Annotated in this window: 52 protein-coding genes (2 of these 52 cut by a window edge); 24 read left to right on the forward strand and 28 right to left on the reverse strand. The window is 37.2% G+C overall.

The window, feature by feature from the left end:
• Nucleotides 1-1,972: the 5' portion of a TonB-dependent receptor gene (locus BUC16_RS03150; protein WP_073367870.1), read on the reverse strand. Its footprint begins 305 nt before the window's first position; 1,972 of the gene's 2,277 nt are visible here — the first part of the coding sequence; it begins with the start codon at nt 1,970-1,972; the stop codon falls past the left edge of the window.
• A 92-nt stretch (nt 1,973-2,064) separates the two neighbouring features.
• Here BUC16_RS03150 and BUC16_RS03155 point away from each other — a divergent pair, with 92 nt between their 5' ends.
• From BUC16_RS03155 to BUC16_RS03165, 3 genes are read left to right on the forward strand one after another with little or no spacing between them, the layout of a single operon-like run.
• Nucleotides 2,065-3,936 carry an Nramp family divalent metal transporter gene (locus tag BUC16_RS03155; RefSeq protein ID WP_073367872.1) on the forward strand — a complete coding sequence of 624 codons (1,872 nt, stop codon included), beginning with the start codon at nt 2,065-2,067 and terminating at the stop codon, nt 3,934-3,936.
• A gap of 14 nt (nt 3,937-3,950) precedes the next feature.
• On the forward strand, nt 3,951-4,610 hold the full coding sequence (locus BUC16_RS03160) for a GDSL-type esterase/lipase family protein (protein WP_073367874.1): 660 nt from the start codon (nt 3,951-3,953) through the stop codon (nt 4,608-4,610).
• A gap of 24 nt (nt 4,611-4,634) precedes the next feature.
• Nucleotides 4,635-5,288: a metal-dependent transcriptional regulator gene (locus BUC16_RS03165; protein WP_073367875.1), complete on the forward strand. Its 654-nt coding sequence runs from the start codon at nt 4,635-4,637 to the stop codon at nt 5,286-5,288.
• Here BUC16_RS03165 and BUC16_RS17865 read toward each other — a convergent pair.
• The 4 genes from BUC16_RS17865 to BUC16_RS03180 form a co-directional block, all read right to left on the reverse strand.
• Nucleotides 5,285-5,410, reverse strand: coding sequence for a FeoB-associated Cys-rich membrane protein (locus BUC16_RS17865; RefSeq protein ID WP_141226062.1), 126 nt, complete (start codon nt 5,408-5,410; stop codon nt 5,285-5,287). The two genes, BUC16_RS03165 and BUC16_RS17865, sit on opposite strands and share 4 nt — an antisense overlap.
• A 6-nt stretch (nt 5,411-5,416) precedes the next feature.
• Nucleotides 5,417-7,516, reverse strand: a complete 2,100-nt coding sequence (gene feoB, locus BUC16_RS03170; protein ID WP_073367877.1) for a ferrous iron transport protein B — start codon at nt 7,514-7,516, stop codon at nt 5,417-5,419.
• Entirely contained in the window at nt 7,516-7,755 is a 240-nt protein-coding gene (locus tag BUC16_RS03175) for a FeoA family protein (RefSeq protein ID WP_073367879.1), read from the reverse strand. Before BUC16_RS03175 ends, feoB begins: the two co-directional genes overlap by 1 nt.
• Before the next feature lie 194 nt (nt 7,756-7,949).
• Entirely contained in the window at nt 7,950-8,621 is a 672-nt protein-coding gene (locus BUC16_RS03180) for an SCO family protein (RefSeq protein ID WP_073367880.1), read from the reverse strand.
• Nucleotides 8,622-8,749: 128 nt separating this feature from the next.
• Here BUC16_RS03180 and BUC16_RS03185 point away from each other — a divergent pair, with 128 nt between their 5' ends.
• Entirely contained in the window at nt 8,750-10,813 is a 2,064-nt protein-coding gene (locus BUC16_RS03185; RefSeq protein WP_073367882.1) for a M13 family metallopeptidase, read from the forward strand.
• 58 nt (nt 10,814-10,871) lie between these two features.
• Here the strand turns inward: BUC16_RS03185 and BUC16_RS03190 are convergent, their stop codons facing one another.
• The 10 genes from BUC16_RS03190 to BUC16_RS03235 form a co-directional block, all read right to left on the reverse strand.
• Nucleotides 10,872-12,773, reverse strand: a complete 1,902-nt coding sequence (locus tag BUC16_RS03190) for a S9 family peptidase (RefSeq protein WP_141226063.1) — start codon at nt 12,771-12,773, stop codon at nt 10,872-10,874.
• A 74-nt stretch (nt 12,774-12,847) separates the two neighbouring features.
• The gene (locus BUC16_RS03195; RefSeq protein WP_244534327.1) at nt 12,848-13,771 is read right to left on the reverse strand and encodes a DMT family transporter; all 924 of its coding nucleotides are present in this window, start codon (nt 13,769-13,771) and stop codon (nt 12,848-12,850) included.
• 1 nt (nt 13,772) lies between these two features.
• Complete coding sequence (locus tag BUC16_RS03200; RefSeq protein WP_073367883.1) at nt 13,773-14,597, reverse strand: SDR family oxidoreductase; 825 nt, start codon at nt 14,595-14,597, stop codon at nt 13,773-13,775.
• Between the two features lie 62 nt (nt 14,598-14,659).
• Nucleotides 14,660-15,508 carry a L,D-transpeptidase gene (locus tag BUC16_RS03205; RefSeq protein ID WP_073367884.1) on the reverse strand — a complete coding sequence of 283 codons (849 nt, stop codon included), beginning with the start codon at nt 15,506-15,508 and terminating at the stop codon, nt 14,660-14,662.
• Between the two features lie 121 nt (nt 15,509-15,629).
• The gene (locus tag BUC16_RS03210) at nt 15,630-16,250 is read right to left on the reverse strand and encodes a hypothetical protein (protein ID WP_073367885.1); all 621 of its coding nucleotides are present in this window, start codon (nt 16,248-16,250) and stop codon (nt 15,630-15,632) included.
• 225 nt (nt 16,251-16,475) lie between these two features.
• Nucleotides 16,476-17,024, reverse strand: a complete 549-nt coding sequence (locus BUC16_RS03215; protein ID WP_141226064.1) for a hypothetical protein — start codon at nt 17,022-17,024, stop codon at nt 16,476-16,478.
• Between the two features lie 92 nt (nt 17,025-17,116).
• Nucleotides 17,117-19,501 carry a M28 family peptidase gene (locus BUC16_RS03220; RefSeq protein ID WP_244534328.1) on the reverse strand — a complete coding sequence of 795 codons (2,385 nt, stop codon included), beginning with the start codon at nt 19,499-19,501 and terminating at the stop codon, nt 17,117-17,119.
• 17 nt (nt 19,502-19,518) lie between these two features.
• Nucleotides 19,519-19,869 carry a hypothetical protein gene (locus tag BUC16_RS03225; RefSeq protein WP_073367887.1) on the reverse strand — a complete coding sequence of 117 codons (351 nt, stop codon included), beginning with the start codon at nt 19,867-19,869 and terminating at the stop codon, nt 19,519-19,521.
• Nucleotides 19,870-20,015: 146 nt separating this feature from the next.
• Complete coding sequence (locus BUC16_RS03230; RefSeq protein ID WP_073367888.1) at nt 20,016-20,564, reverse strand: YfiT family bacillithiol transferase; 549 nt, start codon at nt 20,562-20,564, stop codon at nt 20,016-20,018.
• Nucleotides 20,564-22,096, reverse strand: coding sequence for a bifunctional GNAT family N-acetyltransferase/carbon-nitrogen hydrolase family protein (locus BUC16_RS03235; RefSeq protein WP_073367890.1), 1,533 nt, complete (start codon nt 22,094-22,096; stop codon nt 20,564-20,566). Before BUC16_RS03235 ends, BUC16_RS03230 begins: the two co-directional genes overlap by 1 nt.
• 187 nt (nt 22,097-22,283) lie before the next feature.
• On the opposite strand from BUC16_RS03235, the gene BUC16_RS03240 reads away from it, so the two are divergent.
• Nucleotides 22,284-22,616, forward strand: a complete 333-nt coding sequence (locus BUC16_RS03240) for a single-stranded DNA-binding protein (protein WP_073367891.1) — start codon at nt 22,284-22,286, stop codon at nt 22,614-22,616.
• 61 nt (nt 22,617-22,677) lie between these two features.
• Here BUC16_RS03240 and BUC16_RS03245 read toward each other — a convergent pair whose 3' ends face one another.
• The 6 genes from BUC16_RS03245 to metG all read right to left on the reverse strand — a co-directional run bounded on the left by BUC16_RS03245 (nt 22,678) and on the right by metG (nt 29,746).
• On the reverse strand, nt 22,678-22,860 hold the full coding sequence (locus BUC16_RS03245; RefSeq protein ID WP_073367893.1) for a hypothetical protein: 183 nt from the start codon (nt 22,858-22,860) through the stop codon (nt 22,678-22,680).
• Nucleotides 22,861-23,001: 141 nt separating this feature from the next.
• Complete coding sequence (locus BUC16_RS03250) at nt 23,002-23,517, reverse strand: ferritin (protein WP_073367894.1); 516 nt, start codon at nt 23,515-23,517, stop codon at nt 23,002-23,004.
• Between the two features lie 159 nt (nt 23,518-23,676).
• Complete coding sequence (locus BUC16_RS03255; RefSeq protein WP_073367896.1) at nt 23,677-24,876, reverse strand: OmpA family protein; 1,200 nt, start codon at nt 24,874-24,876, stop codon at nt 23,677-23,679.
• A gap of 464 nt (nt 24,877-25,340) precedes the next feature.
• Nucleotides 25,341-26,774 (reverse strand): hypothetical protein, encoded by a 1,434-nt coding sequence (locus BUC16_RS03260; RefSeq protein ID WP_073367897.1) that lies wholly within the window; start codon nt 26,772-26,774, stop codon nt 25,341-25,343.
• Between the two features lie 157 nt (nt 26,775-26,931).
• Nucleotides 26,932-27,618, reverse strand: coding sequence for an HAD family hydrolase (locus BUC16_RS03265; RefSeq protein ID WP_073367899.1), 687 nt, complete (start codon nt 27,616-27,618; stop codon nt 26,932-26,934).
• 67 nt (nt 27,619-27,685) lie between these two features.
• The gene (gene metG / locus BUC16_RS03270) at nt 27,686-29,746 is read right to left on the reverse strand and encodes a methionine--tRNA ligase (RefSeq protein WP_073367901.1); all 2,061 of its coding nucleotides are present in this window, start codon (nt 29,744-29,746) and stop codon (nt 27,686-27,688) included.
• Between the two features lie 313 nt (nt 29,747-30,059).
• Here metG and BUC16_RS03275 point away from each other — a divergent pair, with 313 nt between their 5' ends.
• The 14 genes from BUC16_RS03275 to BUC16_RS03335 all read left to right on the forward strand — a co-directional run bounded on the left by BUC16_RS03275 (nt 30,060) and on the right by BUC16_RS03335 (nt 41,532).
• Nucleotides 30,060-30,479: a lipocalin family protein gene (locus BUC16_RS03275; protein ID WP_073367902.1), complete on the forward strand. Its 420-nt coding sequence runs from the start codon at nt 30,060-30,062 to the stop codon at nt 30,477-30,479.
• Between the two features lie 260 nt (nt 30,480-30,739).
• Complete coding sequence (locus tag BUC16_RS17705; RefSeq protein WP_170860845.1) at nt 30,740-30,910, forward strand: hypothetical protein; 171 nt, start codon at nt 30,740-30,742, stop codon at nt 30,908-30,910.
• Between the two features lie 23 nt (nt 30,911-30,933).
• On the forward strand, nt 30,934-31,473 hold the full coding sequence (locus BUC16_RS03280; protein ID WP_073367903.1) for a DMP19 family protein: 540 nt from the start codon (nt 30,934-30,936) through the stop codon (nt 31,471-31,473).
• Nucleotides 31,474-31,637: 164 nt separating this feature from the next.
• Nucleotides 31,638-32,909, forward strand: coding sequence for a serine--tRNA ligase (gene serS, locus BUC16_RS03285; RefSeq protein ID WP_073367905.1), 1,272 nt, complete (start codon nt 31,638-31,640; stop codon nt 32,907-32,909).
• A 28-nt stretch (nt 32,910-32,937) separates the two neighbouring features.
• Nucleotides 32,938-33,312 (forward strand): YbbC/YhhH family protein, encoded by a 375-nt coding sequence (locus BUC16_RS03290; protein WP_073367906.1) that lies wholly within the window; start codon nt 32,938-32,940, stop codon nt 33,310-33,312.
• 87 nt (nt 33,313-33,399) lie between these two features.
• The gene (locus tag BUC16_RS03295; RefSeq protein ID WP_073367908.1) at nt 33,400-35,178 is read left to right on the forward strand and encodes a tetratricopeptide repeat protein; all 1,779 of its coding nucleotides are present in this window, start codon (nt 33,400-33,402) and stop codon (nt 35,176-35,178) included.
• A gap of 71 nt (nt 35,179-35,249) precedes the next feature.
• Nucleotides 35,250-35,561 (forward strand): DUF4286 family protein, encoded by a 312-nt coding sequence (locus tag BUC16_RS03300; RefSeq protein WP_073367909.1) that lies wholly within the window; start codon nt 35,250-35,252, stop codon nt 35,559-35,561.
• Nucleotides 35,562-35,716: 155 nt separating this feature from the next.
• Nucleotides 35,717-36,496 (forward strand): 16S rRNA (adenine(1518)-N(6)/adenine(1519)-N(6))-dimethyltransferase RsmA, encoded by a 780-nt coding sequence (gene rsmA, locus BUC16_RS03305; protein WP_073367911.1) that lies wholly within the window; start codon nt 35,717-35,719, stop codon nt 36,494-36,496.
• Complete coding sequence (gene mgtE / locus BUC16_RS03310) at nt 36,486-37,838, forward strand: magnesium transporter (RefSeq protein WP_073367912.1); 1,353 nt, start codon at nt 36,486-36,488, stop codon at nt 37,836-37,838. The genes rsmA and mgtE overlap by 11 nt, the downstream gene beginning before the upstream one ends.
• A 71-nt stretch (nt 37,839-37,909) precedes the next feature.
• A complete protein-coding gene (gene proC, locus BUC16_RS03315; protein WP_073367913.1) occupies nt 37,910-38,686 on the forward strand; it encodes a pyrroline-5-carboxylate reductase in 777 nt (258 codons plus the stop codon).
• A 312-nt stretch (nt 38,687-38,998) separates the two neighbouring features.
• Nucleotides 38,999-39,949, forward strand: a complete 951-nt coding sequence (locus BUC16_RS03320) for a 2-hydroxyacid dehydrogenase (RefSeq protein ID WP_073367915.1) — start codon at nt 38,999-39,001, stop codon at nt 39,947-39,949.
• 195 nt (nt 39,950-40,144) lie between these two features.
• A complete protein-coding gene (locus BUC16_RS03325; protein ID WP_073367916.1) occupies nt 40,145-40,636 on the forward strand; it encodes a DUF805 domain-containing protein in 492 nt (163 codons plus the stop codon).
• A 73-nt stretch (nt 40,637-40,709) separates the two neighbouring features.
• Nucleotides 40,710-41,093, forward strand: coding sequence for a DUF4234 domain-containing protein (locus BUC16_RS03330; RefSeq protein WP_073367918.1), 384 nt, complete (start codon nt 40,710-40,712; stop codon nt 41,091-41,093).
• Nucleotides 41,068-41,532 carry a DUF2752 domain-containing protein gene (locus tag BUC16_RS03335; RefSeq protein ID WP_073367920.1) on the forward strand — a complete coding sequence of 155 codons (465 nt, stop codon included), beginning with the start codon at nt 41,068-41,070 and terminating at the stop codon, nt 41,530-41,532. Before BUC16_RS03330 ends, BUC16_RS03335 begins: the two co-directional genes overlap by 26 nt.
• Before the next feature lie 95 nt (nt 41,533-41,627).
• Here the strand turns inward: BUC16_RS03335 and BUC16_RS03340 are convergent, their stop codons facing one another.
• The gene (locus BUC16_RS03340) at nt 41,628-43,430 is read right to left on the reverse strand and encodes a GNAT family N-acyltransferase (protein ID WP_073367922.1); all 1,803 of its coding nucleotides are present in this window, start codon (nt 43,428-43,430) and stop codon (nt 41,628-41,630) included.
• 115 nt (nt 43,431-43,545) lie between these two features.
• Here BUC16_RS03340 and BUC16_RS03345 point away from each other — a divergent pair, with 115 nt between their 5' ends.
• From BUC16_RS03345 to BUC16_RS03355, 3 genes are all read left to right on the forward strand, one after another.
• On the forward strand, nt 43,546-44,310 hold the full coding sequence (locus tag BUC16_RS03345) for an exodeoxyribonuclease III (protein WP_073367923.1): 765 nt from the start codon (nt 43,546-43,548) through the stop codon (nt 44,308-44,310).
• A 72-nt stretch (nt 44,311-44,382) separates the two neighbouring features.
• Nucleotides 44,383-45,324, forward strand: a complete 942-nt coding sequence (locus BUC16_RS03350) for an OmpA/MotB family protein (RefSeq protein WP_073367925.1) — start codon at nt 44,383-44,385, stop codon at nt 45,322-45,324.
• Nucleotides 45,325-45,405: 81 nt separating this feature from the next.
• The gene (locus BUC16_RS03355) at nt 45,406-46,443 is read left to right on the forward strand and encodes an aldo/keto reductase (RefSeq protein ID WP_073367927.1); all 1,038 of its coding nucleotides are present in this window, start codon (nt 45,406-45,408) and stop codon (nt 46,441-46,443) included.
• A gap of 83 nt (nt 46,444-46,526) precedes the next feature.
• Here BUC16_RS03355 and BUC16_RS03360 read toward each other — a convergent pair whose 3' ends face one another.
• Both BUC16_RS03360 and BUC16_RS03365 read right to left on the reverse strand, forming a co-directional pair.
• Entirely contained in the window at nt 46,527-48,149 is a 1,623-nt protein-coding gene (locus tag BUC16_RS03360) for a DUF4139 domain-containing protein (protein ID WP_073367929.1), read from the reverse strand.
• A 160-nt stretch (nt 48,150-48,309) separates the two neighbouring features.
• Complete coding sequence (locus BUC16_RS03365; protein ID WP_073367930.1) at nt 48,310-49,470, reverse strand: vWA domain-containing protein; 1,161 nt, start codon at nt 49,468-49,470, stop codon at nt 48,310-48,312.
• 287 nt (nt 49,471-49,757) lie between these two features.
• On the opposite strand from BUC16_RS03365, the gene BUC16_RS03370 reads away from it, so the two are divergent.
• Both BUC16_RS03370 and BUC16_RS03375 read left to right on the forward strand, forming a co-directional pair.
• Nucleotides 49,758-51,476 carry a tetratricopeptide repeat-containing sensor histidine kinase gene (locus tag BUC16_RS03370; protein ID WP_244534329.1) on the forward strand — a complete coding sequence of 573 codons (1,719 nt, stop codon included), beginning with the start codon at nt 49,758-49,760 and terminating at the stop codon, nt 51,474-51,476.
• On the forward strand, nt 51,473-52,219 hold the full coding sequence (locus tag BUC16_RS03375) for a LytR/AlgR family response regulator transcription factor (protein WP_073367934.1): 747 nt from the start codon (nt 51,473-51,475) through the stop codon (nt 52,217-52,219). The genes BUC16_RS03370 and BUC16_RS03375 overlap by 4 nt, the downstream gene beginning before the upstream one ends.
• Before the next feature lie 70 nt (nt 52,220-52,289).
• Here the strand turns inward: BUC16_RS03375 and BUC16_RS03380 are convergent, their stop codons facing one another.
• The 4 genes from BUC16_RS03380 to BUC16_RS03395 all read right to left on the reverse strand — a co-directional run.
• Nucleotides 52,290-53,657, reverse strand: a complete 1,368-nt coding sequence (locus tag BUC16_RS03380) for a PQQ-dependent sugar dehydrogenase (RefSeq protein WP_073367935.1) — start codon at nt 53,655-53,657, stop codon at nt 52,290-52,292.
• A 90-nt stretch (nt 53,658-53,747) separates the two neighbouring features.
• Nucleotides 53,748-55,706, reverse strand: a complete 1,959-nt coding sequence (locus BUC16_RS03385; protein WP_073368689.1) for a transglycosylase domain-containing protein — start codon at nt 55,704-55,706, stop codon at nt 53,748-53,750.
• Nucleotides 55,707-55,719: 13 nt separating this feature from the next.
• Entirely contained in the window at nt 55,720-57,081 is a 1,362-nt protein-coding gene (gene radA, locus BUC16_RS03390) for a DNA repair protein RadA (protein ID WP_073367937.1), read from the reverse strand.
• Nucleotides 57,081-57,671: the 3' portion of an alpha/beta hydrolase gene (locus BUC16_RS03395; RefSeq protein ID WP_073367938.1), read on the reverse strand. The gene runs 561 nt beyond the window's last position; the window shows 591 of its 1,152 coding nt (coding positions 562-1,152); the start codon falls outside the window, past its right edge; the stop codon is at nt 57,081-57,083. Before BUC16_RS03395 ends, radA begins: the two co-directional genes overlap by 1 nt.

A 57,671-nucleotide genomic window follows, 5' to 3' on the forward strand; every position in this document is an offset into this window, starting at 1 on the left:
CGGTGTCGCTCAACAAAGGCAGTTTCATCGGGCTGTATATGTTTCCTGTATAATCCACAGTTAAATCAATTGGATTTATTTTATAGGAAACGCTCCAAGTTGCCGTGAATTTTTCGGTCAAAAAAGGTCTTTCTTTAACCCCGTTTTGCACATTGGAAACATCCATGAATGTCGCTCCGGTAATTAGTTTTAATCCGTTATTGAAGTTCAGGTCAATATTGGTGCTGATTCCCTGGCTTAGGGCATAACCATCAATGTTGTCGTAAATAATTTTGTTGGGGTCGGCTTCGTAATCGGATACAATCTTGTTGCTGAATCGGGTGTAAAACGCAGTGGTTTCGATCCCTAAAAAGGTACCGCTCGAAAAGTATATTTTCTTGATATAATTCAAATTGGCATTTATTGATTTTTCGGGGTCTAAATTGTTTGCAATAACCACTTCACGCGAACCGGTTAAAGCAGCGTGGTCTTCGGTAAACAAATTGACAACCCTGAATCCGGTTCCAGCATTGAAACGAAGAATATTGTTTTCGTTGAATTTTAATTTATAGGCAAATCTTGGCGTGAAAATATTTCCGTGAATGGAATTGTAATCGTAACGAAGTCCTAAAAGCAGTTTGTGTTTTTCGTTAAAAGCAATTTCATCTTGAAGAAAAATCCCGGGAAGCCAAGTTTTTTCGGGATTGTTTTCGTTCGAAAGTGCCGTGGACGGCGTGTTGTCGTCATAATAAGTATAACGGGAAGCAAGTCCGGCCAACAAATCATTTTTTCCTATTTTCTTGTCCCAACTCAGTTGCAAAAACCCTATTTTTTGATTGGCAATATAAGAAGTTGTCCCGTAACGACTGTCTTGATAATGCATCGTTCCCGAAAAAGAAAGCATTAGTTTTTCGGTTGTCGGCAATTGATAACTTCCCAAAAGTTCGCCTCGTTTGGTATAAATACTTTCGCCGTAAATTTCATCGCCACCACGGTATTTTTTCTCCCAACGCACATCGCCACCCCAACGATCTTCGTACATTCCTCGAACGGCAAACGTGAACAATCGGTTTTGTTGTCTGGCAAAATTCCATTTGTTAAAAACCGAAATTCTATTTTGTGCCGTCACATCGGTAAATCCATCATGGTCATTGTCTATTGTTTGTCCGTAATTGTAATAATTTAATCCCAATAAGGAAGTTGCTTTTGAGCCAGCATTGAATTTTACGCCTAAATCAGCATTGGTCTCCAGCCAAGAAGTGGTAAACACGTCGACAGAAAACAGGGGAGCTTTAATCGGGTTTTTGGTGATAATGTTGATTAATCCTCCCACGGCTTCGCTTCCATACAAAGAAGAGGCGGGACCTTTCACGATTTCGATACGTTCCACCAATGAATTTGGAATTCCGGACAATCCATACACGGTTGATAAACTGCTGACAATGGGCATTCCGTCGATCATTACCGAAGTATAAGGTCCTTCCAGCCCATTGATGTGAATGTCTCCCGTGTTGCATACACCGCAGTTGAGTTGGGGACGTACTCCATTTACATTTTGCAAAGCTTCGTAAATACTGGCCGTTGGGTTTTTCTTGAAAAAAATAGGTGAATATACTTCAACCGGAACGGCGCTTTCCAGTCGTTTCACGGCCTTTAGAGTTCCCGAAACCACTACTTCGTTGAGCTCGTTTTCTTCGTTTTTTAATTCAAAGTCAAGAACAAGATGCTCCTTTTCTTTGAGGACAATATTTTTGGTCACCGTTTTCAGTCCAAAGGATGCAATTTTAATTTTATAATTGCCTGCGGGAATATTTTCAAGTCTATAATTGCCTAAACTATCCGTTTGGGTTTTGTGATTGGTTTTTAGTAATTCAATAGTAGCTTGTTGCATTTCTTTGTTTTCAACAGCTATTTCCCCAGATATAGAAGTGCTATTCTGTGAAAATGAATGGTGAAAAACAAAAAACGACAGTATTAAAAATAAATGTTTCATTTGTTTAAATTAAATTTTAGGCAAATCTAAAAAAATTATTACTCAAACAAAAGTTTTTTACATATATTTGCCTTGGTAATTCAAATTCAGTTATGGGCAAATCTTTAGAAGAAGTAAACCAATCGGTTTCCACACAAAATAAAAAAACAGTTTTCAGAAAAATACTGGCTTTTTTTGGCCCCGCTTATTTGGTCAGTGTGGGTTATATGGATCCGGGAAATTGGGCGACTGATATTGCGGGAGGAAGCCAGTTCGGTTATACCTTGTTGTGGGTATTGTTGATGAGTAATATGATGGCCTTGCTTTTGCAAAGTTTGAGTGCAAGATTGGGAATCGTTACCCAACGTGATTTGGCACAAGCTTCCCGAGAAACCTATTCTCCATTTATCAATTACATTCTTTATTTTCTTGCCGAAATTGCCATTGCAGCCTGTGATTTGGCCGAAGTTTTGGGAATGGCTATCGGTATTAATCTATTGTTCGACATTCCTTTGGTAGAAGCCGTAATGATTACTGTTTTGGATACTTTTTTATTGCTTTTCCTCATCAACAAGGGTATTCGCAAAATGGAAGCTTTTATTATTGCCTTGGTAATGATTATTGGTATGTCCTTTATCTTCGAAATGATATTTGCCCAACCCGAAATGGGAAAAGTGATGTATGGTTTAATTCCTTCGATACCTAGTGAAACGGCACTTTATATCGCAATCGGAATAATTGGTGCCACGGTAATGCCGCACAATTTGTACCTGCATTCTTCCTTGGTGCAAACCCGAAAATACAGTCGCAATGAGGCAGGAATCAAACAAGCCTTGAAATACAATTTCATCGATTCGGCTATCGCCCTGAATCTTGCATTTTTTGTAAATGCCGCTATTCTGATATTGGCAGCAGCCACGTTTTACAAACACGGAATGCACGAAGTGGCCGAAATACAGGATGCGTACCGATTTCTACAACCTTTGTTGGGAACCAAATGGGCACCTATTTTATTTGCCGTGGCCTTGATTGCCGCAGGGCAAAGTTCTACCGTAACGGGAACATTGGCCGGGCAAATTGTTATGGAGGGCTATTTGAATTTAAGAATCCAGCCTTGGGTGCGAAGAATCATCACGCGATTGATTGCGATTGTTCCAGCCGTCATTGTCATTTTAATTTATGGCGAAAGTGTAACCGGAAAATTATTGATTTTAAGCCAAGTGATTTTGAGTTTGCAATTGGGATTTGCCATCATTCCGCTGATTCATTTTGTGAGCGATAAATCTAAAATGAAGGGTTTTCACATTGGCAAAGCGACCCAAGTTGCGGCTTGGTTAATTGCCGTTATTATAGTTTCATTGAATGCCAAATTGGTTTATTCCGAAATTCAAGGATGGTTGGAAACTTCGGATAATCCAATTGTTCTATGGTTAACGGTTGTTCCTTTGACCTTTGGGTTTTTATTTTTGTTGCTTTACATCGTCATAAAACCGTTCTTTTCCAAGCCAAGATTGAACATCGAAAACCATTCGCCTCATGACATGAATTTAAAATTTACGGAAACGGCTGTTCAAGACAACAAGAACATTGCGATAACCGTTGATTTTTCGTTTGCCGATGAAAATGCGATTAATTATGCTTTCAAAATGGGTGGCAAAGAGGCAAAATACACCTTGATACACGTTGTGGAATCCGTTGGAGCGATGATGTATGGCAAGCAAATTGACGATCACGAAACCACGATTGACGAAAAATTATTAAAGGAATACAAATTGATGTTCCGAGAAAAAGGATTTCACGTCAAAACGGTGCTTGGTTTTGGCGAGCCCAACAAAGTCATTCCGAATTTGGTCAACAAGGGAGATTTTGATATTCTAATCATGGGAACCCACGGTCATACGGGGATGAAAGATTTGCTTTTTGGCACCACCGTTGACCGATTGAGACACAAAATAACAATACCTTTGCTTATTGTAAAAAAGTAAATCCTGAATAAATTATGAGGTTTAAAAAAACACTGTTGTTTTCTTTGCTAGCTTTTTTCATTCTCAATACGGTACAATCCCAGAAATTTAAAGCCGATGTTTTGGCATTTAAAAAACAGGATTCCATTGCGTTTCCGCCCAGTAATGCCATCCTTTTTATAGGTAGTTCTTCTTTTACCAAATGGAAAGATGTTTCGTCTTGTTTTCCGGGTTACACCATTATCAATAGAGCTTTTGGCGGATCTACTTTATTGGATGTCATCCATTATGAAAAAGAAATAATTTTTCCTTACAAGCCCAAACAAATTGTAATTTATTGCGGAGAAAATGACATTGCTTCCTCAGATACTATCAGTGGAAAAACGGTGTTCGAAAGATTCAAAATTTTATATGGTGACATTCGAAAAGTTTATCCAAAAACATCCATTGTTTATCTCTCCATGAAGCCCAGTCCCAGTAGATGGAAAATGAAGGAAAGGATGATAAACGGTAATGAATTGATAAGAGACTTTATTAAAAAGCAAAAAAACACGGTTTTTGTTTCTGTTTGGGAAAAGATGCTCGACAGCAACAATCAACCGATACCAACAATTTTCCTGGAAGACCGTTTGCACATGAATGCCCAAGGGTATTCCATTTGGCAAAAAATTCTGGAACCCGTGTTATTAAAATAATTTTAGTTTAAAATATTTACCTGAATGACTTTTTCCGAAGAGAATTATCTAAAAACCATCTATCACCTCACCACCATTTCAGAATCGGGAGTGAGCACGAATGCCATTGCTGAAATGATGGAAACCAAAGCATCTTCTGTAACGGACATGCTCAAGAAATTGGCCGAGAAAGATTTGGTCAACTACAAAAAATACCAAGGCGTTTCCTTGACGGAAAAAGGAAAATTGAACGCCAAAATGATTGTGAGAAAACACCGTTTATGGGAAGTTTTCTTGGTGGACAAATTGGATTTTTCATGGGATGAGGTTCACGATATTGCCGAACAATTGGAACACATAAAATCCGAAAAACTCATTAACAAACTGGATGATTTTCTGGGAAATCCTACCGAAGATCCCCACGGAGACCCAATTCCGGATGCCAATGGACAAATTATCAATACCGAGAAACACTTGCTTTCCGAACTGTCCGAAAACCAAAACGGAATTTGCGTGGGAGTGAAAGATACCTCGCCGGAATTCTTGAAATATTTGGACAAACAGGAAATTTCCCTTGGATCAAAAATTGAAATTATGGGAAAAGAAAGTTTCGATTTGTCCCTGAAAATTAAATTAAATGGAAGGGAATTAACCATTTCGAATAAGATAGCAAGCAATCTTTTCGTGAAAGTGGTTTAATTGCATCCACAATCAGGACCGCCACAATTTTTACTTGATTTTTTCTTTTTGAAAAAGTATTTTTTAATCAAAAATCCAACTGCGATTCCAAGAATGGTAAAAGCTATAATTTCCTGAACCATACTATTTTATTTTAAAATTTGAAAGGCAATCAAGGCTACAAAATAAGCCAATCCGCTCATCAGCACGAGTTGCATGGCTGGCCATTTCCAAGAGTTGGTTTCTTTTTTGGTAATCGCCAATGTACTGGCACATTGCATCGCAAAAGCGTAAAAAAGCAACAAGGATATTCCGGAAGCAAAATTGAATATTTTTTGACCCGTTACCGGATTGACTTCTTCCTGCATTTTACTTTTTATCGTGGCTTCGTTATCGCTGTTTCCAACGCTGTAAATGGTGGCCAACGTACCCACAAAAACTTCTCTGGCAGCAAAGGAACTGATAATAGCAATGCCTATTTTCCAATCGTATCCTAAAGGCGAAATGGCAGGTTCGATGGCTTTACCCATAATTCCGATATAGGAATTCTCCAGTTTTTGGGAAGCTACGGCGTTTTCAAATTCGACTTTGTTCAATGGCTTTTCAATCGTTCTTTCTTTTACGATAGTTTCTGCGTCATTAAAATCTTTTCCAGATCCGTAAGAAGCCAAAAACCATAAAATAACGGATATCGCCAAAATGATTTTCCCGGCACCAACAACGAATGCTTTTGTTTTCTCGACCACATTGATGCCAACGTTTTTGAAAAGAGGTAATTTATAGCTTGGCATTTCGACCACAAAATAGGTTTTGGAATCTAATTTCAATATTTTATTCAAAATATAAGCGGAAAAAATCGCCGTTCCAAATCCTATTAAATAGAGCAACATTAAGGTTAATCCTTGTAAATTTAGAAAGCCGAAAATATAGTGTTGTGGAATTATAAGTCCAATGATGATGGCATAAACAGGTAATCTCGCCGAACAGGTGGTGAAAGGCGTTACCAATATTGTAATCAAACGTTCTTTCCAGTTTTCGATGTTTCGGGTAGCCATAATCGCCGGAATCGCACAAGCCGTTCCTGAAATTAAGGGCACCACACTTTTGCCGGAAAGTCCAAATCGGCGCATAATTTTATCCATCAAAAAGACGACACGACTCATATAACCGCTTTCTTCCAGAATGGAAATAAACAGAAATAAAAAGGCGATTTGTGGAATGAAAATCAAGATTCCGCCAATCCCCGGAATGATTCCCTGCGAAAGCAAATCGGTTAAAATTCCGCTTGGTAATTCTTGGGCAGCCCAACTGCTCAAAGAAGCAAAGCTGCTGTCAATAAAATCCATGGGAATGGTTGACCAGCTAAATATTGATTGGAAAATGATAAATAAAATGGCTAAGAAAATGAAATAGCCCCAAATTTTGTGGGTTAGAATATTGTCTAATCTGGTTCTAAAATCTTTTGCCATCGAGGCATCCACTTTTAAACCTTCTTTTAAAACATCATTGATAAATTGATAACGCTTTATGGTTTCTTTTTGCTGTAAACGTTTGAGTTCCGAATGCGGTTTGGTAAACGTGCTTCGGATTTCATTTCGTTCCAAGTTCAAAAAGTTGACGTCTTGCGTGATCACCAACCATAATTTGTACAACAGCTGGTTGGGAAAAGCTTTTTGCAAGTTTTCAAAATAGACAGAATCAATTACTGAAGCATTCAAACACGGCTCGTGCGGAATGGTTTTATAGGAAACAATTAAATCTTTCAATTCTTCGATTCCCGATCCTTTTCTGGAACTGACCAAAGCAATTTTAGTTTTGAGTTGTTCTTCAAGGTAAGGAATATCAAGCGTAATGCCTTTGCTTGCCATTCGATCGGCCATGTTGATGACTAAAATCGTCGGGATTTCAAGGTCTTTTATTTGGGTATAAAGGAGTAAATTTCGTTTCAAATTCTCCACGTCGGTAACCACGATGGCTACATCTGGAAACAATTTGTCGTTTTTGTTCAGCAAAAGTTCAATAACCACGCTTTCGTCCATCGAACTGGCATTCAAACTATAGGTTCCGGGTAAATCTAGAATATTGGCTTTAATGTTTTGTGGCAATTTGCAGAAACCCATTTTTTTCTCAACGGTAATTCCGGGATAATTCCCCACTTGTTGGTTCAAACCGGTAAGCTGGTTAAAAACCGAAGTTTTCCCCACGTTAGGATTTCCAATTAAAGCGACATTGATATTTTGCTTGGTCATTATAAGTTGCTTTTAATAAGTTCAACTTCAATGTCACGGGCAGTTTCTAAACGAATGGCAAGATGCGAACCGTTGATGTCCAAAAACAAAGGATCACCAAAGGGTGCGATTTGAAGTAATTCGACTATATATCCAGGTAAACAGCCCATTTCAAGCAGTTTTAACGGAATAACATCGACATCAAAATCCTTGATGATGGCTTTCTCTCCTTTTTTTAGGTTGGCTATCGTAGTTCGCAATTCTTATTTAGATTGAATTTAGATTACAAAAGTACAGTAAAAAAAAGAATATCAAATGACAATTATCAGATTTGCTTTTTAAAAAATAATTTGGAATATTTAAAAACCTTTTTTTTGCGACAGGTTTTCTTATGAAGCTTAAAATGGATAGCCAAATAAATAGGCAATTAGTAGATTTTAATTAGTGTCAGCTTTTATTTTTCGTCTTCCACAAGCCAATTGATGTCTTCAATCAGTCGTTGAATTTCTTCTTTTTTGGTGCCGTCATAAAAGCCTCGAACCCGTTTTTGGGAGTCCACCAAAACAAAATTCTCGGTGTGAACCATATCGTATTGTTCTTCCGGTTTCCCTTGTTTTACGGCCAAAAAGGATTTTCTTGCCATAGTATAAATCGCTTTTTTGTCGCCCGTAACCAAGTTCCATTTGCTGTCGATTACGCCGTTTATTTTGGCATAATCTTTCAAAACCGAAACGCTGTCTACGTCGGGCATAACCGTGAAGGAAAGCAATTTTACTTTTGGATTGTGAAGAAATGCCTTTTGCACATCGACTAAGTTTGTGGTCATCTTCGGGCAGATTGATTTACAGGTCGTAAAGAAAAAATCGGCCACATAAATTTTGCCTTCATACTCTTTTTGGGTAATGGTTTTGCCGTTTTGATTGGTAAATGAAAAATCGGCAATAAAATGTTTGTTGGCAATATATTGTACGGTCGTGTCCACCAATTCAGGATTTACGTCCGATGGATTGTAGATAGGAAGCGTTTTTTTGGGTTTCAATGCGGTATAAAACAAGGAAATCACGATGATGGAAAAGACCAACAAGACCCCAAAGAATTTCCGATATTTATAGAAAAAGGATTTCATGAACAAATTTTGGCAAAAATACAGAAAGGTCGCTTGTATTGGACTAACAAATATTTTTTTAACAAATGTAGATACAATTGTTGAATTTTATCAATAGTTTTGTGGCAATAACCAACCCATTTTAATAGATGAAAATACATTTAAAAAAACAGCTGATTTTTGTTGTTCCTGCAATCATTGGATTTGCAACTATTCAAGCTCAAGATGTTTACGTGAAGAAAGAACCAGGCATCAATGTTTCTAACATGGATAAAAAGATAAAGCCAAATGACAACTTTTTTAGATTTGTAAACGGAAGCTGGCTTGATAAAACTGAAATTCCCGCAGATAAAACAACATGGGGAAGTTTTAATGAATTGCGTCTGAAAACAGACAAGGATGCTTTGGAAATTTTGGCAGAAGCCGCAAAAAACCCAAAATATAAATCCAATACAGACCAAGGCAAAGCCTTAAATCTATACAAAACCATTTTGGATACCGTTGGCAGAAACAAACTTGGTTTGTCCCCGTTGAAACCGTATTTGGCAAAGATTAACGCAGTGAAAAATGTCAAGGATTTGCAGACATTGTTGATTGAAATGGATCCCATCGGCGGCATCGGATTTTTTGGTTTTGGAATTGGTGCAGATGCCAAGAATAGTAACAAAAACGTGGTTTATGTTGGACCAGGAAGTTTGGGTTTGCCAGATCGTGATTATTATGTTTCCGACGAAAAGGATTCCAAGGAGAAAAGAGACAAGTATGTTTTGCATGTGGCTAGAATGTTGCAGTTTTTAGGCGAAAAACCATTAAATGCAAAAGCTGATGCCAACAGGATTTTGGCATTGGAAACCGCCATGTCTAAGCCAAGATTTGATAGAGTGGAAAGACGCGACCGAAGAAAATCATACAATCCAATGACTGTTTCCGACTTGCAAAAATTGACGCCTTCCATAGATTGGAAAGGATATTTGACAAAAATTGGGTTGGCAAAAACAGATTCATTGATTGTGAGTCAGCCCAAATATATGGCTGCACTGGAAACTATTCTTAAAGAGAACAAGGTTGAAGACTGGAAAACCTATATGCGTTGGACTTTGTTAAATAGATCAGCATCAAAACTATCAACAAGTCTCGAAATGGCGAACTGGGAATTTTATGATAAAACCTTGACAGGAGCCATCAAGCCAAGACCGCGTGACGAAAGAGCGTTGCAAGTAATCAATGGATCAGTTGGAGAGGCACTTGGAAAATTATATGTTGAGAAAAAATTTCCAGTCGAAGCTAAAGCTAAAGCGGAGAAGATGATCAATAATATTTTTATTGCATTCGAAAACCGCATCAATAATTTGCCTTGGATGTCGGCTGAAACGAGGGTAAGTGCCATTGCTAAATTGCACAAATCTCAGATAAAAGTTGGTTATCCCGACAAATGGAAGGATTATTCAGCCTTGGCTATTAAAAGTCCAGAAGAAGGAGGAACTTATTTTGAGAATTCATTGAATCTTTCTCGTTGGAGAGTAAAAGAAGACATCGATAAACTTTATAAACCTGTTGATAAAACGGAATGGGGAATGTCGCCACAAACAGTCAACGCCTATTACAATCCTTCGTACAATGAAATCGTGTTTCCAGCGGCGATTTTGCAACCTCCTTTTTATAATTATCAAGCTGATGAAGCGGTAAATTATGGCGGAATTGGAGCCGTAATTGGTCACGAAATCTCACACGGATTTGATGATTCCGGAGCACGATATGATGCTGATGGTAACTTAAAAGATTGGTGGACGGCAGATGACCAGAAACAATTTGCGGCTTTGACGGGCGCACTTGCGGATCAATATAGCGCTTTGCAACCTTTGCCGGGAACTTTCGTTGATGGAAAATTTACTTTGGGAGAAAACATTGGGGATTTAGGAGGAATAAATGCCGCTTATGATGGTTTGCAACTCTATTTGAAAGAGAATGGAAATCCTGGATTAATCGATGGTTATACACCGGAACAGCGTTTCTTTATTTCTTGGGGCACGGTTTGGAGAACCAAAATGCGTGATGAAGCCATTAAAAATTTGGTAAAAACCGATCCGCATTCACCGGGAATGTACCGTGCTTATGTTCCTTTGCTGAACATAGACACCTTTTATGAAGCCTTCAACATTAAGCCGGGAGACGGGATGTATGTTGCTCCAGAAAAACGAGTGAAAATTTGGTAATAGAGAATGTTTAGTATAAAAAAATTCCCAAGTGTGAGCTTGGGATTTTTTTTTTGAATTATTTTATCAAATATTCCTGCATATATCGAATCACCGCCAATCGTTGAAAATCCACATTGGATTTCTTTTTAAATCCATGACCTTCATCTTTGGCTTCAAGATACCAAACCACATTTCCATTCGCTTTTAGTTTGTCGCGCATTTGAATGGCTTCGGTTACGGGAACTCTAGGATCATTCGTGCCTTGAATGATAAACATTGGTTTTTTGATTTTATCAATATTGTTTAATGGAGCCATTTTTTCAAAAAAAGCTGCCATTTCAGGGATTCTCTCATCACCATATTCTACTCTTCTTAAATCTCTTCTATATTCTTCAGTGTTTTTCAAAAAGGTATTAAAGTTGGAAATTCCAACAACATCCACGGAACATTTGATTCTATCCGCATAATGAAAGGCTGTTGCCAAGGTCATATAACCACCATAACTTCCGCCCATTATCATAATTCTGTCTTTGTCTAATTCAGGTTGTTGGGCAATCCAGTCCAATAATGCGCCAATGTCCTTAACCGAATCTTCTCTTAAAAAACCATTGTCTTTAGCAATAAATGTTTTTCCAAAACCAGAGGAACCACGAACATTTGGAAAAATTATGGCAACTCCCATTTCATTGGTATAATAATTATTGGAACCCAGAAAGGAAGCCATAGATTGCGCTTCTGGCCCACCGTGAATATTGATTATAACAGGTCTTTTTCCGGTGAATTTTGCGGCAGCAGGATAATAAAAGCCAGATATTTTAAGATTGTCGAAGCTTTTCCATTCGATAAATTTTGGCACAGACATATCCGATTGTTGCATTTCGCCCAATTCGCTTTCTGTCCAGCGTTGAATATCTCCTGTTGCAAGGTTTAGTTTATAAACATCCGATGCTGATTGTGCGGTAGATTGGGTGAAGAATACAGCCTTTTTGTCTTTTGTGAAATTTGCGCCTCCAATCAATCCTATGGGAATATTTTTTACTGCCGAATACGATTTGTTATTGGTATTCATCAAATACATTTTGTTCAAACCGGCTTCATTGGTGATAAAAACAATCGTTTTTTTATCTTCGGATAAATTGTAGTTTTCAACATTCCAAGGGATTTTGGATGTGTGATAAGCAACTTTTTTTGTATTTAAATTTAATGTGGCAAGACGTTCAAACTCATTGTCTTTGTCCGTAACCAACCAAATTTCATCATTTTTATCCGAAAAGGATGCACCCGATTGAATGATTCCAGTTGATTTTCTATCCGTAACTTCGGATAATTTTCCAGAGGCGGTTTCTAATATCCAAATATGAGATTCATTAGCCGAAACATATTCGCTAATTAAAAGTTTTTGACCATCCGTTGAAATATCAGATATTCCCCATCCCCCACCTTTTACTTGCAGGATTAGTTTATCGGATTTTGGATTATTGGGATCCATATAATAAATATCGCGGTCTCCTCCATTTCTCTTGGTCGAGGAATAATAGAAACCTTTTCCGTCTTTACGCCAAGTTGGACCTCCATTTTGTGAACGACCACCATCAGTCAAAAGAGTGGATTGCAGCGTTTTTAAATCAAGTTTGTATAATTGTCCAAATTCATTGCCGCCAATGTCCTTGGAATATACAAGATATTCGCCCTTCAAAGGTTCGTAGGAAGCACCACTGACTGGTTCGTCAAAAAATGTTATTTGCTTTCTTGCTCCCACTGGTTGCGAAACACGATGCAACTGGGCAGTAGATCCAAAACGAGTACTGATAATAATTTCGTTTTTTGTTGGATGAATTTCGGCCAAAGATGCACCACGGGCTTCGGAATATTTTTTTACCTGATTAGCTAGTTCTTTGGGGATTTCGGCAATATTCTCGGTTATCAAATTTTCATTTGGAATCACGATATCTTCTTTTCTTGAGCACAAACTACGCATAGGGACAGGAGTGCAGGAATCAAAATAATTTTTTTCATTTTCATAATGTATAAATTAATTGGTTTATAATAGAATTAAACACGAGCTTTCCGAATCGAATAATTAACCAAATACAAGCCGAACAATGTGACTGCACCTCCTATTGCAATTGCTACTGTGAGCGGTTCCCCAAAAATCAGGGCACCCAACAAAACAGCAACGATAGGGTTGACGTATGCATAAATACTGTTCAATTCCGGCGGAAGTTTTTGCAAAGCATAAATAAACGCAATAAAAGTCAATATGGAGCCAATGATTGTTAAATAAGCAATCGCCCACCACGAATTTGCGGGAATGGAAGTGATGCTGATTCCAGTTCCCGTTGCTCCAGTAATGGCCAAAAGGACGATGCTTGAAATCAACATTTGTAATCCTAAACTAAAATAGGGGTTGAAGCTGGCCGCTTTTTTCTTGGTATATAAACTTCCAAAAGCCCAAGTTAAGGTGGACAGTAGAGACAGGAAAATTCCAAATCTAAAATCAGGTTTCAAGAAATCACCAAGATAATCGTAGAAAATAACGCAAACCCCGGCAAAACTTACTACAAGTCCCAGTATCGACAAGCGAGCGATTCTTTCTCCCCTGAAAAGGGTGATAAAAACAATCCACAAAGGAAAAATGGCTCCAATGATGGCACCCAAACCACTGCTGATATATTTCACTCCCCAAGTGCTCAGCGCATTACTAAACACAAAATTAAGGACAGTCAGGATCAATATTGTTTTCCATTGTTTTCCTTTTGGCCAAGGTGCTTTTTTATACAAAAAGAAGGCAACATAAAGAAAACCGGCGATAAATTGTCTAATTCCCACAAGTTGTAAAGCCGGCATATGCCGTACGCCCTCTTTTGAAGCAATCCAGGTGGTGCCCCAAAAAAAGCACACCCAGCACAAAGCCAAAATAGGCAATCCCACAGCATTTATTTGGGTTGAAACGGCATTTTTTATTCTAGCTTTCACATTATAAATTTGGTTTCGTAAATGTGTATCCCAAAACAGTTTCAATTTTAGAACTCGAAATTGTCTTTCCAAATGTAGTAATTTCTGGATTAAAATATGGTAAAGACAAGTTTAAATCGACAGCTTTTTGGGTGTAATATTCCTTTCGGCTGGGATGAAAAGGAGTCACGGCATTGAAGATTTCATTCCAAAGCAATTTGTCATTCTGGGCTTGTCGAAGAATCTCCAGAATTATTCCAATGCAATCCTCTTGGTGAATCAGGTTTATGGGTGCATTTGGATTGTCAAGATTGGTTTTTCCAGCCAAGAATTTTATCGGATGTCGGTCTTCGCCAATCAATCCTCCAAAACGTAAAATGGTGGTTTTAAAATTCGGATTGCTTTGCAAAAGTTGCTCTGCTTCCAATAATTGTCTGCCGCTTTCCGTTTCCGGACAGGTTTTAGTTTCCTCTGTCACACTGAGCGCAGACGAAGTGTCGCCATAAACAGCAGTCGAACTGATGAAAAGCACATTTTCAACCGATGATTTTTCTATGAACGGAATCAGGTTTTTAATCTTGGAAACAAAGTTTTCTTTTTCGGGACCACGAAGTTTTGGCGGAACATCAATTATCAAAATTTTCGAATTTTCTAGAAAATCGTCAAGTTTTCCTTTTGTTTTGTCTTCTGAAAGGGCAATCAGAAAAGGCTTGATTCCCGAGTTTTCCAAAACAGAAATCTTCTCATTTGAAGTCGTCGAACCTTTTACCGAAAATCCATTTGCCAGCAAGGCTTTCGCCAAAGGCAAGCCCAACCAACCGCAACCGAGAATACTAATTTGTGTCATTATGAGAAAAATAGAGTGTTCAAAAGTAGTTTAAAAACACTCTATTTGGAAATCGATTGGGGTTAAGATTTCTTCTTTTTTTCCTGTTCCTTTAAAATAGTGCTTAAAAAAGGCGTGGTAACTTTTTCAATTTCACTTTCTGAAATAGTTAGGGCTTTTGGGTTTTGAACGAGTTGCAACCAAGGTTTGGGTGCATCAAAATTATAACTTCCAAAGACAACTACGGGAGTTCCCTTGAATTTTACGTTTTCTTCATCGGCAAGAACCCATTGGTCCGCCCATTCGTATAGATATTTGGCGTCTTTTTCTTGTAACCTCAGGCAGGAATGCGATGCTGGATAACCCGGCAAATCATATTGATGAAACCCAACTCCTTTTTTGTTTTCGATGTTGAAATTCCAAAGCAATTTCCATTCATCATCAAAAGTGCTCGTTGTTTCTTCGGCTTTCCAATTGGTGAAAAACAATCCCGTGGGCGTTTGATCATTTTTTCTACCCATGTTGGTTGGACCAGTGTAAATCAAAATTCCATTTTCATACGCCGCAAAAGTTTGGGTAGGATAAGAAAAGAAAAGAATTTTATCGACCTTGTCCAAATAAGACACTTGAAGTGGAAAGGGTAAATAATAGGCTATATCACCAGTTAAATCTGTTGGAACTATGACAGAATCCATTTTGGCAAAAAACGCTTTGTCGGTTCTGTTTATGGCAAGGGCAATTTCCAGATTTGTGGAACTATCCCTTGTTTTCAGCCATTCTTTCGTGTTTACCAACGTATAGGAAACGTTTTTGGGTTCTATTCGAACAGGCATTTTTCGGGCAGTTGTTTTTTCAGCAGTTGTTTCTTCCCCTTTTTTACAGGACAAGAATATAAGGGCAATAATTCCGAATAGTATAATCGATTTTTTCATGACGTTTTATTTTATGTAAAAATGATTAAAATGCGGCGGCAATCTGTTATATAATTATGGGTAATTATTATGTCTTTTACGGTGGCGGAATCTTCCAAGTATTGCTAAAAAGCACTGTGAATTAATCATAATTCGGAGAGAAAAGTATCTCTTCTTTACGGTTAGTTTGAGTCGAAATTCTAATCTCTTTCAAGCAAGCACCCTTTTCATCTTTGGTAGCACAGTGTATTAAAACCTCGTCGACAAGGTTGCTGTTTTTGTCCCTGATGACAATTTTAGAGAGTTCTTTGTTGGTGTAATAAAAATACTGTGTGTGGAAAGTCGTGAAATTATCTACTATTTTATCAATGGTTCCATCGGTATTATAATGATAAATGGCTTCGTTTTGTTTGTATTGTTTCTTGGTGTAGCAGCTGATGCGTTCACGTTGTTTGGGTTTCCAACGTGTTTTGCAGTAATAGGGTTCTTTGTCTGGGTACAATTCCACCACAAACCATAATTTCTTTTTGGTTTCTTGCAAAAGATTGCCAAGGGAATCAACCGTTTTGGAGTATTTGATGCGGCCATTTCCAGTGAATATCATTTCCTTTTTGTGCAAAAGCTTTTTCTGATTATTCACGACTACAAATGTTTCTTCGGTTCCAGATTTTATTCCTTCAGGCAGCAATCGTTTGTTGCTGTCCTTTTTTGTGGCACAGGATTGTACTGTCAAGAGTAGGATTAAAAAAAATAAAACTCTCATAATCGTAAAGTTTAGTGGTGTACTAAGTTACGGATTTTTAGATATTTAAAAAAGAAGTATGGTATTAGAAGTTTGTTGTGAGAAGTTTAGTCTTTTTTATGATGATTGGTTTTGTCTGCTCTCGTAAGTGGGCACAGTTTACTTCGTCAATTCGCTATTGCTCGTGTGCAAAACTGCGCCTTCCGTTACGAGGATATTTTGTATGTTTCTAATCGATCGGGATCATTATTTTAATTCTCGTATTTCTCTTTTTGTGTTTTTATTCTTGGTTTTAAAAGCTTTATCAACGTTATGTAAATTATATAATCCTTTTTTTGTTGAATTTTCTAAATGAAATCGTAAGTCAGAAATTTTTTGATAATATTTTTTTCCGACTTCAATAATTTCAGTTTTAGATTTTTTATGGGTTTTTATATTTAAATTATAGAACAATTCATTCAGCTTTTCTAATGAATTTGTTGTGTCATCATCAATCCACAAACTTAAACTTATAGCCATTAATAAATTTTTTTGGTAATCAAAAAACTCTTTATCACCGTAGGAAAACATTAAGTGATATGGCTTACCATCAGTCTCATCTAAAACTACTGTTTTTAAAACACCCAATTGCGCTTCAATATATTCATATGCAGTTAATCTCTTTTTTAGGATTTCTTTATAGTACTCATTTTTAAAATCTAACTTTTTAAGACGTATAGAAATAATATAAGAAACAAAAGTTGAAACAATACCAGCAACTAAAGTACTCGTCAAAATGAGGTTTATGTTTTCCATTTTAATATAGTTTGGTTTTTTATAATGTTGCATAAGTGTAATAACACATTTTATTCATCTAAAACTATTAAGTTCTTGCTGAAATTATATTATTATGGCTTTCTCAAACTGTCTTTAACAATCCCTAAGCTGTCTTTTTGAATAGTATTTTCAGGATTCAAAGGAATTTGTCTAACTGCCGATGTTTTTATTTTCTGTTTAATAATAACGGCATCATTCAAAACAAAAGGCGTTGGCATCATCCAATCGGCTCTTTTTGTCATTGAAAACAGGGGATTGTTCATCAAATCGAAGGAACTTTCCATTAAATCCAAATCCAAGACACTCGAAGCGGCGACGCTGAATTCTATTTCCAGCGGAAGTTGATCCACCACATAATAGCTCAACAATTTCTTGCCTTTTCGCTCGTATTTGGAACCTTTTTGCCCCAATAAAGACAAACCATTGGCCTTGAAATTTTGGATAACCAAAGCTTCATGGGCAAAAACATCATAGCGATTGACTTTTCGGGTTGGCGTGATTCTGATTTTCAAATAGCGATTGGCGCCAACAACGCTGTCTTTCAGGAATTCCACTATGGGTCTCGAAAGTGCTTTTATTGGTGCATCGGCGGTAAAAGTAAATCCTGTTTTGTATTTGCTCGGCAACGAAATGGAACTTAATGCTTTGGCATCTCTAGGGTTTTGGCCTAAATAGTTTTTTGTCCATTCGTCCAGATTGGTGTCGTAAGTCGCCCAAGTTGCCTTGTTTTTGTCGGCATCCAAAATATAAACCAAACTGTTTGATTTGGCTTTGCCCAATTCATAACCCGAATAATAATGGGCTTTGGCAAAAAAGCAAATCGCAAGCACCAACAAAATCACGGATGACATTCCTTTTCGCACAAACGACCCAAAAACAGGCAGCAATAAACCAAATGTGAACACTGTGAGAATGGCACTTCCAAACAATATTTTCAGTCCCAAACCTATCGGGAACATTTGGATGAATGGTGCTATGAGCAGTAATGCCGGAATGCTCAAAAAGAGGTTCAAAATCCATTTTGATCTTTGGGTAAGCACAAAAGAAGCCAACATCAGCAATCCTGCAAAAGCGGGAATAATCAAAAATCCGGCACCTTTCAGGAAGAAAGCCAGCAATCCATTGATGAGAATCCAAAGGAACAATGGCGCCACATAATGGTTTAGGGTCACTTTTTTGGCAGAGAAACGTTGGTAAAAAGCAAAACAAATCGACAAAGTCAACAGCGTGAAAGCCGCAATGTAATCGTGTCCGTTATAGGTGAATCCGTTGAGCAAATCGTTGTATTGGGGATAGAGTAGCAGCAATAATTTCCAGCCTAAAAACGTGATTAATCCCGCAGTAATCAACGAACCCAAAAACGGAATAAATCCTTTTCCGATTTCTGGAAAGGATAAAATTCGTTTGGCAAATCCCAAAAACAGTAAAAACAGCAAGAGTACAAAGGCAAGAATTACCATTGGCAAAACCCAACTAAACGGATAACTGATGAAGGTAAATGGAATCGAAAAATAGACATCATCTTCGGTGGCTTGTGTCGAGTTCAAATCAGCATTCGAAAAATAATCCAACAACGGCATCAAGTATTTTCCTTGGTGTGCCAAGGTGTTTTTATCCAAATGATTGAGGTCGTCTTGTTCCGTGTGGTAGTTGTAATGACCGTCGATGAAAGCAAAATTGTAGCCTTGAATATTGCCTTGTTCCCTGAAAACTGTCAAATCGGTGTCGTTGGGCAACATTTTGTAAACGCTGTACATCAATGAATTGGAAACGGGATATTGCGCGTTTGCAGCAGCAAATTCTTTGACCAATCCTGCATTTCCAGCATTGGTTTCCATCAACATATAACTTGGACCGGAGCTTCCCCTAGCTTCAAAATTCAATACCAAACCGACTTCTTTTGCCCAATTGTGTTGGGTTACAAAAAGTGCGGCACCATTCAATCCCAATTCTTCTGCATCCGAAAACAGGATAATGATATCGGTTTTGGGTTGTTTTTTGTTGTAAACGAAAGCACGAACACTTTCGAGAATAGTTGCCACGCCTGAACCTGCATCGCTTGCGCCTTTTGAATAGGAATGTGGCGCGCTGTCATAATGCGAAAGCAGGAGCAAAGCTTTACCGTTGTTGCTGCCTTTTATTCGAGCCAGAATGTTTTTGCATTTGGTCAATGTTCCCCAATCCGAAAAGGAATATCCTTCTTGAATGGAAGTTTGCAAACCCATATTTTGCAATTCTTTCACCAAATAATTGGCGACAACATCGTGATTTTGGGAACCCACAAAATGGGGTTTTTGCGAAATATTTTTGACTTGTTCCAAAGCTCTTTTGGTCGAAAATTCCGAAAGGGGAGCATCGTCATCGGATGTCCATTGCGGCATCATCGTGAAGAAAATAAATCCAAGCATTCCCAGGAGGAACAACACGGATGAAATGGAGGAATAACTTTTTTTCATGATAGTAGATTTGGGATCTAAATTTCTTTTTTGACAAGCATGTAATAGTCGTCTTCTAAAACACGGTATCCTTGATCATAAACGAAAAAATAGGTGTTTCCTGTTTTAGTTTCCAAAATATTGGTAAAAAATTCAAAATCGAATCCCTTGCTCATCAGTTTGGATTTGGTGGTTTTTCCTTTTCCATCGACATTCAATGCCGAAAGAATGCGATAATTTTTGCGCAATTTGTTGTTGACGTTGCGCATAAAATTGGTGCTGTCTTTGTTTATTTTGTTGTTGTAGGCATTACGACAACCATCGCTGCAAAACTTTTTGTCTTCGCGACCCACAATTTTGTCTCCACATTCCAGGCAGGTTTTGTCCATAGTTTTTCGTTTTTCTGAAATTGTTGTTTTTTTTCAAACCATTTTGAGGTTAAGGGCTATTAAGAGAATTTCGAGCTTAATTTTCTTAAATCTCTTAATGGTTCAAAATTTTTGACTTTTTTTATAGAACTTAATAGATTCATTTTTTAAAATTGACCTTTGTGCAACAAGGCCTGTTCTATATGTGCCAAATGATGGTTGCAATGCCAGGCATAAACTCCAATTGTTTCTTCTAAAGTTGATATTTTGAGGTTTTCTGGATGAAAAAATTGCCGTTTTAATTCTGTTGAACCTAAGCTTTTCAAAAGCAAAACCCAACGAGCGTGAACTCCTTCTATGATTTGAAGGGATGGCAAAATATCGTTCGAATTGCTGTCGGCGAGTTCAGCCCACAGTCCTTCTTCGTATGGTTTTATGGTTGGGACTTCTTCGGTCAAAGCCAGCTTGAATCGTACAAAACTATTGATGTGGCTGTCGGCGCAATGATGCACGACTTGTTTGATACACCAACCTTTTGGACGGTAAATCCAATTCAATTCTTCGGCAGAAAGGGTTTCGGTCAGTTTTTTTATTTTGGATGGGAAATTTTCAATGGTTGCAATCCAAGTTTCCAAATCATTTTCGGTTATGGGATCTGGTCTGTGAAATTTTCCAATCGGAAATTTTAGTTTTTCTATGTCGAGATTATTTTTCATTAGGCTTTATTCACTCTTTTGATTTCATATAAATCGGTTCTACGGTCTTTCAGGATTCGGGCACTTCCGTGCTCGTGCAGTTCTTTCAATAAATCCAAATCGACATCCACAATCAAGGTCATTTCGGTATTGGGCGTCGTTTCGGCTTTTATTCCGGTACTTGGAAAGGCAAAATCAGATGGCGTGAACACGGCAGTTTGCGCATATTGGATGTCCATATTGTTTACTTTTGGAAGATTTCCAACGCATCCGGCAATGGCCACATAGCATTCATTTTCGATGGCGCGGGCTTGCGAGCAGTGTCTTACCCTGGTGTAACCGCTTTGGGTATCGGTCAAAAACGGCACAAATAAAATGTTCATTTCCTCGTCGGCCAGTAGTCTGGAGAGTTCCGGGAATTCAATGTCATAGCAAATCATAATGCCAATTTTCCCACAATCGGTATCGAAAGTTTTAATTTGCGAACCGCCTTTCATTCCCCAATGCAGGACTTCGTTCGGGGTAATGTGAATTTTATAATACATTTCAGAAGTTCCGTCTCTTTTGCAGAGAAAACCAACATTGTACAAAGTGCCATTCTCCAAATAAGGCATGCTTCCCGAAATGATGTTGATATTGTATGAAATGGCGAATTCTTGAAATTTTTTGCGAATTGGGTCGGCATATTTCGCCAATTCCCTGATGGCGTCCGGTTCCGATAAATGATTGTAATCCGCCATCAATGGGGCAATGAACAACTCGGGGAAAACGGCAAAGTCACTTTTGTAACCAGAAACGGCATCAATAAAAAATTCGGCTTGTTCGAACAAAGCATCCAAATTTGCCAACGGACGCATTTGCCATTGGATTAATCCGAGCCTGATTACACTTTTTTGGGTGTTGATTAATTGTGGACTTTCGTCATAATAAATATTGTTCCATTCCAATAAAACGGCAAATTCTTTGGAATCGGCATCTCCTTCAAGATAGTTTTTCATGATTCTCATCACGTGAAAATCATTGCTCAACTGAAAAGAAAGCACAGGATCGTGCAATTCTTTTCGCTTTACTTTGTCGATATATTTTTTTGGGCTTAGTTCATTGGCGTGTTTGCTGTAATTTGGAATTCTTCCGGCAAAAACGATGGCTTTTAAATTTAGTTTTTCGCACAATTCTTTCCGGGCATCATACAATCTTCTTCCAAGCCGCAATCCTCTATAATCAGGGTTGATAAAGACATCGATTCCGTATAGAATTTCGCCTGCTGGATTGTGTGTCGAGAAAGTATAGTTTCCCGTTATTTTGGCATAATTGGGATTCTTGTCAACTAAAACTTCGTCAAGAATTAAGGATAAGGCGGCACCAACCACTTTTCCATCGGCCAATATTACTAATTGCCCATCAGGAAATAGTCCCAGTAATTTTTCGATATCTGACTCTCTCCAATAGGAATCCTCAATTTCGGGATAGGCCTTTTTCATTGATTTTTTCAGCTCTTTGTAGTCTTCAATTTGCAGATTTCGTAATTCTACTTTCTTTATCTTGGTTTGCATAAGTTTTTGATATTCAACAAATATAACGAATAAATTTCCATTTACAAACGGTTACAAATAGTTACAACCGAAAGTAAGCAGTTATCAACCGAATAATTTTTGAAAGCTGTCGCATCTTTGCCCTGTTGATTTGGACGAACAATTCAGCAAAAAATAATTATACACCAACAATTTAAATTTACACGCCATGAATGCAATGAAAAACACAGTACAGTTAATCGGTCACGTAGGACAAGAACCAGAAATCAAAAATCTTGATGGAGGGAAAAAAGTAGCCAACATCACATTGGCCACCAACGAAGTTTATTACAAAGAAAACGGGGACAAAGTGGAACAAACTGAATGGCACAGACTTGCCGCTTGGGGAAAAACGGCCGACATCATCGAAAAATATGTAACCAAAGGGCTCCAAATCGGTATCGAAGGAAAATTAACCCACAGAAGTTACGATGATAAAAACGGGGAAAAAAGATATATCACGGAAGTGCTCGTGAATGAAGTCTTGCTTTTGGGTAAATAGTCTTTACAATTTGAATTTATATGAAAATGCCCTCTCAATCGGAGGGCATTCGTATTTCGAATTAGTAAACTATTTTAAATAAATCGTACATAGGACAACGCTCGCAGCGTTTCTTCTCGCTTTTTTTATATTTTTCGCAACAGCTAGACTTGCAGTTTTCAACTTTCTTGATTTTGTCAAGAATGTCTTTTTTCTTTTTCTTCTTTTTTTTATCTTTTTCTTTTTCCTTTTCTTTCTTGCTCACTTTGTAAAGAATTAAAAACCAATACAAAGATATATTATTTTTATCTATTCTAAATAAACTTTAACTTTTTTTGATAAAAAAAAGTGCCTTAAAGAATTTTAGTTTCTTTAAGGCACTTACTTATTGCTGTTAGGATAACAATTATTTTGGACTGGCAGCACTTGCAGCTACTGCAATTTGTTGAATGTCTCTGTCAAACAAGTACAAACCACCTTTGTCATCGCCAATCAAATTGATTTTGTCCAAAATGGTTTTGGCAGTGGCTTCTTCTTCAATTTGTTCGGCAACATACCATTGAAGAAAGTTGTGGGTGGCATAATCCTTTTCTTCGAAAGTGATGTGAACCAATTCATTGATTGAGTTTGAAACAAAAATTTCATGCTTGTATAGTTCTTCAAACATTCCTTTGAATGTTTCGTAAGTGGTTTTTGGTGCTTTCAAATCGGTGATTTGTGCATGGCCACCGCGCTCGTTCACGTATTTTATTAGCTTGAGCATGTGCATACGTTCTTCATCTGATTGCGCATACATAAACTTGGCAATTCCTTCCAAGCCACTAACTTCAGACCAACACGCCATTGACAAATAAATTTGGGAAGACTCTGCCTCAATACGTATTTGTTTGTTTAAAGCGATTTCTATATTTTTTGACAGCATAATTGTAAGTTTTTAGTAAAGTTAAAAAAAAATATTTAGAACCGATTCAGGCTTTAGGAAAAGTTTTTTCTTGTCGTGAACTTTTCAAGACGACATTGAAATAAAAAAGCCCTAAAAGAAATTTCCTTTAGGGCTTATATGTGCTAAAAAAAGATTAGCTTATTTTATTTTAAAAGTAACTTTTCTAACTAGACTTCTAGCAGCATCAGAATCTTTGCTTACTGAAGTATCTTCTCCAGCTCCAACTATTGTCAATCTTGATGCATCAATATTAGCTTTAACTAAAGTTTCTTTTACATTATTAGCTCTTGCATTTGATAATGTATTGTTGTAAGAAGTACTTCCAATTTCATCAGCATATCCTGTAATTTCAACATTAGCAGAAGGATTGTTTCTAAGGTAAGTTAAGATAAAATCAATATTCCCAGTAGAATCTCCAGTAGGTGTAGATTTGTTAAAGTCATAATAAACTCCAACATATCCACCATTAATTAATGTTTTAAGGTCTGATTCTGTCTTAACAACAGTACCTTGAGCATCTTTTACTACAATAGTTTTCCCTTTTGTATTAACCACCGCACCAGGAGCAGAGTTAGGCTCTTCGTCTTTAAAGTCAGCTACACCATCATTATCGGTATCTTGAGTTAATTTAGCTTCTAAAGCAGCCAATTTGTTTTCCAACTCATCTGTTACATTGATAACAACCCAGTCAGCATGTTTTGTGTTTTTACCTAAGTAATAAGTTAAACCTGCAGTACCTGTGAAAAGAAATCCTTGAAGTCCACTAGTTCCATTGAAATTACTTCCGTCAAAATTAAGGTCTTGTTTTGCAGTAACAATGGTAGTGAAATCTCCTGTTAAAGCAAATCTGTCACTTAATCTAATTTGACCAGTTACACCTCCAATAAAATTACCGATTTTGTCTTTGCCAGCAGAATTTTGGTCTTCAAGTTGAGCAACACCAACACCAGCATGAAATAACAAACCAATTGTATTTGTCCAATCTTCAAAATTTAAAACTCTACCTGCGTTTATTACTCCTTGTACCGCTACTCTGTAAAGTTTAGTGTCAAAATCAACCGATCCAGTTTCTTCTTGAAAAGAGTTATAACCAAAATCAGCTTTCAAACCGAATTTGTTGTTGAACATGTATCTAGCACCAAGATTAACCACATAAGGACTAACTATTTCAGTGTAAGCACCCGCGCCCATTGGTCTTTGCGGTTTGTTAAATCCACCGTCTAATTCAACAGACCATTGATTAAAGTCGGTGTTGTTTTCTTTTTTTTCAGTTTCAGTTTGAGCGCTTAAGCTTGAGAATGAAGCGGCAAAAACTAATGTCAGTATAAGTTTTTTCATAATTTTTTTGTTTTAAGATTCAGAGACAAATTTACAACATATAGTTTAATAAGAAATTTAATCAGTAAATTATATAATAATTTGTAATTATTTTGTAAAAATGCGGGCTTTGAGAGGTTTTTATTGATAATTTAGTTTTTTTAAAATATAAAAAGTTTTGATTTCATAAATTTATCCCAAAAAATTTTTATTCCAAAATGGTCAAAATAATAATTTTGGGAATAATTTTCTTAATAAAAAATAAAAAGAAGCTTCAGCCGTCTAAAAATCAGTCAATTTCCTGTGAATTCAGCCTTTTCAAGACGTTCGTAATCTTTCGAAAGTGTAAAAGTTTTTGTGTTCTATTTTATGGTTAAATTTTTGTTTTGCCAAGTATTGTGAAATAGAATATCGGTAGCAAAACCGACAATAACCAAAACAGGTAATACATCCGATTTTAAGGAATCGTAATATTCGAAATAAATTTAATTTCCATTTGGGGAAGATTTAGAAAAGAATATGGATTTGGGTATCAAATACTGATTTTCCCAATTAAATCCATCAGTAAATTTACGCATGACGTATTGTTTTGCAGTATTGTCGTAATAGCCTAAAATATAATAATCTTTATATTTTAATATGTTTTTTGATGTTACTTTTTTATTCAAACTTAAAAAATAGAGAATATTGTCAATGGCAAGAGGCTGTTCTTCTTGATGTAAGAACTCAAAATTAGAATCCAATATGCTTTCAAAATAAACACTTTCGGACTGATAGATTGGCGCAAAATCTTCTTCAAAAAGTGTATAATCCAAATAGGATAAATCAACTGTTTTAGGGGTTCCTCCTACGGTAATAAAAGTGTTTTGTTTGTTTTTAAAAACTGATAAACCTATGTCTAAAAGATACAGATGTTTAAGAAATTTTTTTGTTTTTTTTAATTCTGTTGGTTTTCTGTTGTCTTTTTGAATTACTAATGGGGAGTTTTTAAAATGTATCGTGTCATTTTTGGAAACTTTAATGCTTTTTATGGTTTGGCTGGAATTGTAATCTTTTATATCGAGTAAAAGTTCGGATTCACTGGCGGTAATTTGGTAAAGTTTGTCTTCTTGATAAAAAGAATTAGTTATTTTTTTTGGATCTTGAATACTCGATTGTGTGAAGTTTTTTTCGGTTAAATCATGACTTTCCAAGTTAATGTCAAATACTTGGGTCTTTTTGGGATTATGGTCCAATGTCAAGATAATATGGTCTTTCAGCATATATACTTTGCTTTTTTTGGTGCTTTTGAACAAAGGATTATATTCGTCTATTTCAATTTTTTCAATTGGATTCCTCCCAATAATTTGATTAAATGTTACGAATTGAGTGTTTTCATCTTGGAAATTAAAAGAAGAAAAGTCAATTATTTTTTGTTCTACCTTTTCATCTCTAAAAGTATAGACAATTAATGCCTGTTTAAATCTGTCTTTAGCAAGAATGTGAAATAAATTATTATTCTGAAATTGTGTTACCACATACTGGCTCGCGAAAGGAAATGTAAAATTTAAAATTTTATGAGTTTTGCTTTCCAAATAATATTTGATGACTAAAATGTTTTTAAATCCTTCCGAGGACCAATAGAGAGTTGGGTTTCCATCTTCACTAAAGCTGTACCCAATTAATGATTTATAGGCTAAAGTTTTCAGTGGACCAGTATATTGGTTGGTCAGAAATAGAGCACTGTTGTATTTTAAAATGGTAATATTATTGTCGTCTGTCGCAAAGACAAACACATCATGCGTTCGCACATTCTCGACACTTAGTGATTGAATGTTTTCTTTCGAATTTTTTAAATCCAAAGGAAAAGAAGTCAATATTGTTTGACTGAACAATGTTGATTTGCAGGTTAGAAGCAAAAATAGAAGTAATTTTTTCACACTTTTTTACTAGCCAAAACCTTGCCAATTTTTTAATGTGTTTTCTGTAATTAAATTTTTGAGGAAACAATTAAAAAGAGTGTATTCAAACTTTTTGCAATTTAATACGTTTTGATTCAATGAGTTTCAAAGATTGCCCAAAAAAACGTTTTCATTGTTAGGTTAATTTTTTCAAGACATCTGTAATTTTTTCGAAAGTCCAAAAGTTCTTGTGTTCCACTTTATGGTTAATTTTTTCGTGTTCCCAAGTAGTGTGAAAAGGAATGTGAACAGCATAACCACCAATGGCCAAAACCGGCAAGACATCCGATTTTAAGGAATTGCCAATCATGAAAAATTCTTCGGGTTGTATTTCTAAACGTTTTAACAAATCGGTATAATCTACTTCTTGTTTGTCCGACATTACCTCGATATGGTGAAAATAATGTCCCAAGCCCGAATTGTGTAATTTTCGGCGTTGGTCTAGCAGGTCTCCTTTGGTGGCGACAACCAATTTGTATTTTCCGTTTAAAGCTTGCAAGGTTTCTTCAACACCGTCCAATAATTCAATTGGTTTTTCCAATAATTCTTTTCCGTATTCGATGATTTTTTCAATGACTTCAACAGGAATGGTGTTGTTCGAAATTTTCATAGCCGCTTCAATCATCGAAAGAATGTAAGCTTTGATTCCATAACCGTAGATTTTCAAGTTATCGATTTCAACCCTAAAAAGTTCTTGCGAAATACCCTGATGCGACAAATAATCCTCCATCAAAGCACAGAATTTTTGTTCCGTTTCCTGAAAATAAGGTTCGTTTACAAATAAGGTGTCGTCAGCGTCGAAGGCAATTACTTTTAGGTTCATTTTTATTTATTTTGCCGCTGATTCACAGATTAATAAAAATAATCAGCGAATCAGCGGTTAATTTTTTTTAATTTATCGTCTCTCCATTCGCAACACCATCCGCATCCGGATTTACAAAAACCAGTTTTCCTTCGGCATTATTGGTCATCAAAATCATTCCCTGGCTTTCCACGCCACGAAGGTTTCTTGGCGCCAAATTCACGAGAACGGTTACGCGTTTTCCAATGATGTCTTCGGGTTTGAAACTCTCTGCAATTCCTGAAACAATAGTACGAATATCAATTCCGGTGTCTACTTTCAAAATCAAGAGTTTATTGGCTTTCGGCATTTTTTCTGCTTCCAGAATTGTTCCTGTGCGCAAATCCATTTTTGCAAAATCCTCAAACTGAATCAAATCTTTTTGAGGTTCAGCTACTTTGTTTTCGGCATTATTAGCAGTTTTGGTCGCTTCCAGCTTGTCTATTTGTTTTTGAATTTCTTCATCTTCAATTTTGGCAAACAATAATTCTGCTTCGCCAATCGTATGTCCGGCAGGAATCAAATCGGAATCATCAGCAACTGTTTTCCAATCAATTGGGTTTTCCAGTTTAAGAATTCTAGATAATTTTGCAGCCGTGAAAGGCAAGAAAGGTTCGCAAAGTGAACTCAAAGCCGCAGCAATCTGCAATGCCACATACATTTGGGTTTGCACACGAGCTGGATCGGTTTTTACCATTTTCCAAGGCTCTTCGTCGGCAAGATATTTATTCCCTAATCGGGCAACATTCATCAATTCGCCCAAAGCTTCACGGAATCTGTAGCGTTCTATCGAACTCGAAATAACAGCAGGATATGCTTTTAATTCGGTCAAAGTTTGTTCGTCCACTTCTGAAAGTTCGTTTGGAGTCGGAACAATTCCTTCGTAATATTTATTGGTCAACACCACCACACGATTGATGAAATTTCCAAAAATCGCCACCAATTCGTTGTTGTTTCTTGCCTGAAAATCTTTCCAGGTAAAATCGTTGTCCTTGGTTTCCGGAGCATTCGATGTCAAAGCATAACGTAAAACATCCTGTTGGTTCGGAAATTCTTCCAAATATTCGTGTAACCAAACCGCCCAGTTTTTAGAAGTCGAAAGTTTATTTCCTTCCAAATTTAAAAACTCATTGGCAGGAACATTATCCGGCAAAATATAACTTCCTTCGGCTTTCAACATCGCAGGAAAAATGATGCAATGGAAAACAATATTGTCTTTGCCTATAAAGTGTACCAATTTTGTTTCTTGATCTTTCCAATAAGGTTCCCAGTCTTTTCCTTCTCTTTGAGCCCATTCTTTGGTTGAAGAAATATAGCCAATTGGAGCATCAAACCAAACATATAATTTCTTCCCTTCGGCACCTTCAACAGGAACGTCAATTCCCCAATCTAGGTCACGGGTTACGGCACGAGGTTCCAAGCCTCCATCAATCCAGGATTTTACCTGTCCGTAAACGTTGGGTTTCCAGTCATTTTTATGTCCAACAAGAATCCATTCCTTCAAAAATTCTTCATAACGATCCAAAGGCAAAAACCAGTGTTTCGTCGATTTCAAAACAGGAGTTTCTCCCGTAATGGTAGATTTTGGATTGATCAAATCCGTGGCGTTCAAAGTCGAACCACACTTTTCGCATTGGTCGCCATACGCTTCTTCGTTTCCACATTTCGGGCAAGTTCCAACAACAAATCGGTCTGCCAAGAATTGATCTGCTTTGGCATCATACAATTGTTCGGTCACTTCTTCGATAAAATCACCTTTGTCGTACAGTGCTTTAAAGAATTCCGAAGCCGTTTCGTGATGAATCTTGGCCGAAGTTCTGGAATAATTATCAAACGAAATTCCAAAATCCGAGAATGATTTCCTGATAATTCCATCATATTTATCGATTACTTCCTGAGGTGTAACTCCTTCTTTTTTGGCTTTCATCGAAATCGCCACGCCGTGTTCGTCGCTTCCACAAACAAACAAAACGTCTCTTCCCTGCAATCTTAAATATCTGGAATAAATATCCGAAGGCACGTAAACACCCGCCAAATGCCCAATATGAATAGGTCCGTTGGTATAAGGCAATGCCGCCGTAATGGTATATCTTTTAGGATTCTGTAACATAATTCAGTTTAATTTTGGGCAAAAATAAGGAATTATTTATTGTCATTGCGAGGAACGTGATAAACAAGGTTCACGGAACACATTTGAAAATATTTACAAGTGAAGTAATCAAAAGCTATTTAGCTTCGCTAAATCTGTGATGTTCCACTATGCGTCATAATCTTTTGCCTCTTAAAGAAAAACTATAAAAATCTCCACTACTAGGAATTGCACACACATCAAGTAATAATATAATTTATACCGATAATTGTGTAACATTCTTCGGCAACTATAAAGCTAATTTAGCCATTATTAATTTTAAATAAATATTAGGATGAAAATTAAAAGCATATTATTTGCATTAGCATTAAGTATCGGATTATTTGCAACGTCTTGTAATCCTAGTGAAGCAAACGAAGGGGATACATTAGCTCCTATAGTAGGGAAGTGGGGTATTGTCAAAGTTGGTACCAATGTTAACGGTGTAGAAACATTGAGTGATCCGCCACAAAATACAATTGGCTGTGACCATGATTTTATTAATCTAAAGGTTGGTAATACAATGACTTCGGGAGATTATAGTTCTACTGTTAGCCCATGTGCACTGACAACTACGTCAGGAACTTATTCCAGAGGAGACAGTAAAGTAACAATTGTTCTTAATGGTGTAACCACTACTTATGACATTGTTAATCTTACACTTACTGAACTAAAGTTAAGAAATGGTAACGCTATCTCGGTTTACATCAGATAATTAATTTATTCTGGTGTGATTGATCCTGCATCTTTTGGATGTAGCATAAAAACGGAAATGACTTTCAAAGTTGTTTCCGTTCTTTTATTTGGAGCTATTTCCCGCTATTCGTTGCAATCTTTTGCTTTTTAAAGAAAAAAAGCAAAAGGATTTTCACTACTATCGGGGCTAGGGATTTTGGATTTCAAAATGGTTATGTACTGAACTAATCCGCCATCTTTGTTTATATTTGCAAACTGAATTATTGAAGATAGCAGATTATGGCAAAAGGACCTGAAAAAAACACCAAAAACAAGGCTTTGCATACCAAATTGCTCAGTCGAAAGAAGGCTAAACTTCAAGAAGGGAAAAAAGAAAGCGCCTTACGCTTGAAAGCTTTAGTGGCAAAAATGAATCAGAAAAGGAACAGTAACGAATCTGATCCAAAATAAATCCCACACTTAAAAATAATCAAATGGAATTCGGTAGAATAATAGTTTCGGAAACAGCTTTTAACAGTGAAAATCTTCAGGATGTGATTCACTCCAATATTTCAGTAATCAATTTAATGCGGGAGGAAAAAATAGACGACGAATTCATTCACGAAGATGCCCTGATGAGTTATTATTTGGACTATTATTATTCCCAATGTGCTACGGGAAACTTTGCCCAATTTGTACATCATTCAGGTTGGAATGCCGAATTAAACGAATTGATTGAAGAAGGTTTGGCTTTGATTGGCGCAGAAAAACATTTGGAATTATTCCAGCAACAATCCAAAAAAGTAAAATTAATGAGCAGTGTAAAGCTCAATAAATTCCTGAAAGGAAAACTGGAAGGTGTAAATCCTGTTCGAGATTTGCTCAACAACGACACTTTTTTCGAATTGGAAGAAAACCTCATTACTTTGAACGCTAATTTTTTGAAATCACACCCCGATTTCGAAGTGCTTTCCGTTGACGAAATGTTCGCCACTTTAGAAGAATTTGTGGGTCACGAGATTAAAAGAGAGTAAAAATTTAATCTGTTTCAAAAAGCAATAAAATTTGTGACAATTTGTGTAATTTGTGGTTGAAAATTTTAAACCCGAATACCCTAAAACTTTTGTCTTATTTCTATCAAACATTTCCTTAAATTTGCTGACGTTATTATAAAAGTTAGCGTTTAAAAAATCAGGATATGTTACAAATTGCATTTATTAGAGAGAATCAGGAGAAAGTAATCAAGGCTTTGGCAAAAAGAAATATGGATGCCGCAAGTGTTGTTGAAGAAGTGGTACAGCTGGATGAAAGCCGTCGTGCTGCACAAGTAGAGCTGGACAATACTTTAGCCGAATCTAATAAATTATCCAAAGACATTGGCGAATTGATGAAAGCTGGCGAAAAATCAAAAGCCGCCATTCTCAAGGAAAAAACAGTTTTGTTGAAAGAAAAAAGCAAGGCTTTGTCCGAAACTGCCGATCAATTAGCTGCCGATCTTTTAGAAAAATTATACACTTTACCGAATCTTCCCGCTGATATTGTTCCGGAAGGAAAAACTCCGGAGGAAAACTTAAACATTTTCGAAGAAGGCGATATTCCAGTTTTGCACGAAGGAGCACAGCCGCATTGGGACTTGGTAAAAAAATACGACATCATCGATTTTGAATTAGGAAACAAAATTACAGGTGCAGGATTTCCGGTTTATAAAGGAAAAGGAGCCAAATTGCAACGTGCCTTAATTAATTATTTTCTGGATAAAAATACGGCTGCAGGTTACAATGAAGTTCAGGTGCCACATATGGTAAACGAAGCTTCGGCTTACGGAACAGGGCAATTGCCGGACAAAGAAGGGCAAATGTATCACGACAAAACAGATGATTTGTACCTGATTCCAACGGCAGAAGTTCCAGTGACAAATTTGTTTCGTGACGTGATTTTGACCGAAAACGAATTGCCGATTTTAACCACGGCCTATACGCCTTGTTTCCGTCGTGAAGCAGGTTCTTATGGTGCCCACGTTCGTGGATTGAACCGTTTGCACCAATTTGACAAAGTAGAAATCGTGCGCATCGAACATCCTGATAAATCGTATGAAGCTTTGGAAGGAATGGTGGAACACGTAAAAAATATTCTCCAAGAATTGAAATTACCGTACAGAATATTGCGTCTTTGTGGCGGCGATATGGGATTCACTTCGGCTTTGACTTATGATTTTGAAGTGTATTCTACGGCGCAAGAACGTTGGTTGGAAATCAGTTCCGTTTCTAATTTCGAGACTTTTCAGGCGAATCGTTTGAAATTGCGTTTCAAGGACAAAGACGGGAAAAACCAATTGGCACACACCCTAAACGGAAGTTCATTGGCATTGCCAAGAGTTTTGGCAGGAATTTTGGAGAATTACCAAACTGCGGAAGGAATTGTAATTCCTGAGGTTTTGCGTCCGTATTGCGGGTTTGATATTATAAATTAGTACATTATATGGTAAAAAAAACGACCTTATGAAATATTTGTTCGTAATTTTTTTGGCTTTCACAATTAGTTCTTACGCCCAAAATAACAGAACAGTTTTTGGTAAAAAATATGCAAAAGAAGAATTGGATGCGGTTTTAGCAAAAAAATCTGGACATAATGTTGTCGACAACAAAGAGTTAATAGTGAAAAGCAGTAATACGGCGATTAAAATTGCAGAAGCAGTCCTTTTTGAAATTTATGGAAAAGCAAATATTGAAGAACAAAAGCCTTATGAGAAATATTTAATTAAAAACTATTGGGTTATTTCAGGAACTTTGCCGGAAAGAAGTAAGGGAGGAACTTTTTTAATTATTATTGATGCTAAAAACGCTCAGGTTTTAAAGATAACTCACGGGAAATAATATTTTCGTATCTAATTTTCCAATGTTTTTAATTATTTCTTATATGACCTTAAATGCCTTATATGGTTAAATAATGATTCTGAATCAATGAAAAAACTCTTTTTACATATCGCCCTGTTTTTTTCATTGGTTTGTTTTTCACAAAACGATCAATTGGCACAGTATTACTACGAAAAAGGGGATTTCGAGAAAGCTAAAATCAGTTTTGAGGAATTATTGAAATTGGCACCACAAAATCCGCAGTATTTCCAAAAAACGATAGACTGTTACCAGCAATTAAAGCAATTTGATGTTGCCGAAAAAGCCATTCAGGCACGATTGAATACCTACAAAAAAGGCAGCCTTTTGGTGGAATTGGGTTATAATTTCCAGTTGCAAAAGAACGAGGCTTCCGCCAAAAAGTATTATAACGAGGCAATCGAGCTCATCAAGAAAAATCCGAATGAAGTTTATGGAATTGCTAATTCTTTCGAGAGAAAAGTCTTGTTGGAACAAGCGCTGAAAGCCTATCAAGCCGCAATTGCAGTTGAGCCGAAGTATAATTTTAATTATCAGATGGCATTGCTTTACGGACAATTGGGCAACACGGAAATGATGATTTCCACTTTCTTGGACGAAGCTTATGCCAATCCCCAGAATTCGATACAAATCCAAAATCAACTGGCTCGTTTTATGGTGGAGGAAGGCGATGAAAACTTCAACGAAACTTTGCGAAAAGCATTAATTACAAGGGCTCAAAAAAATCAAGATGTTTTTTGGAACGAATATTTGAGTTGGTTTTATGTACAGCAAAAAGAGTTTGGAAAAGCCTTTATTCAGGAAAAAGCAGTCTATAAACGCAATCCCGATTCACTTTCCAGTATCGTCAATTTGGGACAACTCGCCATTGAAGAAGACGATCAGGAAGCCGCCAAAGAAATTCTGGGATTTGTTTTGGAAAATACCAAAGATTTGGAGTTGCTGATTCAGGCACATTCGTATTTGCTTGAAATGAAAATTGAAAAAGCACCCGAAAAAGATTTTACCGCCATCAATGCGGAATTAACCGCTTTGTTGACGGAATACGGGATAACGCCAATTAGCTTATCTTTGCAACTGATTCAGGCACATTTCGTGGCATTTAATTTGAGAAAACCCGAAGAAGGAAAAGCCATGGTTAAAAAAGCACTCACATTACAACTGAAAGCTTACGAAGAGGCTAAAGCCAAAATGGAGTTGGCCGATATTTTGCTTTTTGAAGAAAAATTCAATCAGGCATTGATTTATTATTCCCAGATTGAAGAGGATTTAAAAAACGATGCCGTGGCGCACGAAGCGAGTTTGAAGGCCGCCAAAACCAGTTATTTTCAAGGGGATTTTGTGTGGGCTTCGAAACAGTTCAAGGAATTGAAATCGGCGAGCACACAGTTGATTGCCAATGATGCTTTGGAATATTTCCTTTTAATCAGTGACAATACCGTTGCCGATTCGACGCAAACGGCCCTGAAACAATTTGCCAAAGGTGACTATCTCTTGTATCAAAACAGGGACAGGGAAGCAACAGCCCAGTTTCAGGCAATTTTGAAAGGCTTTAAAGGGCAGGAAATCGAGGCAGTAACTTTGTTGCGTTTGGGGAAAATTTACGAAAAACAAGGCGAGTATAACTTGGCATTAAACCAATACCAAGCAATTATTGAACATCACGCAGATGGAATTTACATAGACGAAGCCCTGTTTTTTTCGGCAGAAATTGAGAATAAAAAATTACAACAACCCGAAAAAGCGAAACTGCTTTATGAGAAAATAATTTTCAATCATCAAGACAGTATTTACTTTGTAGAAGCCCGAAAGGAATACCGACAATTACGGGGAGACAAGAATCTTTAAAAAAGTTAATCGGTTAATTGTTTAATCGATTAACCGGTTAAATAATTAACCGATTAAACTAATTCACAACAATGATCATTTACAACGTTACCACAAACATACACGAAAGCGTTCATCAGCAATGGATGATTTGGATGCAACACAAACACATTCCTGAAATGCTGGCCACGGGAAAATTCTCTTCGGCTAAAATGGTACGTGTTCTAATCGAAGAAGAAATGGGAGGAACAACTTATTCGGTTCAATATGTCACAGACAGCAAGGAAACTTTACAAAAATATTACCTGGAAGATGCACCGGCATTACGTGAAGAAGGAATAAAATTATTTGGAGACAAAATGCTTTCTTTCAGAACGGAATTGGAAGTGATTTCGGAGCATTAGATAAAAGTGTTCAGTGTTCAGTCGCAGTATTCAGTTGAGAAAAAATCCGCGACTATCCATAAAATCCGACTCATCCGCGTTCCATTGAACGCAATATTAAAATTATAGAAAATAACACTTTGCGCCTTTGCGTCTTTGCGGTTAAAAAAAACAATATGGAAAAAGTAACAGCCAAAAAACACCTCGGACAGCATTTCTTGAAAGACGAAAGCGTGGCAAAAAACATCGCCGACACATTGAATTTAGAAGGTTATGAGGATGTGTTGGAAATTGGACCTGGAATGGGTGTTTTGACCAAGTATTTATTGGAAAAACCAATCAATACCTATGTTATCGAAATTGATACCGAATCGGTTGAATATTTGGGTGTTCATTATGCGAAATTGAAAGATAAAATCATTTCCAAAGATTTCCTGAAATACGATATCAATGAAGTTTTCAAAGGAAAACAGTTCGCCATCATCGGGAATTTCCCCTACAATATTTCCACGCAAATTGTTTTTAAAACATTGGAATACCGTGACCAGATTCCGGAATTCGCAGGAATGTTCCAAAAAGAAGTGGCTGAACGTATTTGCGAGAAAAAAGGAAGTAAAGCCTATGGAATTCTTTCGGTTTTGGCGCAGGCATTTTACGATGTCGAATATTTATTCACGGTAGATGAACACGTTTTTAATCCGCCTCCAAAAGTTAAATCAGGCGTGATGCGAATGCGAAGAAAAGAAGATTATAGCTTGCCTTGCGGTGAAAAATTGCTTTTTACAGTCGTGAAAACCGCTTTCCAGCAGCGTAGAAAAACCTTGAGAAATAGTTTAAAAACACTAAATTTGTCCGACATTTTGAGAGAAGACGAAGTTTTTAACCTGCGTCCGGAACAACTTAGCGTTGAAGAATTTATAGCATTGACCCAAAAAATAGAAGCCGATGGAGTTTAAAATCAGCAAAGAACTAATTCAAGAATTAGAGCAATTTATTCAAAGTAAAGACGACCAACAACTGGAAGTTTTATTGAATGATTTGCACCATGCTGATATTGCAGAAATTCTCGATGAGCTTGATTTTGATGAAGCCACTTATATTTTCAAGGTTTTAGATTCTGAAAAAACTGCCGAAATCCTTCTGGAATTAGAGGATGATTTGCGGGAGAAAATATTGAGCAGGCTTTCGCCAAAAGAAATCGCGGAAGAACTCGACGAACTCGAAACCAATGATGCCGCCGATATTATTGCCGAACTTTCGCAAAGCAAAAAGCAGGAAGTAATCTCGGAACTTCAAGACGTGGAACACGCCAAAGACATTGTCGATTTGTTGCGTTACAAGGAAGACACTGCCGGTGGGATCATGCACAAGGAATTGGTGAAGGTCAACGAAAACTGGGACGTTTTTACCTGTATCAAACAAATGCGAATCCAGGCCAAAAACATTTCCAGGGTTCATTCTATTTATGTGGTGGATGATGAAGACCGACTTTTAGGTCGTTTATCGCTCAAGGATTTATTGACAACTGCGGCAAAAACGCCTATTAGAGAAGTATATATCAAAAAATTGAATTCGGTAATCGTGGATACCGAAGATGTTGAGGTGGCTCGTATCATGCAAAAATACGACTTGGAAGCCATTCCGGTAATTGATGAATTGGGTCGATTGGTAGGCCGAATTACCATCGATGATATCGTGGATGTAATCAAGGACGAAGCAACCGAAGATTACCAATTGGCTGCAGGTATCTCGCAAGACGTTGAAGCCGATGACAGTATTTTGGAATTGACAAAAGCCCGTTTGCCTTGGCTGGTATTGGCACTTTTGGGAGGTTTTGTGTCCGTAAAAGTCCTTGGGTTATTTGGAGGAGCAATGTCGCAACACGGAAATTTATTCTTTTTTACTCCGCTTATTGCCGCGATGGCAGGAAATGTGGGCGTACAATCTTCGGCAATTATTGTGCAAGGTTTGGCAAACGATACTTTGAGCGGTTCCTTGTTCAACCGATTGATAAAAGAAGTTTCATTGAGTTTATTGAATGGGGTAATTCTGGCTACCATTTTGTTTTTGGGAAGCCATTTTCTTCTAAACGTAGAATTTATAATAGGAATCATTGTAACGATTGCCTTAATTTCGGTAATCATTATTGCATCGTTAATTGGGACATTTGTCCCAATATTACTGGATAAATTGGGAATTGACCCCGCACTCGCAACAGGCCCATTTATTACCACCAGCAATGATATTTGCGGAATTCTTATTTATTTTACAATAGCAAGATTGATTTTAGGTTTTTAAAAAATATACAATTAACACTCTCAGTTTCGGCTTCAAGCTTTGGCGTGGTCGGCTGGGGAAAATCATAAAAAATGAAAGTACATATTATTGGAGGAGGAAATCTTGGTGTTTCCGTAGCATTGGGAATAGTCCGGTTTTCTAAGAATAATCAAGTTACCGTTACCAGAAGAAACACGGCAAGTATTCTGCATTTGAAAGAATTGGGAGTAACCGTTTCTACGGACAACAAACAAGGAATACAAGAAGCAGATATCATTATTCTGACCATCAAACCGTATCAAGTAGATACTGTTTTGGCAGAGATTCTCCCAGTAATTTCCAATAAAGTAATTGCCTCTGCCGTAAGCGGATTGTCGATTGAAAACTTGCAAAAAAAGATAGGCGATTCCAACAGCGCCATCCGAATTATGCCCAATATTGCATCACAGTTTGGTGCATCGGCGACTTGTATCGCGTTTAACGAAAAACACAAAGAAATAGCTCAAAATGTGGTGACTCTTTTCCAAGATTTGGGAACAGCGCCTATTATTGACGAAAAATTAATGGATGCGGCTACCGTTTTGGCGGCAAGCGGAACGGCTTTTGCCTTGCGTTACATTCGTGCTTCGATGCAAGCCGGAATCGAAATCGGGTTTGATTGGCAAACGGCTTTGGCCATTTCAGCCCAAACCGTAAAAGGGGCTGCCGAAATGATTTTGGAAGAAAACATCCATCCGGAACAATTAATCGATAGAGTAACAACGCCACAAGGTTGTACCATTGCAGGTTTGAGCGAAATGGAAACACACGGATTCAGTTCCTCATTAGTTCGCGGAATCAAAGCAGCTTTGAAGAAAATCAAGGGGTAATTTTTGGGCATTCCCACGCTTCCACTATCGTTCCAGCGTGGTCGGGCTGTACGTTCCCGCTTTTTTTGAGGTGAAGAAAAATTGCCTCAAAAAAGAGCTCCACTGCCATCCCTAATGCGAAAGAGCAACTTGTACGAATTGGTATTATACAGTGCTCATTGCGTTATATTTCGTTTGTCACGCTGGAAGCGTCTCAACGCACGAGAGCAACATAATTGAGACGCTTCCAGCGTGACAAATAGCAAAAATAAAGTATTACTATAAATATTCAGAAACACCAAATCTGGAATCTTCATTCAAAAATCTACAATTTTGAACACAACCATAAAAATCCTCCACATCGACAGCAATCATCCCATACTTTGGGGACAATTGCAAGAAGCAGGATTTACCAACCACGAAGATTTCACTTCTTCCAAAGCGGAAATTGAAGCCAAAATCCAAGAATATCAAGGCATCGTTATCCGTAGCCGATTCAAAATCGACCAAACATTTCTGGATAAAGCCACCAATTTGCAATTCATTGCCCGTGTTGGTGCTGGTTTGGAAAGCATCGATTGTGAATACGCCTTATCCAAAAACATTCAACTGATTGCCGCACCGGAAGGAAACCGAAATGCCGTTGCCGAGCATTCTTTGGGAATGATTTTGTCGCTTTTCAACAATTTGAACCAAGCCGACAGCGAAATAAAATCAGGACATTGGAACCGGGAAAAAAACCGTGGTCACGAACTCGACGGAAAAACCGTGGGCATCATTGGTTACGGAAACATGGGAAAATCTTTTGCCAAAAAACTGAGAGGTTTTGAGGTGGAAGTCTTGTGTTACGACATTCTGGAAAACGTTGGTGATGAAAATGCAAGACAAGTTTCACTTCAGGAATTACAACAAAAAACCGATGTCTTGAGTCTGCATATTCCTTGGACTCCCGAAACGAACAAAATGATAAACACCGATTTCATCAATGCTTTTGCCAAACCGTTCTGGATTATAAACACTTCCAGAGGGAAAAACATTGTCACTGCCGATTTGGTCGAAGCGATGAAAACCAAGAAAGTTCTCGGTGCGGGCTTGGACGTATTGGAATACGAAAAATTGTCTTTTGAAACCCTTTTTCAAGACAAAGAAACACCAGAAGCTTTCCAATATTTGTTGAATGCAAAAAATGTAATTCTAACGCCACACATCGCCGGCTGGACATTTGAAAGCCACGAACGACTGGCGCAGGTTATTGTCGATAAAATCAAGAGATTGTATTTTTAGTCTCTTTTAGGGTTTAATTTGAATTGCCTTTGGTTTTTAACCAAAGGGTTTTTTATGCATTATTTTGCATTAAATAACACTATTTTTCTGTAAAATTATTATATTAGCGGGCACAATGGAGTTCAGAAACCAAAAAAACGAGGAGTGTCCGAAAATCCACAAGAGTAGGTGTTATCAACTAAATATTTTTTAATTATGATTGAATGGTACAAAAAAGTGGTTTTTGAAAACTACGCAAATTTTAATGGAAGAGCCAGAAGAAGCGAGTATTGGTATTTTGTATTAATGAATATGATTATATCGACCATCACAATGATGTTTGATAAGATATTAGGGATAAAATTTGGTGTGAATTTATTATATGGTATTGCAGTGTTTATCCCAACTTTGTCAGTATCGGTAAGAAGATTGCATGATATTGGTAAAAGCGGTTGGATATTGCTAATTTCATATATTACTATCATTATTTGTGCAGTAGGTTTGGTTCTTGGGATGTTGACATTAGGGACTTCTTCTTTTAATATTTGGTTTACTATCCCAATTATAGTTATGGTTGCTATTTGTATTTGGATGTTAGTTCTTTTTGTTACAGAAGGTAATGATGGGAAGAATAAATATGGTTCAGATCCTAAAAATATTTTTGACGAGGATGACGAAATAGATGAAATTGGTACAGCTGAAGCTTAATTAAAATTCAAAAAATAATACAAAGCTTACGATAATTTTTATATTTTTACCCAAAACAAATAACTGAAAATCAATGGAAACCACAAAACCTGAAGCTTGGAACACCCCAAATAATCCAATACCTGTATTCAAAGTCGATCCAATTTTAGTATTGCTCTTCGGATTTATAACTTGCGGATTGTACTTAATTTATTGGAATATTAAAATAGCCGAAGTGTTGAACGCAGTGGCAGAACGGGAAGTTATTTCGACGCCAATTGCTGTTTTTGCTGGATGTTGTTTTCCCGTAAATATTTATTTCTTTTATTTGGCGGGAAAAGACGGATTGCCGCAAGTGTATAGACGAATTGGTTATCCACAGAAAGACGATTCAACGTTATTGATAATTTTAGGGTTTTTCTTTCCAATGGCGGCAGCAATGATTGTTCAAAATGACATCAACAAGTTATACAATTAATACCCAATCCAAACGTAAAATTTACGGAATCATCGGCGCATTTATCACGCTGATGGTTCCGTTTTTTTTAATCTTTTTTGAACAGGGCAATCATCTCGAAACGGCTCAATCCCTATGTCCTTTGAAGTTGCTTACCGGTTTTCCGTGTCCAGGTTGCGGAATAACGAAATCCTTGGTATATTTTTACGAAGGGGATTTGCAAAAAAGCCTGTATTATCACATTTTGGGACCATTCGTGATTCTGTTTTGCCTAGTTGCAATTGGAGTTCTTGCCACGGAATTAATAACGAAGAAGGAATATTTCAACTCGTTGCTTTTCAACAAAAAATTGGCGTATGGATTGGCAATCTTTCTGGCGGCTTATCATTTTATAAGAATCATTTATTTCATCAACAACAATTCCATTGACGACATTTTGCGTCAGTCGATTTGGAGGTAAATATATCTTTGTGTCATTTCGACGAAGGAGAAATCACATAACGAGAGCAACTAATGAGATTTCTCCTTCGTCGAAATGACAAATAGTAGAGGGAATTACTCTTCTTTCTCTGCTAATTTTCTTTCCAATTCGGCCTGAAATTCTTCCATTACCGGTTTTACGGTGCTGTCAGGAATGTCCGAAATTCGGATGTACATTAATCCATCTATCGCATTGTTAAAAAGAGGGTCAACATTAAAAGCGACCACGCGAGCGTTTTGTTTGATGTATTTTTTAATCAAGACAGGAAGTCTTAAAGTGCCCGGTTCCAATTCGTCAATGAGTTTGTCAAATTTGTTCAAATCGGCTTCGGCTTCGTCAAAAATAAAATCCTTGTCGGCATCTTTCAGTTTTACCCTAAATGCTTTTTTCGGATGAATATATTGGGCGATATATGGGTCGTAAAAGTTGGATTTCATGAATTCAATCATCAATGATTTCGAAAAATCAGAAAATTGATTGCTGATGCTCACACCGCCCAACAAGAATTTATGCTCTGGATGATGCAGCGTGATATGGATGATTCCTTTCCAAAGCAGGAAAAGCGGCATCGGTTTTTGTTGGTATTCCTTGACAATGAAAGCGCGTCCCATTTCGATGGAATGGTGCAGCATATCATATAGTTCAGGTTCAAAACGGAAAAGATCGTTCAGGTAAAATCCTTCGACTCCGTATTTTGGAAAAATTTCCGAACCCAATCCCATTCGATAAGCACCCGCAATTTTTTGGGCATCTGCATCCCATAAAAACAGATGACGGTAATATTTGTCGTAAGAGTCAATATCGATTGATTCATTTGTACCTTCACCCACTTCCCTAAACGTAATCTCCCTCAAACGACCTATTTCGTGAAGCACATTCGGGATTTCTTTTGCTTTGGCAAAAAACACTTCGTAGTTCTTGCTTTGCAACAATCGACAGTCATTTTCCCGCAAAGTATCCACCTCATTGATAATTTTTTCAAGGCTTGCAGCAGTCACGATTTCCTTCGGATTCTTTGGCAATTTTAAATTGGGTGTTGGTAAAAACGGCGTTTCTTTTTCGAAAGGATTGGCCAACATATAGGTTTTTCGTCTTAAAAACTCCGAATAATCTTCAATGGTGGCATATTCGTTTTGTTCCGCAACGGAAATGGGTTTGCCGATACGGACTTTGATCACGCGATTTTTTTGCGTCAACAATTCCGAAGGCAATTTGGCAGTTCGCAAGGTGTCGCTAATTTTCGAAAGATAGTAAAACAACCAACTGTTTTTCGCATGAAAATAAATAGGAACAACTGGAACTTGCGCTTTTCGGATTACTTTTATGGCTCCTTCTTCCCAGACTTTGTCCACGACCAGTTTTCCGTCTTTGTAGGTCGAAACTTCACCGGCTGGAAACATTCCCAGAGGTTTTCCGTCGCTCAAATGACGCAAGGTTTCCTTGATTCCAATTACGCTCGACTTGGCGTCTTTGTGATTTTCGAAAGGATTTACCGGCATGATGTAAGGTTTCATCGGGTCGATGCGATGCAAAAGAAAATTGGCAATAATTTTAAAATTAGGCTCTTTTTCCAGCATTAATTTCAACAGCAAAATGCCGTCAATTCCTCCAAGTGGATGGTTTGAAATGGTAATATAAGCACCATCTTTTGGCAAACGTTTAAAATCTTCTTCGGGGATTTCAAATTTTATCTGGAATTCATCCAATATGGCATTCAAAAACTCCACTTCACTCAAGTGTTTGTTTCTGTCGTATATTTTGTTTAAGGTCGAAATTTTTAATACTTTCATCAACAACCAACCTGAAAAAGTACCTAAAAATCCATACTTGTCAGTGTTTATTGCTTTTGCAACTTCTTTAGCGGTTACTAAACCCATATTTAGTTTGTGATTTTTTTAGCAGGTAACAAAGATAGCAAAAAACTCCATTTTCTTTCTTTTTACCCCTCAATCTTTGAAGTTTTTATTACATTTGAAACACAAAAAAATAATAATGAAAATCATTTCTTATAACGTCAACGGAATCAGGTCCGCTATTTCAAAAGGGTTTATCGATTGGTTGCAACAAGCTAATCCCGACGTGATTTGTCTCCAGGAAATCAAGGCAACTCCAGAACAAATTCCGCTTTTAGATTTTGAACTCGCCGGTTATCCCTATCATTACTGGTTTCCTGCCACAAAGAAAGGCTACAGTGGCGTGGCCATTTTGTCCAAAGTAAAACCCAACAACGTGGTTTTTGGAACGGGAATTGAGCACATGGATTTTGAGGGAAGAAACATTCGTTTGGATTTTGACGAGTTGTCGGTGATGAGTTTGTATTTGCCTTCGGGAACCAATATCGAAAGATTGGAGCACAAGTTTATGTATATGGATGATTTCCAGAATTACATTGACGAATTGAAAAAAGAAATTCCCAATCTCGTGATTTGTGGCGATTACAATATTTGTCATGAAGCAATTGACATTCACGATCCAATTCGTAACAAGAAAGTTTCGGGATTTTTGCCAGAAGAAAGAGCTTGGTTGGATGGTTTCATAAAAAGTGGATTCATCGACAGTTTCCGATTTTTGAATAAAGAACCCGGTAATTACACGTGGTGGACGATGCGATTTCCATCGGCAAGACTGGAAAACAAGGGCTGGCGCATTGATTATTGTTTAGTTAGTGAACCGTTGAAACAAAAAATAAAAAGAGCCGTTATATTACCCGAAGCCAAACATTCTGACCATTGTCCGAGCTTGGTGGAGATAGAATAATTAAAATGGCAATTTCAATGGTAATGCCAAAAATCAAATAAAAAGGTTTCAATAAAATAAAATTATAAAAAAATGATAAAAAGAATTTCCCTTGGATTGCTGATTGTAGCACTTTCCACTTCTTGTGTTTCCAAGAAAATATTCAATGATCTAGAAAGCAAATATGCCGATTTGAAGAAAGAAAACAGAAGTATTTCAGACGAAAACGCCGATTTGTTAAAAACAAAAAGTCAACTCGAATTGGAACGTGATGGTTTGAATAAAGAATTGGCAAAAGTAAAATCGGAACGTGAAAAATTGCAGGCCGATTATGCGGCCTTGAACAAAAAAATGGATGTTTTGAAAGACTCTTACGCAGCCTTGGAGAAAAACAGCAGCGAATCCTTGAAAGCCAATATGGCAAAAAACCGCGAGTTATTAGAACAATTGGGAGCCAAGGAAAAAGCATTGGCTTTGGAACAAGAACAATTGAACAAAAACAACCAACGATTGAAAGAGTTGGAAGACATGATTGCCGCCAAAGAAGCCAGTATGCGCAAACTAAAAGAAACGCTTTCGAAAGCCTTGAATGGTTTTGAAGGCAAAGGCTTGACGGTGGAGCAAAAAAACGGAAAAGTATATGTTTCCATGGAAAACAAATTATTGTTCAGTTCTGGAAGTTGGGCCGTGGGTTCCGAAGGAAAAAAAGCAGTTGTGGAAGTGGGAAAAGTATTGGGCGACAATCCAGATATTGCCGTTTTGATTGAAGGCCACACCGACGACGTTCCTTATGGTGGTTCAGGACCAATTGCCGACAACTGGGATTTGTCAACCAAAAGAGCGACTGCAATTGTTGCCATTTTAGGCGAAAATAAATTGGTCAACAAACAAAATTTGACTGCTGCAGGAAGAGGTGAATTCTCGCCATTGGCCAGCAATGCATCAGCAGAAGGAAAAGCAAAAAACCGTAGAATCGAAATTATCTTGACCCCAAGATTAGACGAAATCGCCGAAATGTTGAAGGATATTAATTAAATTTTGTCCAGAGGCAAAAGTCATAAAGTTTAAGAATTATCTTTAACTTTATGACTTTTTGCTTTTATAACTTTAAACTTTATGAAATACACCACTTTACCCAATACCGACATAAAAATCAGTAAAATTTGCCTTGGCACGATGACTTTTGGTCAACAAAACACGGAAGCCGAAGGTCACATCCAAATGGATTATGCACTCGAAAAAGGAGTCAATTTTTTTGACACTGCCGAAATGTATTCCGTTCCGGGACGCAAGGAAACTTATGGAAGTACCGAGAAAATAATTGGAACTTGGTTCAAAAAAACAGGAAAAAGAGAAGAAGTCGTTTTGGCTTCCAAAATTGCCGGACCCAATCCTGGTTTGGCTTACATTCGAGAAAAAATGGATTTTTCTCCCGCAAGCATTGCTTTGTCTTTAGACAAAAGTTTGACTCGCCTGCAAACGGATTATATTGATTTGTACCAATTGCATTGGCCAGAGCGCAAGGCCAACTTTTTTGGACAACGCGGTTTCAAAGTGCAACACGATGCTTGGGAAGACAATGTTCATTCTGTTTTGGAAACGTTGGATGGTTTTGTCAAACAAGGAAAAATAAAACATATTGGGCTTTCGAACGAAACACCTTGGGGAATTATGCGTTTTTTGGAGGAAAGCAAATATCAAAATCTACCCAAAATCAAAACGGTACAAAATCCGTATTCGTTGTTGAACCGAACTTTCGAAATTGGTTCTGCCGAAGTTTGCCTGAGAGAAAATGTGGGATTGTTGGCGTATTCACCAATGGCTTTTGGCGTTTTGTCGGGTAAATTCTTGACTGGCGAAAGTCATCCTAATTCAAGAATCAAATTATTTCCGCAATTTGCCAGATACAACAGCGCACAAAGCACCGAAGCCACGAGATTGTATCAGGAAGTGGCACGCAAAAATGGGTTGACGTTGACGGAAATGTCCTTGGCATTCGTAAACCAACAAGCTTTTGTAACCAGCACGATTATTGGCGCCACAACAATGGAACAGTTAAAAGAAAATATCGCTACAATAGATGTGGTTTTATCGGATGAAATCTTGAAGGAAATAGAGTCTGTTCACGCTGTAATTCCAGATCCAGCACCTTAATTGTATTCAGTCGCGGTCACGGTTTTCATTCTAGTGAGACTGAAAACCGTGACTGAAAACCGTGACTGAAAACTGAGACTTTTTTACAAATTATCTATCACCTTGTCTTTAGGATATTTTACTCGGTAACTGATCCTGATTTTTTTGGTTTCATTGGGTTTTAAATCCAAATCCCAAGTAAGGATTCCAGTTTCTGCATTTACTTTTGCACCATCATTTTGCAGTAATTCAATTTCAATTTCCTTGTCGGAACTGAGTGGATATTGGTCTTTCAACAGCAATTGGGCGGTTTCTTTTTTGTTGTTGCGAACAGTAATATCGTAGGTGAAAGTTTGCTCTTTTTTCGAAGACAAGAACTTTATTCCTGATTTATCAGCTACTTTCTCGCGCTTGATGGAAATTTTCTTGTCTCTTCCCATACTTAAACTCAAGGTGTCCGAAGTCTGGTTTGTGTCAATCCTTGTTTTGCCCACGTACATTCCTTCGAAAATAATATTGGCTTCGCCGGTTAACAAATTATACTTCGAATAATCGACAATTTCTGCCAAAAGAAAGGCTTCTTTTTCCGCTTTTGGCACAGCATAATATTTGAAACTTGCCGGAATTTTTATCTCTTTCAATGCCACGCTATGCGCTTTTCCATTGGACAAGATATCATACGGAATATCAATGTCGAATGAAATGTTGAGTTGGTTTTCGTTAATATTTGATCTTACTGAAGTCACAACAACTTCTTTTAATTGATCATTGGAATCTGATTCTTTGGCTTTGTTATCAACTTGAATTCCAGCCAATTTTCCTTCAAGTTGTTGCGAATAACCATAATTATTTCTAGGTTCCTGATGTCTCAAAAACCAAGGATTAATTGTTGGTGCTTGATTGTTTTGGTTTGGATTTCCGGAAGATAAAGTCAATTTTACTTTTTTCCAGTCGATTCCCGTGTTTTGAATTACTTGTGCTTTATACATCATGTTAATTGGTTCGGCAACACTGTTCGAACGCAAATCATAAAACGGTCTCCAAGTTGCTGCTCCACTCAAATAATTGATTCCGAAATCCACGTTTCCGGCAAGTTCGTTCATTACTTGAATGATTATTTTTCCTTTTGAAGTTTTTTCTTCTTTTGAACTGTTGATTTCGAGTTTCGAATTCAATTTAACCAGTAGCACATTGAGTTTGATCGATTTTTCGTCTAAAGCATCGTAATTATTGTTGGCTTCAGTTCTTTTGAGCTTGTAATATTCGACCATTTTCATTAATTCAGCCACGTTCAAACCCGAATTTACTCCTGAAATTTGCTGGTTTTTATCCAATAATTCTATGGCTTTGCTTTCTGAATCACGGGCATTTTCGACTTTTTGAATTTCTTTTTTTACCAAATTGATGCTGTCACGCACTTTTTTGATGGCGGGATTGGTTTCGTCTAATTCATATTCCGAAACATAATCCTTCGTGAATTGTACCGAAAGTACCGTGACGGTTGAAGGTGCTCCAATTTGAATCGTGTTTTGATTTGCATAATCTGAAACATTTTTAATCACTATTTCGCTGTTTCCTTTCGGAAGTGTTGTCGAGATGGTTTGCGAAATTTCGGCAGAATTAAAATAAACGGTCACTGCTTTTACTTTGGCAGAAACAAATATTGGTTTTTGAGCAAAGGCAATTGCCGAAATCAAGAACGCAAATAGGAAATGAGCTTTTTTCATGATGTATCAATTAAGAGTATATCTCTATAGATGACAAATAACCGAAAAAGGTTGGGAGGATTAAATTTTTTTATGAAAATTGTATGAATTTTAATCTTCTATTTTAAAATATGAAAACCCGACAGGCTTTAAAAACTTGTCAGGTCTACTAGATGTATATTTATTTTTCTACCGTATAACCTTTTACTTTAGCCAAAGCAACGATAGAAGTGTTGATTGCATTTCCTAAATCGTCTTGTGATTTTGATTTTTTGGCTTCGGCATCAATATATTGTTGACGTTTTTTGCCTAATTCTCCAATTTCTTTCTGAATGGCTTCTCTTTCCTTGGTTTTTTGAGTAACAATAACTTCTAATTCAGCTTCTGATTTGTTTTGAAGTTCAGCTGGCAATTCTTCTTTTTTAATTTTTGCAATAGCTTTTGGGTCTTCTTTTACCTTGTCCACTAAGTCCCAGCTTTCATTTTTGTACACCGCTTTGGATTTGCTTACGGCACGTTCGGTATAATTGGCAGACGAAACTCCTTGTGCATTTTTATCTTGTGTTTCCTGATTCGTTTTTTTGGAAGAACCCGTTGCTCCGTAGCCAATGTAGGTGTTGTTTATCTTTACATTGCATTTGGAAATTTGGTCATCATAAGGTGTTGATACGTATTGTACGGATAAATTGGAATCAATGTTGAAGTATTTCCCTTTTCCATAATCGGCTCCGTCTTTCCAAAAGGTATTAATTCCTTCTAAACTGCTCCCGCAGAAAATAGTGTTCACGTAAATATCATTTTTCATAGCATCACTTATGGCTTCTTTGTAGTTTATTCCACCTTGATTGAAGGCTTCGTTTCCTGCAATATAAATGAGTTTCATATTGCTGTTTTCTTTTCCCCATTCCAATTTTTTGGTGGCATCTTGTATTACAGCTCCACAATATTCATTACCACCATTGGTTCTTAATGCAAATAATTTTTCGGAAATCAAGTCCAAATCAGTGGTAAGAGGTGTTACTTGTCTAATATAATTGGACTGTTGTGCCAATCCATCATTGCCATATTCATATAAAGCAATTTCGATATCAGGAGTTTTCCCAGAATATTTAAGAGTAGTTAGCGTGTTTACGATATTCCAAAGTCTGGATTTAGCCTGACCGATTAATCCATCCATACTATTGGAAGTGTCTAATAAAAGTGCCACCTGAATTTTGGTGTTATCTGCTGTTTTTAGGGTTTTATTTGTATTATTCTTGTTGGATTTTGCATTCGAAGAATTACAACTTGCAAAGGATAGGGTGGTTGCCAAAAGTGCTGAGATAAATAGAGTCGATTTCATAATTTCTAGTTTTTAAAGGTTAATTACAGATCAAACTTAAAAACTTAAAACACTCTTTTTTTGGACAAATGGTGAAACGGTATTTCCACTTGGTGAAACAAGTTGTAAAAGGGGTTTAAAATACTTTACTTTACATTATTAATTTGAATGGGATAAGAGACTGAAAACAAGATTCTAAAAAAAGCTAAATGCGATTACAAACCATATATTTTATATTCCTTGTTACAGCGTTATTGTTTCCTTTGGGAATAATGGCTCAAGATTCTTTGCCTCATAAATCAAAGTCTATGTCAAAGATTAGTAAAGTGAGCAATGATTTAAAAAAATCTTTGGATGTAAATGACGAGGCTCAAATTGCCAAAAATTATGAACGATTGGCGAATGAATTTCTCAAAAAAGGAGACAATGTAAAAGCTGAAGAATATTTTAAAAAAGCGATTGCTAGCTACACCAAATTAAAGCTGTCCGACGACAAAACCCGTGTGACAAGAAGTCTTGCCAAAGTGCAGGAATCACAGAAAGATTATGAATCGGCGATTAAGAATTACGAAGTAGCCGGTGAAATGTCCGAAGATAAAAGTTTGGAAAAAGTCAACTCCAATGATGCCAATCGTTTGCGTTCTGCATCAAGCCCGGTAGTTCAGGAAAGCTATGTCAATTCCAATATCAAGATACTTAAAAAAGAAAATAAACCGGAAGAAGTTTCTGCGGCCTATGTTCAAAAAGCCGAAAATTCGTTGCAACAAAAAAATAAGGAAGTAGCCATAGAAAGTTATAACCAAGCGCTCGCTTACGCAAAAGGAAAGCCAGCCGATATCATCAAAATTAATAACGAAATTGCCAAAGTCTACGAGTCTGATAATCAGTTTGACAAAGCAATTGGTATCAATGAAAAACTTTTGGCAGAAGCCAAAACCAAGCAGGATTTTACTACCCAGATTAAGCAGTTGCAATCTTTATCAACTCTTTATTTCAAAAAAGAAGACCCGAATAAAGCGATTGCAGCTTTGAAAGAAGCCTTTGCTTTGGCAATGAAAAAGGGAAATTCTGCTGAAGCCAAAAAGAGTTTGATTTCCTTAACGCAGTATTACAATGAAAAAGGAAACAACAAAGAAAGTCAGGCTTTATATGATCAATTTCTTCAAAATTTCGACCAATTAGTGCAATCGGATACAACTTTGATTGATGCCAAAACATTTCAGGTTAGTGAGGATAAAATTCGCCAATTAGAAAAAGAGAAATTTTTGAAAGATGAGTTAATTACTAAGAAAAACACCTTTAATTATTTTCTTTTGGGTTCGATAGGATTACTTTTATTATTGTTTTTATGGATTGTAAAAGCGCTTTTTTCTATTAAAACCAAAAATAAAGAAATAGCATTGCAATCGTTGCGCCGTGAAATGAATCCACATTTTATTTTTAACAGTCTCAATAGTGTCAATCAGTTTATTGCAGAAAATAAGGAACGTGAAGCCAATAAATACCTGACTTCATATTCGAATTTGATGCGAAATACAATGGAAAATTCCAACAAGGATTTCATTACATTGGATAACGAATTGGAACAATTGAAAAAATATTTGGAATTGGAACATTTGCGTTTTCAGGATAAATTTGATTTCAAGATAAGTGTTGACCCGGAATTGGATTCCGAAAGAACGATGGTTCCCAATATGATTATGCAACCGCATTTGGAGAATGCCATCTGGCACGGATTAAGGTATTTGGATACTAAAGGATTATTGCAATTACAAGTTCATTTGACTAATGGAAAAGTAACAATTAGAATCGAAGATAATGGAATTGGTTTAACCAAAAGTCAAGAGCTAAAAACCAGTAATCAAAAAACACATCAATCGCGGGGAATGAGCAATACCAAAGAACGTATCAGTTTGCTGAATGAGTTGTATAAAAAGAATATTACGTTCAACATTTGTGAGAAAACCTTGCCAGAAACAGGAACGATAGTCGAAATTATTTTTCCATTAATTGATAAAATAGAATGAGTTTTCAAAAGATAAAAAGCGTTATTGTCGAAGATGAATTGGCGGCACGAGAAGTACTCAAGAATTATTTGAGTAAATACTGTCCTCAGGTGGAAGTTATTGGTGAAGCCCAAAACATAAAAGAAGCAGTTCCGATGTTGCACGAATTACAGCCACAATTGGTTTTTCTAGATGTAGAAATGCCTTTTGGCAATGCTTTTGATGTTCTCGAAGCCTGTAAAGATTTGCATTTTGAAACTATTTTTGTAACAGCCTTTTCCGAATATTCTTTGAAAGCTTTGAACCAAAGTGCGGCTTATTATTTGCTAAAACCCATTAGCATTGAAGAATTAATTGTTGCAGTAAACAAAGTGCATCATCAAATCCTTAATCACGAAATTTTTAACAGGAATAAAATAATCGTTGCCAATTTTCAGGAAACAAAACCAGAGAAGCAACAGGTTATTTTACCAACTTTGGAAGGTTTTGAAGTTGTAAAAATGGAAGAAATCGTTCGTCTTCGTGGTAACGGAAATTTCACTGATTTGTATCTTAATAATGGAAATAAGAAAATGGTCTGTCGTTTTTTAAAACATTTTTCAGAAATCCTGCCTTTGCCTTTCATCCGGGTTCACAAATCCCATATAATCAATTTGAATTGTGTCAAATCCTATAATAAAGGCGGTATTATTACCCTAAACGATACCACTGAAATAGAAGTTTCCCCAACGTATAAAGAAGATTTTCTAAAGAATTTTAAATAGTTTAATGAAAAATTGATTGTTTAATCGTGTTTGCAGAACAGAAGTTGAAATTTTAAATTATATGGCCTAATTATTCGATAATCAATCTATGTGAAGAAAGTTGTCCTTGGTCATTTTTAATGGACAGAATGTAAATGCCTTTGGGTAAATGATTGGTTTTGATGCTGTTTTCGGGTTTGTCCATTGTTTTCTGTTGCAGAATTATTTTGCCGTTCAAATCAAAAAGAGTGATTTCTGCGGGATAATTTTTGTTTGATTTTCTGATAGTAATTTCCGATTTTGTTGGGTTGGGATAAACTATAAATTGGGATATTTCAGGAGTGTTTAGGCCTAATGAAGTATCTTTAATTTTGTAAATCGTGCCGTTATTTATGGAAGCAATATAGAGTTCGCCACTATTGTCTTCCCCAAAAGTCGAAAAATTATTTCCTGTAAAAACTGTAGAATAGGTAATTGTTCCGGTTATCGTCATCATTCCTATTTTTGGATTGCAATAATCCGAAAAGAAATACAGTTCTTTAAATTTTGGATAGTTTGTGCCATTGTAAACATAACCGCCCGTAACGGAGCAAGCGCCAGTTGAATGGTCAATGACAGCGATTGGAAATTTCATGGTGGTTTGTGAAGGACAGCCTGTCGTGTTATAGGCCGTGTTGCCTTCATAACAACGCCAACCATAATTCAATCCTGATTCTGTGGCGCTGACGATGTTGATTTCTTCGATGTTGTTTTGACCCACATCGGCAATCCATAAATTGTTTTTGATTTTGTCAAAGGAAAATTTCCAGGGATTTCGGAGTCCTATTGCCCAGATTTCATCGGCTCCCGTAATTCCCACATACGGATTGCCAATCGGAATGCCATAAGGCGTTCCAGAATTCACGTCTATGCGAAGCATTTTGCCTAATAAATCAGTAGTGTTTTGTGCCCTGTTTCCTGGATCACCACCACTTCCACCATCACCCATTCCAATGTACAAATAGCCATCTGTACCAAATTTCAGGGTTCCTCCATTATGATTCGCAAAGGGTTGGGCAATAGTTAAAAGAATGCTTACGCTTGAAGGGTTGGCAATATTGGGATTTCCAATATTGACACTGTATTTGGCAATAACAGTATTTCCAGAGGTATTGGTATAATTGATGAAAAACAATCCGTTGGAAGCATAATTGGGATGAAACGCCAAGCCTAACAAACCTTGCTCTGAACCAGTACTTACTTGGCCAGAAATATTGAGAAAAGCGGTGGCATTTATAGTTCCATTTGGATTCAAGATTTTAATTGTTCCTCCTTTTTCGACAACAAATAATCTGCTGTCTCCCGCATTTGCAATTTCCACGGGACTTGAAAAACCTGTCGCAAAAGTTTCTAATCCGATGGTTTGGGAATTGGAATAGTGTGTCGTAAACAAGGCAAGAAATAATAAAGCCGTTTTCATAATCAAACAGGATTGATTAATAAACTCAAATTTACAAATAAAAACGACGTAAATTTGGTTAACTGTCTGTTTGCTAAAAAGATAGGTAAATTAGAATTCAAACGGTTCTTCCACGGCCAACGAATCCACGGGAACGGTATCTTTCACTTTTATGTTCAATAAAGAATGGGCATTTCCTGTAAGTTGCAATGGAATGGATTGTCCAGTGGTGTCATCCGGAACCAAAATTCCTCTTCGCAACATCAAATTGCCCAGGAATTTTTGTTGCTGTTTGGCATAGGATTTTAGGTTTCCTTCGTTGTCGAATTGCCACATGAATTTTTTGGGTTTTGGAATGATGGTAGCCAAAAACAAACATTCTTGCAAGGTTAAATCGGCTGGAGTTTTCTGGAAATAAAACTGTGCGGCTTCGCCAATTCCATACACATTTGGTCCCCATTCGATAATGTTGAAATAAACTTCGAGCATTCTTTCCTTGCTGGCGATTCTGTTGTTTTCAAGGATGTAAACCAACAGGATTTCTTCCAATTTTCGAGACGCCGTTTTTTCTCGGGTAAGAAACACGTTTTTGATTAATTGCATGCTAATCGTGCTGGCACCACGGGAGAATTTCTTGGTGCGAATGTTTTTGAGAATCGATTGTTTGAAGGCTTCGTTTATAAAACCGCGATGCGAGAAAAACGATGGATCTTCGGAGGTCAAAACGCATTTTTGCAAATAAGGCGAAATTTGATCCAAAGGCGTGTAGTTTGGATTGCTTGAACCCACCAAAACTGGGCGTTGCTGCACGTTTTGTATGATGGCGCGATAGACGAATTCTCCGTTGAGTTTGTTCAGGTTGGCTTCGCCATATTTGGTAATTTTCAGGTTTTCTTTCTTGAGTTTACTGTCAAAAATAAGTTTGTTGGGCTTGTTTTTGTTGAACATAAAATCCAGTTTGTATTCGAAATTGCCTTGGGCTTCCATTCCCTGGAAATGGGTAAACAAACCATCGGGAAGCGAAACAATAAAATCCTGCGCTTTCATTTTTGGAATCGCCACTTTGAGTTTGTAAATGGTGTCTTCTTCAGTTTCGTATGCCAGATAAGGATGGAATTTTATTTTGTTGAATTGGACGGTCGAATTGCTGTCAATGGAAATAAAATCCGAACCCAAGAGGAATCTATAATCGAATTTTGCATTTTTGATGACGACGTCTTTACTGGCAATTTTCGGATGATTGATCATCAAATTGGCGATGGAAGCAAAACCGTCAATATGCAATTCACCACCTGATTTGTCTATGTTTTGAATGTTGAGTCGAATGGAATCAAAGCTCGATTTCAGGTTGTATCGTTCGTCAAGATAGGTTACTTTTACGGCACCCGTGTCAATATTGAATAACCGAATATCGGCTTTTTTGTTTCTAGGATCGGCAAAACCCTCGATTCGGATTCGCTGAGTGTAAGCTTTGTTTATTATTGTGGCGGAAGTTTCCAATTGCTTGTTGGCCAATCGCAGCTTTTGAAAAATAATGGTCGTTTTTTTGCCATTGTCATCCACTCGGAACGAAAGGTTTTCCACTTTCATGTCCGTTGGCACCAAATTCAGTAGTCTCGAAATGATTCTGTACCCTAATTTGGCGTAATTCCTTTTTTCGTTTGAATGGGTGGTGTCGCCTTTTTTCAGGAAAGCATCAAAATTTCGACCCTGTTTGTTTTTGACCAATTGTACATAACCATTTTCGATTTCCAAGGTTCCCAATTGTACATCGCCAACGAGCAATCGCCATAAATTGACACTGGTTTTTAGTTTATGAATATGAAAAAGCGTGTCGGCATTTTTGGGAACTAAAATAATATCAGAAAAACTCAGTCCCGAAAGTCCAATAAATGAAGCTTTTTTTATAGAAAAATTACTGTTGTAATCCTGTTCCATTTTATTGGAAACCTTTGCAATGGCTTGTTGCAACAGAGCGTTTCGGAAAACAAAAAGTGCAACAACCATAATCAGCAAAGTCGCGATCGTGATTTTTGACGCTAATATTATTTTTTGTTTTCGGGTTCTCATGGTTTTTGTTTTTTTAGCCAAACAACTCGCTCGCCACGTCTTCAATTTTCGCCACCAATCGGATTTTGATTAGGGTGTTTTTCAAGGCGATTTTATTGTATTTGGATACAAAAATAGTCGAAAATCCTAATTTCTCCGCTTCCTGGATGCGTTGATCCACACGATTCACGGGGCGAATTTCGCCCGACAAACCAACTTCGCCTGCAAAGCAAAAATCCTTGTTTACCGGAATATCTTCATTTGAGGATAAAATGGCGGCAACAACTGCCAAATCTATTGCGGGATCATCTACAGAAATTCCGCCTGTCACGTTCAGGAAAACGTCTTTGGCTCCCAAACGAAAACCGGCACGTTTTTCTAAAACTGCCAAAATCATGTTCAGTCTTTTGGCGTTGTAACCCGTCGTGCTGCGTTGTGGTGTTCCATAAACTGCCGTGCTGACCAAGGATTGAATTTCAATCATCAACGGACGCATTCCTTCGAGTGTCGTGGCGATGGCAGTTCCTGATAATTCTTCGTCTTTGTGTGAAATCAATATCTCCGAAGGATTGGAAACTTCACGTAAACCATTGCCCAACATTTCATAAATTCCGATTTCGGCAGTGGAACCAAAACGGTTTTTTAGCGAACGCAAAATGCGGTACACGTGATTTCTGTCGCCTTCAAATTGCAACACGGTATCGACCATATGTTCCAAAATTTTGGGACCGGCAATGTTTCCGTCTTTGGTAATATGACCAATCAGAATCACGGGAATATTGGTTTCTTTGGCAAATTTTATCAGTTCTGCGGTAGTTTCCCGAATTTGGGAAATACTTCCCGGAGTCGATTCGATATAATCGGTATGAAGCGTTTGAATGGAATCGATAATCACGATTTCAGGTTCGATGGCTTCAATTTGTTTGAAGATGTTTTGGGTTTTGGTTTCGGTAAGAATGTAGCAATTATCGCCGTTTGGCGTGATTCTTTCTGCACGCATTTTTATTTGTTTTTGGCTTTCTTCACCCGAAACATATAAAGTTTTATAAGGTAATTTTAAAGAAATTTGGAGTAAAAGCGTGCTTTTTCCGATGCCGGGTTCACCGCCCAAAAGGATTAAGGAACCGGGAACAATTCCGCCTCCCAGCACCCGATTGAGTTCGCCGTCCGTGGTGTCCATTCGGATTTCCTGGGCAGAATCAATTTCGTTGATTCGCAAGGGTTTTGGTGCTTTGGAATTGGAAACCGATTCGCTTTTCCAAGCTGATTTTTCTTCTTTCTGTATGATTTCCTCGGCTATGGTATTCCACTCTTTACAAGAATTGCACTGTCCTTGCCATTTCGAATATTGGGCACCGCAATTTTGGCAAAAAAAGGAAGTTTTTACTTTGGACATTATTTCTTTTTTGGTGTTAGACTTTGCATTTCATCAAATTTCTCAAGCATAAGGTCTTTGGTCAAGTCTCCTATTTCGTTTAATTGGGCTGCTTTTTGATAGGCTTTTGCCGCTTTTTTGGTATCGCCCAGTTTTTCATACATTAAAGCCAATTCATAATCGGCAAGTATGGATTTTGGATAATTTTTCCTTGCAATTTGGGATAAATCGTCTAATTCTTGGTAAGCTTTGTTTTTTAAAATAGCCGCTTCAATGGCTTTAAAATCGGTTGACCGAATTGGAACTTTGAATCCCAAGGTTTTTTCAATTCCATCATATTTATCAGTCAAATATTTTACATATCCATTTTGGAGTACCGCGATTTTTTCGGTATACTCTGCCATTGAAATGGGTTTGTAACAGTCGAAAAATTGGTACAAGGCATTTGGTATTGAATAGAGAACCGAGGAGTAATGGGATGCGCCTTTAAACTCTTCGTATTTGTAATTAAGCATCGGATTGACAACTTGTTTTATGTTGGTGTCCAAGGTTTTTATGCCTTCCTTGACGTCTTTTAAATCGCCTTCTCCCGAAGATTGGTAATAAAAAAC

This window comes from Flavobacterium fluvii (assembly GCF_900129545.1).
GTDB classification, from domain to species: domain Bacteria; phylum Bacteroidota; class Bacteroidia; order Flavobacteriales; family Flavobacteriaceae; genus Flavobacterium; species Flavobacterium fluvii.

Bases quoted from the DNA above. Each gene is read 5' to 3' on its own strand.
- BUC16_RS03155 (WP_073367872.1), top strand. From the start codon at position 2,065: ATGGGCAAATCTTTAGAAGAAGTAAACCAATCGGTTTCCACACAAAAT.
- BUC16_RS03160 (WP_073367874.1), top strand. From the start codon at position 3,951: ATGAGGTTTAAAAAAACACTGTTGTTTTCTTTGCTAGCTTTTTTCATT.
- BUC16_RS03165 (WP_073367875.1), top strand. From the start codon at position 4,635: ATGACTTTTTCCGAAGAGAATTATCTAAAAACCATCTATCACCTCACC.
- BUC16_RS17865 (WP_141226062.1), bottom strand. From the start codon at position 5,410: ATGGTTCAGGAAATTATAGCTTTTACCATTCTTGGAATCGCAGTTGGA.
- feoB (WP_073367877.1), bottom strand. From the start codon at position 7,516: ATGACCAAGCAAAATATCAATGTCGCTTTAATTGGAAATCCTAACGTG.
- BUC16_RS03180 (WP_073367880.1), bottom strand. From the start codon at position 8,621: ATGAAATCCTTTTTCTATAAATATCGGAAATTCTTTGGGGTCTTGTTG.
- BUC16_RS03185 (WP_073367882.1), top strand. From the start codon at position 8,750: ATGAAAATACATTTAAAAAAACAGCTGATTTTTGTTGTTCCTGCAATC.
- BUC16_RS03190 (WP_141226063.1), bottom strand. From the start codon at position 12,773: ATGCGTAGTTTGTGCTCAAGAAAAGAAGATATCGTGATTCCAAATGAA.
- BUC16_RS03200 (WP_073367883.1), bottom strand. From the start codon at position 14,597: ATGACACAAATTAGTATTCTCGGTTGCGGTTGGTTGGGCTTGCCTTTG.
- BUC16_RS03205 (WP_073367884.1), bottom strand. From the start codon at position 15,508: ATGAAAAAATCGATTATACTATTCGGAATTATTGCCCTTATATTCTTG.
- BUC16_RS03210 (WP_073367885.1), bottom strand. From the start codon at position 16,250: ATGAGAGTTTTATTTTTTTTAATCCTACTCTTGACAGTACAATCCTGT.
- BUC16_RS03215 (WP_141226064.1), bottom strand. From the start codon at position 17,024: ATGGAAAACATAAACCTCATTTTGACGAGTACTTTAGTTGCTGGTATT.
- BUC16_RS03220 (WP_244534328.1), bottom strand. From the start codon at position 19,501: ATGAAAAAAAGTTATTCCTCCATTTCATCCGTGTTGTTCCTCCTGGGA.
- BUC16_RS03225 (WP_073367887.1), bottom strand. From the start codon at position 19,869: ATGGACAAAACCTGCCTGGAATGTGGAGACAAAATTGTGGGTCGCGAA.
- BUC16_RS03230 (WP_073367888.1), bottom strand. From the start codon at position 20,564: ATGAAAAATAATCTCGACATAGAAAAACTAAAATTTCCGATTGGAAAA.
- BUC16_RS03235 (WP_073367890.1), bottom strand. From the start codon at position 22,096: ATGCAAACCAAGATAAAGAAAGTAGAATTACGAAATCTGCAAATTGAA.
- BUC16_RS03240 (WP_073367891.1), top strand. From the start codon at position 22,284: ATGAATGCAATGAAAAACACAGTACAGTTAATCGGTCACGTAGGACAA.
- BUC16_RS03250 (WP_073367894.1), bottom strand. From the start codon at position 23,517: ATGCTGTCAAAAAATATAGAAATCGCTTTAAACAAACAAATACGTATT.
- BUC16_RS03255 (WP_073367896.1), bottom strand. From the start codon at position 24,876: ATGAAAAAACTTATACTGACATTAGTTTTTGCCGCTTCATTCTCAAGC.
- BUC16_RS03265 (WP_073367899.1), bottom strand. From the start codon at position 27,618: ATGAACCTAAAAGTAATTGCCTTCGACGCTGACGACACCTTATTTGTA.
- metG (WP_073367901.1), bottom strand. From the start codon at position 29,746: ATGTTACAGAATCCTAAAAGATATACCATTACGGCGGCATTGCCTTAT.
- BUC16_RS03275 (WP_073367902.1), top strand. From the start codon at position 30,060: ATGAAAATTAAAAGCATATTATTTGCATTAGCATTAAGTATCGGATTA.
- BUC16_RS17705 (WP_170860845.1), top strand. From the start codon at position 30,740: ATGGCAAAAGGACCTGAAAAAAACACCAAAAACAAGGCTTTGCATACC.
- BUC16_RS03280 (WP_073367903.1), top strand. From the start codon at position 30,934: ATGGAATTCGGTAGAATAATAGTTTCGGAAACAGCTTTTAACAGTGAA.
- serS (WP_073367905.1), top strand. From the start codon at position 31,638: ATGTTACAAATTGCATTTATTAGAGAGAATCAGGAGAAAGTAATCAAG.
- BUC16_RS03290 (WP_073367906.1), top strand. From the start codon at position 32,938: ATGAAATATTTGTTCGTAATTTTTTTGGCTTTCACAATTAGTTCTTAC.
- BUC16_RS03295 (WP_073367908.1), top strand. From the start codon at position 33,400: ATGAAAAAACTCTTTTTACATATCGCCCTGTTTTTTTCATTGGTTTGT.
- BUC16_RS03300 (WP_073367909.1), top strand. From the start codon at position 35,250: ATGATCATTTACAACGTTACCACAAACATACACGAAAGCGTTCATCAG.
- rsmA (WP_073367911.1), top strand. From the start codon at position 35,717: ATGGAAAAAGTAACAGCCAAAAAACACCTCGGACAGCATTTCTTGAAA.
- mgtE (WP_073367912.1), top strand. From the start codon at position 36,486: ATGGAGTTTAAAATCAGCAAAGAACTAATTCAAGAATTAGAGCAATTT.
- proC (WP_073367913.1), top strand. From the start codon at position 37,910: ATGAAAGTACATATTATTGGAGGAGGAAATCTTGGTGTTTCCGTAGCA.
- BUC16_RS03325 (WP_073367916.1), top strand. From the start codon at position 40,145: ATGATTGAATGGTACAAAAAAGTGGTTTTTGAAAACTACGCAAATTTT.
- BUC16_RS03330 (WP_073367918.1), top strand. From the start codon at position 40,710: ATGGAAACCACAAAACCTGAAGCTTGGAACACCCCAAATAATCCAATA.
- BUC16_RS03335 (WP_073367920.1), top strand. From the start codon at position 41,068: ATGACATCAACAAGTTATACAATTAATACCCAATCCAAACGTAAAATT.
- BUC16_RS03340 (WP_073367922.1), bottom strand. From the start codon at position 43,430: ATGGGTTTAGTAACCGCTAAAGAAGTTGCAAAAGCAATAAACACTGAC.
- BUC16_RS03345 (WP_073367923.1), top strand. From the start codon at position 43,546: ATGAAAATCATTTCTTATAACGTCAACGGAATCAGGTCCGCTATTTCA.
- BUC16_RS03350 (WP_073367925.1), top strand. From the start codon at position 44,383: ATGATAAAAAGAATTTCCCTTGGATTGCTGATTGTAGCACTTTCCACT.
- BUC16_RS03355 (WP_073367927.1), top strand. From the start codon at position 45,406: ATGAAATACACCACTTTACCCAATACCGACATAAAAATCAGTAAAATT.
- BUC16_RS03360 (WP_073367929.1), bottom strand. From the start codon at position 48,149: ATGAAAAAAGCTCATTTCCTATTTGCGTTCTTGATTTCGGCAATTGCC.
- BUC16_RS03365 (WP_073367930.1), bottom strand. From the start codon at position 49,470: ATGAAATCGACTCTATTTATCTCAGCACTTTTGGCAACCACCCTATCC.
- BUC16_RS03370 (WP_244534329.1), top strand. From the start codon at position 49,758: ATGTCAAAGATTAGTAAAGTGAGCAATGATTTAAAAAAATCTTTGGAT.
- BUC16_RS03375 (WP_073367934.1), top strand. From the start codon at position 51,473: ATGAGTTTTCAAAAGATAAAAAGCGTTATTGTCGAAGATGAATTGGCG.
- BUC16_RS03380 (WP_073367935.1), bottom strand. From the start codon at position 53,657: ATGAAAACGGCTTTATTATTTCTTGCCTTGTTTACGACACACTATTCC.
- BUC16_RS03385 (WP_073368689.1), bottom strand. From the start codon at position 55,706: ATGAGAACCCGAAAACAAAAAATAATATTAGCGTCAAAAATCACGATC.
- radA (WP_073367937.1), bottom strand. From the start codon at position 57,081: ATGTCCAAAGTAAAAACTTCCTTTTTTTGCCAAAATTGCGGTGCCCAA.